The following is a 47,104-nucleotide window of genomic DNA, read 5'->3' as shown; positions in this document are numbered from 1 at the left end:
GTAGCCACGGTTTTTAGGCTTCATTATTCGTGTGTTTTGGGTTGATTAAACCCATGAGATACCCGCCTTGAATTATGACACCGATGAGCAAGAGGATCGCTGCGGCAACCAGGGAGACAATGACGATCGGGTCGCTAAAACTGTCGGCATCCGTGGTGTCGTTAACGATAAAGAACATCATGTATCCGGGAATGAGCCCCAGGCCCATTCGCCAGATCTTCAACGCGGCACCGAAGACAGCGCACGCGAACCCGCCAAGTCCTGTGGTGACCACGGCTGCCCAGGAGAATTCGGACGGAGAAGCTAGGCCGACAACGCCGAAATAGACCATGACCGAAGCGGTCGCACCCGCCCATAACAGGGCCATCCACCGCCGGCGCGGCACGCCGTAGCTAGCGCCGGTTGCGGCACCGGGGATACCGAGCCCCTGCATGCAATACGCGGAGTACCAGATGATGATCGGCGCGCCACTGATGAGCTGGCGGAGATTGTCATTCCCGATGGAACTGGTCAGATACAGCATGACGCAGTGCGCGACGGCAACACCCAGCGCCCAATAGAGCTGCGGCTTGAAGATCGTTTCGAACTCGAAGCTGCTACTACCGATGCGGGACCCGATCGCGTCGCGGTCATTCACTTGGTTGCGGTCGACAAATTGAAGTCCGTACGTAAGTCCACCAAGCAGCGCCACTACAGCACCAGCCACGCCCACCCAATCTGGGCGAGCGAGTAAGGCGAGGCTCGCGCCGAACACCACTGCGGGCACGACTGACAGCGCAGTCAATTTTCTTGCCCGGGATTTCGGCATTCCGTACGCCGTGTAGGCAGTGTCCTCCGATGACAACGTGCCGATTGTGAACACCGTCAGGATCATTGGGCTGAATATGACACCGACGGTCGAATCACGGATGAGACCAAGAAGTCCGAATGTGAGCATCGCCATCACCGGGATCATCCAGAGCAGGCGCGTCAGTGGCGCCGCGACAAACTGATGGCGGAAATACCCAAGCAGGCTCGTATTCAACTAGGACACCTCCAGGTAGTGCTCGATCAGGTCGTCGAAAGTCGCGGCGCGAGCATGACGCGGGGCGTCGTCGATACGCACGAGCTCGGGTCCGGCGACAGCGAGCGCATCCGCGTCCTCCGGGGCACATCGCTTGACGACGACCCCCTCACGCCCCAGAATCACCGCGTCATCCAGGACTTTTGCCGCATCATCGATATGGTGCGTGGCCATCACGATCGTGCGCCCGGTATCCGCCTGCGCCAGAAGGTGACGGTAAAACACCCCGGTGTTGTGGGTGTCCAGGCCGACATAGGGTTCGTCGAGAAGCAAAAGCTCCGTGCCCGAGGCAAGCCCAATGATGATGGCGACCATGGCGCGCTGGCCGCGGGAAAGTTGACCGTAGCGGGTCGCAAGGGCATCTCCCAGAACGAAATCCGCGATGAGTTCATCAGCGAGCGCACGGTCCCACGTGCGGTAACGAAGACTCGCCCCCTTGATCACATCTTTGCCGGACCAGGAGTCCGGATATGCGGTATCTACGCCGGTCAGGCACGTGTTGTCCATGACGCGGGCATTGTCGAAGGGGCGCTGCCCGAAGACTTCTACCGTGCCCGCTTCGGGCTTGAGCTGGCCGCCGATGATCTGCAGAAGGGTGGATTTGCCGACACCATTTCGACCGAGCAGACCGTGAATGCCTGGACCGAAGTCGAGGTCAACACCCTGCAGGACGTCTTTTTTGCCGAAGCTATGGGCTAGGCCCGATACGTGAATTGTCATTTGTACATTCCTCTGCTTTCTGCGACACGGTCGATGAGGTCGTGGAGTTCGGTGCGGGCATAACCAAGGCGCAAGGCTTCGTCGATAAGCGGTGCGACGTACGCGCCCGCGAAATCCTCACGGCGCTTGCCGATGATCCGTTCACGCGCACCCTCCGTGACGAACATGCCGATGCCGCGGCGCTTCTCCAGAACTCCCGCTTCGGCGAGCAATGTGAGCCCCTTACGTGCGGTAGCGGGATTGATGCTGTGAAATGCGGCGAGCTCATTTGTCGATGGGGCGCGATCCCCCGGCTCGAGTTCGCCTTCCATGATCTGGTCTTGAATTAGTCGTGCGATCTGAAGGAACAGCGGTTCTGTGTCATTACCCACCCTCCGCCTCACTTACGTTAGTTGGTTGATTAGTTGCCTAACTAACCGTATAACCAATGGAACTGATCGTCAATTTCGCACGCTGGTCTGGATATAACCTGCCTATGCACTGTCGATATCGCTGGTCAACGCGGAATCTCAGCGAGAGCGACACAAAACAGGCAAACTGGGGAGACAACAAACTTTAGTTAGATGAATAGATACGGATTTAGGAGCCATGCTTGAACGCACACTCGTCTTTGTTGACACGTCTTACCTGCTCGCGAGCTTTTATAACTCGTGGGAAACAGGAGCGCGATCGCAATTAGAAATCGACTTGCCTGAGGTGGTGAACAACCTCTCGGGCATGATCACTCAGCAGCTAAACCAACCGATTCACCGTCAGTTCTGGTACGACGGCATCCCCGATTCTGGCCCGCACCGCTACCAGCGCGCGCTGCGCACGTGCGACGGCGTCCAGTTGCGCACCGGCCAACTGATCGAGTGGGGCGAACGCCGCACGCAGAAGGGCGTGGACACCCGTCTCGTCGCGGACATTGTGGTCAACGCGATGCGCGGCCAGTGCACCGACTTCGTCCTAGTCAGCGGCGATGCCGACATGATTCCAGGCGTCGAGGAAGCCACTAACGCCGGCATTCGGGTCCATCTCTACGGGTTCGGTTGGGATTCCATGTCGTCGGCCCTGCGCCACGCGTGCGATTCGACCACGATCCTCGACCCGCGTGAGGATTTCGCCGAGGCTATGCAGCTGCAAGTCCTGGAAGGCCCACTCCCGCCGACGATCCGGGAGCGCCCGATGGATGACGCTGGCGAAGAAGAAGATGACGAAGGCATGTGCAATGTGCCGCGCCCCGACGGCGAGCAGCCACTGTCCGAGTCGGCCGTCAGCGGCGAGGCCGAAGCGCTTATCGACGGCGCCGCTTCCCCGACCGACTCTCCCAACGAACAGTCTGCGGAGGCCGGAAAGCACCAAACCGGCGATACTCCTGAAGAGCCGGCCGGTAGCGCGGACGCCACGGCTGACGCTGACCTCGATGATGAGCCTGACGAATCGGAGACTGCCGAGCCATCAGCGACGAAACGCCCCGGCCCGCCTTCACCTGCGCAATTGGCAGCAGCCAGCCCGCGGAATATGCCGAAGCCGTCGATGATGGCACCGCGACGCAAGCTGCGCTCGCGCTATGTACCGCTTCCGGAAGAGGTGTGGACGTCGTCTGGGTTCCAGACCCCGTTCGACGTGGGCCAGCAGTACGCTACCTGGTGGTATGACAATGCCGCCTCCTCCGAGCAGCGCGATAAAGCGCACATGCTCTCGGGCGGCGGCCTGCCTCCGGAGATCGACCGCCCGCTACTGCAATTCGCCTGCGAGACTCTTCACGAGTACACGCTCAGCGAGCACCAGCGCGTCAACCTCCGCGATGGTTTCCACTCCGGGATCCGCGGAGTACTGATCAATATCCGCCGGACGACCCAGAGTTAAAACCCGGGGGCGACGAGCCCTAGGACTGCGGGGACTCCCCGTCGAAGCGGTCGAGGCTCTCCTCGCTCGGCTCGCCGTCCTCCTCCTTCGCGGACTCCTGTTCGGCGCTTTCATCCGCACCGGTGGAGTTCGCCTCGCTGCCAGCGGTCAGTTCGCCGGCCTTTTCCTCATCCATGGACGCGCGGATCTCGGCGAGCTTCGAGCTGGCGGCGACGTCCGTTTGACCGGACTCGATCTCAGCCATCACGCCGTCAACACCCGACTCAGCGAGCTCCTGCTGCCCCAGTGCAGTGGCGTAGCGGCGCTCGATCTTGTCACGCACGCCGTCCAGCGTCGGCACCGAATCGTCCTCGCGGAACTGGCCGATGGTGTCCATCGTCTGGGCGGTGTGCTCCTGCATCTTCGCCTGATCAACCTGGGAACGCAGACGGTTGACCTCGTTCATCTGCTCCTGCAGGCGCGCCTCGGACTGCTTCTGCTGCTGCTCGGCCTGAGCGGCAGCCTGCTCAGCGGCGGAGTACTGGGTGGACAGGTCCTGCAGCTCCTGCTCGACCGTCACCAGCTGCGCGGCCAGCGTCTCGGCGGTGGTGTTGAACTGCGATGCCTTGGTGGTATCGCCTTCAGCCGTCGCTTGGTCCGCCATCTTCAGCGCGGTGCGGGTCTTGTCCTGCAGCTCTTCCTGCTTTTCGCGCTTGCGGCTGATGGCCATTTCGAGCTGCTTCTTCGAACCGATGATCTCCGCCGCCTGACGGGTGATCGCGTTGTGCTGGTCCTTCGCCGCAGCTGCAGCCTGCTCAATCTGGACCTTCGGATCTGCGTTCTCGTCGATCTTCGAGTCGAACGACTGCATTAGGTACTTCCAGCCTTTGCTGAACGGGTTAGCCATGAAAGAGGGTCCTTTACTTCCGTAGATAATTCGTCGAGCTTTCGTTTCCCGAGTCTACGTGCGTTGCCCGGCGACCGCCCTGCCTCATCTTGCCCCCAGGTCCGCTCCGCCCAGGCGGACCCGCAAATGTTAACCCCAGAACTTAGTTTCTCCTGGTGGACAAAAACCGCTCCGAACAAGCGTCCTGGGAGAACTAAGGTTTGGGGTTCACATCTAGAAAAACAGCCGCAATCGGCCCGCCCCGAACAGACCGATCCCCCGGCACCACACTGTGAAAGGGGCGCCGGGGGATCTGCCCAGAAACCGACGCGTGTTTAGTTCTCGCCCTGCTGGTCGTTCTGCTTCGCGATGTCGCGGTGGACTTCTTCCATATCGATGTTGCGGATCTGCTCGATGAGCTCCTCGAGCTCACCCGGGCGAAGCGCACCGACCTGCTCGCCAAGGTGGATGCCCTCACGGAAGACGATCAGAGTCGGGATGGACTGGATCTGCAGTGCTGCGGACAGGCCCGGGTTGGCTTCGGTATCGAGCTTGGCGAAGGTGATGTCGGAGTGCTTTTCCGAGGCCTCCTCAAAGATCGGGGAGAAGGCCTTGCACGGCCCGCACCAGTCAGCCCATGCGTCCACGATGACAATGTCATTATTCTCGATGGTCTGGGTGAACGTGTCTTCGGTTACATTGACGGTACTCACGGTTCATCTCCTATCAGTGCTTTAGTAATCTCATTAGTAAGGAGTTCCCCGTTCATGCGGGGTCTATGTTGGTCCAACCCTATCAACGTCGGTTTCATTCCCTTGCTGGAATGAGCAGTAGTTTAAGGAGAGCACGTGACGAAGAACTACCGGTTCGAAGGCCCTACGGACGAGACCTCCGTAGCGAAGTTGAAGGACGAGGTGAGTCAGGTGCTGGGAACCCAGGGCGTGAAAATCGAGGTGGACGAAGGCATCCTGCGCGTCCGCGGCGAGAACTTCACGGATGAGGCGATCTCACTCGCCGTCGAATACGCGGGCTTTTCGCTTATCGACGAATAAAAACCTGCACACCCCACATAGCCCATAGGAAGGTGATGACTATGACAGATCAGACCGATTCCACTCAGTTCACCGTCGAGGGAATGACCTGCGCCCACTGTGAGGCGAGCGTGGTCGAAGAAATCAGCGAGATCGACGGTGTCACCAGCGTGACAGCGGACCACAAGTCCGGTTCCGTCACGGTGACTGGCGACGGTTTCACGCGCGAGCAAGTCGCCGCCGCTGTGGAAGAAGCGGGCTACTCGCTGGTCTAAATATTCTGGCCCATTTTCCGACGGGCCCGAGGGTTCCTGCTATCGAAGGAATCTTCGGGCCCGTTTCGGCGTTCGCAGGAGTAGTGGACTTTTCACGTGAACATTTGCAGGAAAGGATGACTGCGCGGTGAGCACCCCGGTACCGGCTCAGAACTCGGCACCAGAAGCACAACTGCTCGAACACCTCGATTTAGGCGTGACAGGAATGACGTGCACGTCGTGTTCGTCGCGTGTGCAGCGGAAGCTGAACAAGGTCGACGGTGTCGAAGCAAACGTGAATTTCTCTACCGAGACCGCGTCGGTGGACTTCGACCCCGGCAAGACTGACCGGGCCTCGCTGATCCAGGTGGTCCGCGACGCCGGTTACGATGCGTTCGCGATGTCGGCTACCGAGCCCGGCGCGGAAGAGACCTCCGGCAGCTCCGCAAACAGCACCGATTCCATGAACAGCATCGACTTGGCCCGCGAGAACGAGGCCGCCGAGCTGAAGCGGACAGTGATCTGGTCGGCGCTGCTGGCCGTCCCGATCATGCTGGTCTCCATGATCCCGGCCCTCCAGTTCACCTATTGGCAGTGGGCGGTCTTCACCCTGACCACGCTGGTGTATGTCGTGGCGGGCGCCCCCTTCCACCGCGCGACCTGGACGAACCTGCGCCACGGCGCAGTCACGATGGACACCTTGATCAGTCTGGGCACCACCGCCGCCTACATCTGGTCGGTGTGGGCGCTCTTCCTCGGCAATGCCGGCGAGCCGGGCATGACAATGGAGATGCACATCTTCTCCCGGGCAGGCTCCGGGTCGCACGGGATGGACGAGATCTACCTCGAGACTGTCGCCGTGGTGATCACATTCCTACTGTTGGGTAGGTGGTTCGAGGTCAAGGCAAAGGGCAGGTCCTCGGAAGCCCTGCGCGACCTGGCAACGATGGGCGCGAAAGACGCAGCTGTCATCCGCGACGGACAGGAAATCCGTGTTCCGGTTTCGCAGCTGGCTGAAGGCGACCAGTTCGTGGTGCGCCCGGGCGAGAAGATCGCCACGGACGGCAAAGTGATCGCCGGTCACTCGGCGGTAGACAATTCGATGCTCACCGGCGAATCCGTCCCGGTGGAGGTCACCGAGGGTGACACCGTCACCGGCGCGACGGTGAACCAGACCGGCCGGCTCGTCGTCGAGGCGACCCGCGTCGGCGCGGAGACCACCCTGTCCCGCATGAGCGAGCTGGTGCGGCAGGCGCAGGCGGGGCAGGCGCCCGTCGAAAAGCTTGTGGACCGTATTTCGCGCGTCTTCGTCCCTACCATCATCGTTATCGCGCTGGTCACACTGGCGGTGCACCTGCTGCTGGGGCACCCGTCCCCGCAGGCGTTCTCGGCGGCGGTGGCGGTGCTGATCATTGCGTGCCCGTGCGCGCTTGGGCTGGCCACACCGACGGCGATTCTCGTCGGCACCGGCCGCGGCGCGCAGATGGGCCTGTTGATCAAGGGCCCGGAGATCCTCGAATCAACTCGCCGCGTGGACACGATCGTGCTGGACAAGACCGGCACAGTCACTACCGGCGAGATGACGGTGTCCGACGTTGAGCCAGCGGAGGGATTCACCGCCGACCACGTCCTCGCGCTCGCCGCGGCAGTCGAGTCCGGCTCCGAGCACCCCATCGCGCGGGCGATCGTCGCTGCGGGCGCCGACCTGCAGATTCCGGAAGCCACAGACTTCAGCAGCACACCAGGTCAGGGCGTAAGCGCGGTTATTAGCGGCTCCCCTGTCACCGTCTCGCGCGGCACCGGTGAGAGTGCCCGGGCACTGGAGAAGGACGGTGCCACCGCGGTGTCCGTGACAGTCGACGGCGCCGATGCCGGCGTGATCGCGGTGCGCGACACGGTTAAGGAATCCTCCGCTCAGGCGATCGCGGAGCTGCGCGAACTTGGGCTCACCCCGCACTTGCTCACCGGCGATAATCCTGGTGCCGCCCGAGCAGCGGCCGAGGCTGTCGGAATCGACGCTGACAATGTGACGGCATCGGTGATGCCGGAGGAGAAGGTGGATGTCGTCGATAAGCTGCGCGCTGAAGGCAAGGTCGTAGCGATGGTCGGCGACGGCGTGAACGACGCTGCCGCCCTGGCCACCGCGGACTTGGGCCTGGCCATGGGATCGGGCACAGACGTCGCGATCGAGGCCGCTGACATCACCCTGATGGGCGACGACCTGCGGTCCGCCGCTGACGCGATCCGGCTCTCGCGCGCGACGCTGCGCACGATCAAGGGCAATTTGTTCTGGGCTTTCGCGTACAACGTGATCCTCGTGCCCGTCGCCGCGTTCGGATTGCTCAACCCCATGCTGGCGGGCATTGCAATGGCGTTCTCCTCGGTGTTCGTGGTGACGAACTCGCTGCGGCTGAACCGATTCCGAGCCGGCAGGTCTGAATAGATATCCCTTATTCTCTTCTATCTGCCGATTAGTGCTGGCTATTATTTGGGTGCATGAGCATTACAGCCAGCACAAATGATCTTTCCCGGAATGAGCGGCTCGACCGTCTTCCCGTCACCGGCAAACACAAGCGCCTGCTCGTCGGCTCGGGCATCGGGTGGGCACTCGACGCGATGGATGTCGGGCTCGTGTCCTTCATCATCGCTGCCCTGGCTGTGCACTGGGACCTGGATAAGTCCACCACATCCTGGATCGCGTCGATCGGCTTTATCGGCATGGCCATCGGCGCTTCCCTCGGCGGGCTCCTTGCCGACAAGATCGGCCGCCGGCAGGTCTTCGCCGCGACTCTGTTGCTCTATGGCCTGGCCACGGGCGCGTCAGCCCTGGCGTGGTCCGTCGGCGCGCTCATGGTCTTCCGCTTCCTCGTCGGTCTCGGGCTGGGCGCGGAACTTCCCGTCGCCTCGACGCTGATCAGCGAATTCTCCCCGCGCAAGGTTCGCGGACGCATGGTCGTCCTGCTGGAGGCATTCTGGGCGGTCGGGTGGACCATGGCCGCTGTGATCGGCACCTTTGTCGTCTCGCAAAGCGACAACGGGTGGCGCTGGGGTTTCGCGCTCGGCACAGTCCCCGCTCTTTATGCCATCTACGTGCGGCTCGGCCTGCCCGAATCGGTGCGGTACCTCGAATCAGTCGGCCGCCACGACGAAGCGGAAGCCATCGTCCGCTCCTTCGAACAGGACGCTGACCCTGCCGCGATCGACCACTCCCCCGCCCCGGCTGCCAGTCCCGAGGACGCGCGCGACGGCATCTGGGGGCCGGCACTGCGCCGCCGGACCGCCGCATTTTGGGCCGTCTGGTTCGGTGTCTCTTTGTCGTACTACGGCGCGTTCATTTGGATACCGTCCCTGCTGGTTGATCAAGGGTTCACGCTGGTGCGATCTTTCACGTTCACACTGATCATTACCGTCGCGCAGTTGCCGGGCTACGCCGCGGCCGCCTGGCTGATCGAGGTATGGGGCCGCCGGATCACTCTGTCTGCTTTTCTCGCTGGATCCGCACTCGCCGCAGTGCTCTACGGCTTCGCTGCCGCGCCGTGGCAGATTATCGCGGCAGGCTGCCTGCTGTCATTTTTCAATCTCGGTGCCTGGGGCGCGCTGTATGCGATTGGCCCGGAGCTCTACCCCACCTCCGTCCGCGCAACCGGCACAGGCGCCGGCGCTGCTTTCGGGCGCATCGGCTCCATCATTGCGCCGCTCATCGTCCCGCCCGTTCTCGCATTCGGCGGCCCGTCTGCCGTATTCGGTATCTTCGCCGGCGCTTTCGCCCTTGCCTGCATCGCCGCGTTCACGTTGCCGGAGCAACGCGGGAAAGCATTGGGATAAAGCGCTAGCCCTGCATGGGCGCTAACCGCGGGCCATGTTGACGAAGCGCGAGTAATGCAGCTGGTGCGCAACCGCGATCGTGTCGATCGGACCGCCGCGGTGCTTCGCGATGATGATGTCTGCCTCACCTGCGCGCTCATTATCGCGGTCCTGCGAATCCGGACGGTACAGCAGCATGACGATGTCGGCGTCCTGCTCCAACGAACCCGACTCACGCAGGTCCGCCAACTGCGGGCGCTTGTCGGTGCGGGCCTCCGGGCCACGGTTCAGCTGTGAGATCGCGATAACCGGGACCTCTAGCTCCTTCGCCAGCAGCTTGAGCTGACGCGAGAATTCCGAGACCTCCTGCTGACGGGATTCGACCTTGCGGCCGGAGCTCATCAGCTGCATGTAGTCGAGCACCACGAGGTCCAGCCCGTGCTGCTGCTTCAGACGACGCGCCTTCGAGCGGATCTCCATCATGGTCAGATTGGGCGAGTCGTCGACGAAAATCGGCGCGGCCTGAATCTCGCGAAGACGCTGAGTAAGCTTCTCCCAGTCGGATTCTTCCATCTGGCCCGAGCGCATCGCCGCTAGCTTGATCTCCGTCTCAGCCGAAAGCAGACGCATGACGATCTCGGAAGCGCTCATCTCCAACGAGAAGATCACCGACGTCAGGCCGTTGTGGATCGAACACGACCTCACGAAATCCATGGCCAGCGTCGACTTACCAACACCCGGACGCGCTGCGACGATGATCATCTGCCCTGGGTGCAACCCATTAGTCAGGCGGTCCAGATCGATAAAGCCCGTGGGCACGCCGGCGGCGAGACCGCCGTCCTTCTCGTAGGCCGCCAATTCATCCACCGTCGGCTTGAGCAAGTCAGCCAGCGCGCGGTAGTCCTCCCCTGTCTTCTGCTGAGCGACGGCAAAGACTTCCTGCTGGGCACGGTCCACGAGGTTCTCAATCTCCATGCCCTCCGCACCGTCATAACCGAGTTGAGCCACACGGGTACCGGCATCGACCAACTGTCGCAGGGTGGACTTCTCCCCCACAATGTCCGCGTAGTACCGCGCGTTGGCCGACGTGGGAACCTCTGAGATCAGCGTGTGCAGGTACGGGGCGCCACCGGCACGCTCTAGCTGATTCAGGCGGTCGAGGCGGCCGCTGACGATCAGCACGTCAACCTCGGAGCCTTGCGAGTACAAATCCAGGATGGCCTGGTAAATCAGCTGGTGCGCTGGGAAGTAGAAGTCCTCTACTCGGAGGAGCTCAATGACGTCGATCACCGTGTTGGGGCTCAGCAGCATGGCGCCGAGAACGCCCTGCTCTGCCTTTCGGTCATGCGGGGGCTGGCGGTACTCGCTCAAATCATCGCGGTCCTGAGTGAAGCCTTTTCCACGGCCATAACGCGAAGATCCACTTGAGCGCCCAGAATCACCCCGGTAATCCTCGGGCGGACCATCAGTCGGCTCCGGCGGCAGAGGAACCGCCTCATCGGCGAAGCTGTCCCCACCGGCCTGGTTGTCCTGCGCCGAATTTCCGCCGGCCGTTCCCGCTGTCCCCGATGCCATATTTTCCCGCTCCTTCACGTTGTCAGCTCGTGTGAAATGTTACCCGCCGGGGTGAACCAGACCGTCCTCGCGCAACCCTTTGACCCCCATCGAAACCGAGTTATCCACAGCCCCCTGTGAATAATCAACGCGAATCGCACGATCCATTCCACACCCCACCACCCATGCCTGTGGATAAATTGTGGATAACTCCACACCCTATCCCCACAGTGCACGAAACCTGCATTACAGCGCATTATTATTCACGCGGTTCAAGTATCATTAGCGGTGAATAACTTCATAACCAGCGGGTTTGACAAGGCCAAAACAACCCCTAATAGATGCCCAAACCAGTGCATATCAGACGCCGGATCGCCCATTGAACTGGAGTTTTCCACCGGTTATCCACAAGCACCTGTGCGCAACCGCAGGTCAGCGGGCAGACCCCGGCGGCACCCCGAAAACCGCGCAAAAAGAGCGTGGGCCCCACTCCTCACAAGTGGGACCCACGCTCAAAGCTGTTGTCATTGGATCGCGTCAGACGCGATCGCCGTTAAGCGCGAAAACTAGGCGCTCACGACCTCGAAGTTCACCTTGCCCTCCACGTCATCGTGGAGTCGGACCTTGACCTGGTAGCCGCCGGTGCTGGTCACGAGACCCTTCGGCATGTTGATGCGGCGCTTGTCCAAGTTCGGACCGCCTGCTGCTGCAACGGCATCAGCGATGTCGGCCGGCTTGACCGAACCGAAGATCTTGCCGTTCTCAGCGGTGCGCACCTTGACGGTCACGCCCTGCAGCTGGTCGAGCTGGTCACGCAGTTCCTTCGCGTGATCCAGGTCGCGCACCTCGCGTTCCTGCTGGGTGCGCTTGATGTCCTCAATCTGCTTCTCTGCGCCACGGGTGGCCACGATAGCCAGGCCGCGCGGAAGCAGAAGGTTACGTCCGTAGCCGTCCTTGACCTCGACAATGTCGCCGGGTTCACCAAGGTTCTCAACGGCAGCGGTGAGGATCAGTTTCATAATCCTGACCTTTCCTTCTGAAAGTTGATGGTGTGTTTGTCGATGTGTTTTAGAACGGGGGCTCGTCGTCCATGCCGCCGAAACCGCCGGCAGGAGGTGCAGAGTTCCACGGGTCGTTTGCGGGCTGGCTGTTCTGCTGGCTGCCCTGGTTGGACGGGCCAGACTGGCCACCACCCTGGTTGCCGCCGCCACCGAATCCACCGGTGGACTTGCCGCCCTGGTTGCCGCCGAAGCCGCCACCAGATCGACCGGAGTTCCCGTCGCGGGAGTTCCGGGTCACGTTGGCGCTGGCGTATTTCAGGGAGGGACCAACCTCGTCGGCCTCAACCTCGAATACCGTGCGGTTTTCACCTTCACGGTTCTGGTAGGAGCGCTGCTTCAGGCGGCCATTGACAATGACGCGCATGCCCTTCGACAGCGACTCCGCAACGTTTTCCGCGGCCTCACGCCACACGTTGCAGGTCAGGAACAAAGCTTCGCCGTCTTCCCACTGGCCGGAATCACGGTTGTACACGCGCGGGGTGGATGCGATGCGGAAATTCGCCACCGCAAGCCCCGTCGGGGTGAATCGCAGTTCCGGGTCGGCAACGAGGTTGCCTACGACAGTGATTGGGGTATCGCCTTGTGCCATCTTTTCGTCCTTACCTTTTCGACCTTTTGAACAGTGTGCTGTATCGACGTTTATTTGCCGTGTGCAAGCTAGTCTATAGCCCACACCGAACACAGCCCGCGCGCTGGGGTTTTCACCTTCACGCGCCGTTCTAAAAGTTCAGCGCTTACTTGTTGTCGGTGCGCAGAACCTTGGTGCGGATGACAGTGTCGTTCAGGTTCAGACGACGGTCGAGCTCCTGGACGGTCTCGGACTCGCAGTCCAGGGTGACTACTGCGTAGACGCCCTCTTCCTTCTTGTCGATGGGGTATGCAAGACGGCGCTTGCCCCACACATCGACGTTCTCCACCGTGCCGTTATCCTTGCGGACAATCTCGAGGAATTTGTCCAGGGACGGGGCAACAGTGCGTTCATCCTGACTCGGGTCGAGAATGATCATTACTTCGTAGTGACGCACGGACCTCATCACCTCCTATGGTCGTTTCAATGGTTTCGGCCACCGCCCCTTATGGCGATGGCAGGAGGGTCGTTGCGTCAAGCAACCCGTCCAGCGTACCCCAGTGATCGACCGTGGAGAAAATCACGGTTTTTCTGGTCGGCTAGTCTCGTCTCGGCCGACTTCGCGGACCAATCCGTCCGGGTCAATATCGATGTCGATCTCGCCGACCTCGATCTCCCAATACCCGTCGTCGTCCCATTCAGTCTCAACGCCGGCGCCGCCTTTCTTCGCCTCGGCAAGCACGCGCTCCACGTCAGCTTCGGACACACCGTCCTCGGCCATCTCAGCCTCCGCTTCGCTGGTGTAGCCCGTCACCGCGTCCGGTAGCTCACCCTGCGCAGATCCTGCTGCGGGAGCCTGATCATGATTGTCGTCGGAGGTCATGGCCTCTTCAGTCGCGCCTTCTTCGGCAACGGCGGTTTCACTCGGTGCCTGGTCGGTTTTAGCGCCAGCATCTTCATCAGAAGTGCTGCTGCAGGCGACCAAGGAGAGGGAGAGAGCAGGTACGGCGATCAACGTCGTTAGTTTCTTCATGCTCATGATTGCCACCGTACGGATTCGCTGGAATCAGTCCACGATCTGGGCATATCCACTGGGCACCGCGTGAGTATAGTCCACGGCTTAGTGTCCCGCGTTCGGGGTGGCGACAAACACGGCGAGAAAGACGGGGACGAAGGTCATGAAGATGAATGCGGCTAAGCCGAGGCCGACGGAAAGCGCGGCCGGCTTCTTTTTCACGACTGTCCAGTAGCAGGCAGTGAAGAGACCGAATGCGATGAAGATGGAGCAGATTCCGAGGATTGTGGTCGCGGTGAGACCCATGTGCGTTTCGCCTCCTCCCAATCATCCGGGGTGGTGATCAGCGGATCGCAGCCGTAGTGAGCCTCGCGGACTTTGTCGCGGCGGCGGGCGTACATCTGCTGGACAACGAGCACCATGATGGCGATGATGAACGCATCGCGCGCAATCACAACGATATTGAGGACGCTGCCGGGCAGACCGAGGTTATCGGTGCCCATCATGTGCCACATCAGGATCGGCCAGACCATCATGTCCACAGTCATCCAAGACAGCAGGAGGCGCCAGTGGGGGAGAGCGAGCACTGCGGGCACGACGAACCACAGGGAGTACTGGGGGCTCCACACCTTGTTGAACAGCAGGAAGAAGCCGACGATGAGAACCACCAGTTCAGCGATGCGCGGTTCCTGCGGGGCTTTCAACCCAGCGATCAGCACGAACAGGCAGCCGAGAAGGAAGAGCACGAGGGTCACCGCGTTCAGGATGACGGGCGCGCCCTCGCCGGAGTCGAAACCGCCCCAGCCAGTCATGCGGGAGATCACGGCGTAGATCGTGGTCCATTCCCAGCCGCGGTCAGTATTGAGCCGCTGGAATTCGTGCCAGGAATCGTAATTGTGCAGCATGAGCGGCACATTCACCGCCAGCCACGTGGCCACGGCGCCGATCGTGAGCTTCACCCACGGCATGAGGTCGCGGCGGCGCAGGTACACGACGAGGTACGCGCCGAGCAGGAAAATCGGCCACATTTTGAACGCAGCGCCCGCACCAATGAGCACGCCAGCCAGCCAGAAACGCTTATTGCGCGCGGCGAGCATCGCGCCGACCGCGAAGGCAATCGAAGGAATGTCCCAGTTGGTGAATGCATGCATGATGAGCAGGGGAGAGGCCACCACGAGGATCGTGTCCCAGATGCGGTTGCCGGCCAGCTCCGCGACCATGCGCGCAGTGCCCACCCAGATCACGGCCATCACGAAAGCTGTCAGGTAGAAGTACCAGCCAGCGTCGGGCAAGAGCTTATCGACGACCGGGTACGTCGTCCTGGCGATCCACCCCATCAGCCCCTGGAACAGGCCGCCCAGAACCGGGTACTCCATATACCGGGTCAGGTCGCCTTCCACCCATGAGTAGTCGTAGACGAAGCCGGGCTGGTCGAGCCCGCGCCCGCCGTATAGCGGAACGATGTCGTTGTAGCAGAACGAGGTGTAGTGGCGGTTGCCGTCCCAGTTGAGCTGCATGGAGCCGTCGACAAGCTTGCCCCGCGCGCAATTGGATTTGAACAGGGCCCCGAGCGCGAGGAAGGTCCACGCGACTGCGATGATGGCTCGAAGGGGAGTCCACCAGCGGCCGCGGCCGATCTGGGCGAAGCGGCCCATCGGCCCGCCGAGCGCGCGCACCACGCCAGCCGCCACTGGCTCAGTGGTGCCCGGCTGGACGCGGTCGGCCGGGTCGGGCCACCGCACGCCGTTGTGCTGGGGCAGGTCCTGCTTCGTGGTCACGCTATCCAACCAGGTCTTCGATCAAACCGCCGATGTCCACTTGCGGTTGCCGCTGAGCCGGCGGTGCTGGCGCGGGAGCCGGGGCGGGTGCTTCCGGTGCGGGGGCGGGAGCGGGAGCTCCCGGAGCCGGAGCCGGTTCATTCGGGTTCTCGACCTCCGGCGTCTCCGACGGAACTGCCCCGCCCGTGCCGTAATCGTAGGTCGGGGAGCTCGGTGTCGTACCTCCGCCGTACTTGCCGCCAGAGTAGGGGTTGATGCCCCAGTTGATCGGCTTCGCCTGAGGGAACTCCTCGTAGTCCTGGCCTTCGAGGACACCGTCGAGGACGCCCTTCCAGATCGCGCCCGGAGACATCGATCCGTACATATTGCCGCCCCACTGGTTGAAGATAGGGGAGGTGTTATCGGCGGTGCCCACCCACACAGCGACGGAGAGCTGCGGCGTGCCGCCGATCATCCAGGCATCCTTGTTATTTCCGGTGTCACCCATCTGGGCGGTACCCGTCTTAGCAATCGACGGGCGCCCGCCAGCCAGCGTCTTATTCGACCAGCCGGCGATCGGCTGCATCGCCTCGACGACATTGTCGGCGACCTGGCTGTTCACGCGGCGCTCCTTATACTCCGGATCGAATTCGTAGAGCACCTCACCGTCAGCGGTGGTGACGCGCTGGACGAAGTGCGGCGGGTGCCACACGCCGCGGTTGGTCAGCGTGGCCACGCCGGTGGCCATGTCGATCACGCGGGACTGGTACTGGCCCAGGATGATGCCGTCGTACGGGGCCTCGCCGTTCTCGGTCAGCGTGTGCGGAATATTCGGCAGCTCGCGAGCGACGCCGAGGGCGTGGGCCATATCGGCGGTGTCCATCGGGCCATCGTCCAGATCGGACTGCATGCGGATGAACGAGGTGTTGTAGGAGTTCTTCAGCGCCTCCGCCAAGGTGGTCACGCCGCCGTTGACGCCGGAGTCGTTGCCGATGGTGCGGTTGCCCACCGTCACCGGAGCCGAGTCGTAGTACGCCGACAGCGGAATGCCCTGCTGGAGAGCGGCCGCCAGGCCGAAGATCTTGAAGGCAGAACCGGTCTGCAGGCCGGCGTTGGCGTAGTCCCAGCCACTGGGGTCGTCGCCACCGTAGTAGCCCTTGATTGCGCCGGTAGCCGGATCCATGGCCACGACACCGGTGCGCGCATCCTCCTGCAGCAGCGAGAGCTGTTCCTCAGAAGTCTTGAGCACCTGGTCCTGTGTGCGCTGGTCGATGGTGGTGGTGATCTGCAGGCCGCGGTTGGTCACGTCGGCCTCGGTGATGCCCACCTGCTCAAGCTCTGCCATGACCTGGTTCTTGATCAGGCCGTTGGGGCCGGTGGCTTCGGTGTAGGCGGAGTAGGTCTGCGGGTCGCGCGTGTCCGGGAATTTCGCGCCGGCGCGTTCCTCAGGGGTGATCGAGCCCATGTCGACCATGCCGTCGAGCACGTAATTCCAGCGGTTCATGGAGTCCTGCTCGTTATTCCACGGATCGAGCTGGTTAGGCAGCTGAATGAGCCCTGCGAGCACGGCGCCTTCTTCGACGGTGAGCTCAGAGGCGGGCTTGCTGAAGTAGGCATTGGCGGCCGCTTGAATGCCGTAGGCGTTGCGGCCGAAGTAGATGGTGTTCAGGTAGCCGGCGAGGATTTCTTCCTTCGACCAATGGCGGGTCATCTTGATCGAGTAGACCAGCTCATTGAATTTGCGCTTGTACGAGCGCTCGTTGCCCACGATGGTGTTCTTCACGTACTGCTGCGTGATCGTGGAGCCGCCGCCGGCGGACGCGTCGCCGGTAATCTGACCGAGCACAGCACGACCGAAACCGGTGAACGAGAATCCGGAGTTCTCCCAGAAGTCGCGGTCCTCAGCGGCCAGGACGGCATCCTGGACATGCTTTGGCACCTCGTCGAGCGGGATCTGCTCGCGGTTACCCTCAGCGGGAACGATGCGGGCCAGCTGCGTTGTGCCGTCGTTGGCGAAGATGGTCGACACCTGGGCCGTTTCAATCTCGCCCGGGTGCGGCAGGTCCGCCTGGGTGTATTTCACGCCGAAAATGGACAGCGGCACCGCCAAGATGAGCACGAGCGCCAACACGAAAGCCGCGAGCCATTGGCCCTTGCGGCTCTTTTTCTTCTTTTTCTTTGCGGCCTTCTTACCGGACGTGGCCGGCGCTTTTTTAGCCTTGTCATCTTCCGACTTAGCGGATGCTTTCACGGTCGAGCCAGAACCCGACCCAGCACCAGCCTTCTTGGCTTTCTCGCTGTGCTTCGGCCCGGTACGGCCCTGCGTGCTCTTCTTCGCGGTGTCGCGGCGCGTTGCGTCCGACTTCTTCTTGCCGGAGTCGCTGCCGGCCTCTTTATCTCGGTCTCGTGCCAATTGAAGTATCCTGCCTACTCGATTCCTCTAGGACAGAGTACTTCCTCCGTCGCCGAATGACGGAACCGGAACGGCTTCGGCGGTGCTCAAAAGATAGTTCCAACGGCAATGCCCGCACACCTCGACGGTGTGGACGGTGAAGGGGCCACCGGTCTCGTCGATAAGCTCCGCGATTTCTGCTTCGCTGCGCGCGGACCCGGAACGGCGCCCGAGATTGTCTCCGTAGACCCACAAGACGGTGCGCATTGTTTTCTCGCAAATGGGGCAGGGCCGGTCGGAATCGACTCCGTGGTGCTCGCCGGCGGCGCGGAGAAGAAAATCCGCATCACAAAGCTCATCCCGGCTCTTCTTTCCTACGCGAAATTCACGCAGCGCAGAGCGCCTTTCCCATTCGTGGGAAACGATATGAACCAATTTGAACATTGCTACCAGCGTACTCTTCACGAGGTGATTGATGGCCCCGTCCGATGGTTCGGCGCAAGAAAGTGTGCACTGGCTTCTTAATTTCGGCGTTGAACACCTACACTATGTGGCATGTCAATAAACTCCGTCGAGGACGCGTACGCCGTCGCCAAAGAAATCCGTCCCTTCCTCACGAAACTCTACGTCGCTTATTTCCGTATTGCCGAGGCTTCGGACATTACCGGCCCGCAGCTCTCCATCATGGAGCGTCTCATCGAGACCGGCCCGATGCGCATTAGCCAACTCGCACAGGAGGAGGGCATCCGTATGCCCACCGCCTCGAACACGCTGCACCAGCTCGAGCAGCGCGATCTCGTGCACCGCGTCCGCGACGAGACGGACCGTCGCGGCGTGAAGGTGGAGATTACGGATAAAGGCATCAAGGAACACGACCGCGTTGCTGACGAGCGCACGCGCTACGTCGCCGAGATGATGGCGACCCTCGACCCGGAGTCCTTGGAACAGCTCAAGGCAGCTACTCCGGCTCTCGCCGAGCTCGCGCGCACGTACAACACGGGCAACCTCCATTAGCGCGAATCCCTGGTCGCAGCAGGGGCGAATTGTTTGCACAGTGGGGGGACATATAAAGTTAAGGCGTTGTTGGTCTTACATTAACGCCTGCGCTACATGGACATTTACCCCCTCACTCCTGAGCTCCTCCCGCACGTCGGTGAGGAGCGTCCTTTGCGCATCCTCGTCGGCTGGGACCAGTCGGGGGAAGAGGCCATCGAGTTCGCGGCCTGGCTCGCGCGCACCGCGAAATGCACGATCCGCGTCATCAGCACCGGCCCGCGCCCGTGGTCGTCGCTGCGCGGCAAGAACAGCAAGAAATACAAGAAGTGGCGCAAGCACACTGAAGACAAGCGCGTCGGCGATATCCGGCACGCACTCAAACAGCAGGTTCCGCGCGAAGCCTGGGACGATCAGTGGGCAGTCTTCCGGGACGGCAGTCCCCGCCACGAGCTGATCTCCGCGGAAGCGAAGCGTTTCAAGGCCGATCTCATTTTGCTCGGCTCGAAATCAAAGGCAAAGAAGGGCCGTTTCTTGGCCACCTCCACCGCAGACGCGATGATGCATTATTCGCCGATCTCCGTCGGTCTCGCACCGCGCGCTGTCAAACTCTCGAAAAAGGGCATCACCCGCGTCAATTACGCATTCCTCGATGAGCACAAGGACGCGTCCGCCCGCGGCATCCAGGTCGCGGCGTCGGTAGCCATGCTCCTCGACGTCGACCTGCGCATCATGGCATTCTCCCCGCGCCAGACGTACAAGCACGAAGCGGAATTCACCGCGAACGCACCGCTTATCGACGAATGGAATGAATCCTCCCTCGCCCTGCTCGACCGCGCCCGAGACTGTGTCAGTGACACCGCCGCACAAATCGGCATTCCAGAGCCGAAGAATTTTGAGGTGGACACCTCCGTCAGCGCCGGCGACGGCTGGAAAGCCGTGGTGAATTCCCAGAAGTGGAAGAAGGGCGACATTCTCTTCCTCGACTCCCAGCCCACCGAGCGGGCACGTGTGCTGACCAATCCGCGCACAGAGGACTTCCTCACCCACGCCCCCGTGCCCGTGGTCATTTTCCCGTGATTTTCTCGGGACTACACTGACTGGCATGTCCACCAGCACACCGCGACCACACGCGAACCCGCACGCCGGTCTGCGCCGGGACACTCCAGAGCACCCGGAGAACGACCTTCACGGGGCGGCCGACTACTACAACAAGGTGCGGCCGGAACCGCGCGACTTCGACGAGCTCGCCGACCAACCGGACCCGGTCGAGGTGAACGAACGCAACCGGGCTTCTACCCGCCAGGCAATCGTCTTCGCCGTGGCCACAGTGCTGGGCACACTGCTCTTCGGCGGTGCGCTCGCCCTCGTGGCGCGCCTCACCGGTGGCCCGCTGTGCGAAGCAGGGGAGGCGACGTGGCTGTGCAGTTCCGGCTGGCGCACCGCGTGGGCGGTTCTCTCCTCGATCCCGCCGCTCGTGGCCCTGCTGGCATGCGCCGTGATCATGGTGCGCAAGCTCAACCGCTATGAGCGGTGGGTGCCGTGGATGGGCGTGTTCTGGATCCCGATCGTGCCCTTCACAATGGCGTGGCTGATCCTCACCGTCAGCATTCTCGCCCAAGACAGTGTCGGCTAAAGCTCCCTAACTGCACGCCGGGCAGTACGGATTTTTCTCCCGGCACGTCTCGCAGCTGACGTACTGCTGCCTGCAATGCGGCTCATTCGCGCAGTTGTAGTGCTGGTTCGACGCTTCGCCACAGTGTGCGCAGTGACCGACTTGGACGAAGTCCTCGTCGTCCTCCGGGCCGAATTCGGTATGCATGCGCTTATCGAAGACATACAGCGAGCCTTCCCACAGGCCCTGGTTACCGAATTTCTCGCCGTAGCGGACGATGCCACCGTCGATCTGGTAGACCTCCTCGAAACCGCGGTTGATCATCAGCGAGGAGAGGATCTCACAGCGGATGCCGCCTGTGCAGTAGGAGATGACGGGCCTGTCTTTCATCCAGTCGTATTTGCCGGACTCGAGCTCCGCAATGAAATCGTGGGTGGTATTCACATCCGGCACGACGGCATTCTTGAATTTGCCGATCTCTGCTTCGTACGCGTTGCGCCCGTCAAAGAAGACCACGTCGTCGCGGGAGGACGCCAACTCGTTGACCTGTTCCGGCGAAAGGTGGGTGCCGCCGCCGACGACGCCGCGGTCGTCGACACGCAATTCTTCCGGCGTGCCGAAAGAGACGATCTCGTCGCGCACCTTCACGCTGAGTTTCGGGAAGTCCTCGGCCCCGCCTTCGGACCACTTGAACTCGATGCCGCGGAAGTACTCCTTTGTTTTTCGCACGTAGGCCTTGCAGGCGTCCATGTCGCCGCCGACGGTGCCATTGATGCCGTCGGGGGAGATGATGATGCGGCCGTTGAGCCCCAGCCCCTCGCACAGGTCGCGCTGCCACAAACGGATCGCTTCGGGGTCCGGGATCGGGCGGAACTGGTAGTAGAGCAGGATTTTGCTGGGCATGATGCCCCAGTCTACCGCCGGTGGTACAACGCCTTACGCCAGTACTGCGGCTCGGTGGTGGCCAGCACACCCAGGTTGCGGAAAATGCCCTCGTCCACCGAACCCAGAATCGTGGTGATGTGCGCGTCGCATCCGCGCAAGGACTGGAGTTGCTCCAGGGCGAGGCGAGCATTCTCGTCGGAATTCGCCGACGCGGACAGGGCGATGAGCACCTCGTCGGTGTGCAGGCGGGGGTTGCGCGAACCCAAGTAGCGGGTCTTCAGCGTCTGGATCGGCTCAATGGAATCGGGGGAGAGTAGGTGCACTTCATCGTCGATTCCCGCGAGCTTCTTCAAAGCGTTGAGCAGCACAGCCGCCGACGGCCCCAGCAGATCCGAGGTCTTGCCGGTGACGATCTCACCGTCGGGCAGCTCGAGCGCCGCACCCGGATTGCCCGTCTTTTCCGCCACAGCGAGCGCCGGGGCGACTACCGGACGGTCATCGACGGAGATTCCCGCCTTGCGCATGACATTCGCCGCACGGTCGGGCACTGCCGGGTCGACATCGCCCCGGCGCGCATCCACTTGCGCAGCCAAGAAGCGGCGGATGATCTCCTGGTTCGCGGCGTAACGGCAGGCATCGTCATCAGAAATGCAGTGCCCCGCCATATTCACGCCCATATCGGTGGGCGAGTGGTACGGCTCAGAACCAGTCGCCTCACGCAGCAATGCCTTGAGCAGCGGGAAGACCTCGATGTCGCGGTTGTAGGACGAGACCTGCTCGCCATAAGCCGCCAGGTGGTACTGGTCGATGACGTTGATATCGTCCAAATCCACCGTCGCCGCCTCGTACGCCAGGTTCACCGGGTGGGACAGCGGCAGGTTCCAGATCGGGAACGTCTCGAATTTGGCGTAGCCAGCTGCAATTCCACGCTGATTGTCCAGGTAGACCTGGCTGAGACACGTCGCCAGCTTGCCGGAGCCCGGGCCCGGCGCGGTCATCACCACGACATCGCGGGACGTCTCGACGTAGTCGTTGCGGCCAAAGCCGTCCTCGGAGACGATCCGCGAAATATCGTTCGGATATCCCGGAATGATGTGGTGCAGGCTAACTGTCACACCGAGGCGTTCCAGCTTGTCCCGGAATGCATCTGCCTGCTCAGTTCCGCTCTCGTACTGCGTGATCACCACATTGTCGACGAGGAATCCGCGTTCACGGAAGACGTCGATAAGCCGCAAAACCTCGTCTTCGTACGTGATGCCTAGGTCCGCGCGGACTTTCTGCCGCACGAGGTCGCCTGCACCGACGCACACGATGATCTCGATCTCGTCCTTGATGCGCTCGAGCATCGCGATCTTATTGTCGGGCGTGAAGCCGGGCAGCACGCGGGAGGCATGGTGGTCATCGAAAAGCTTGCCGCCCATCTCAAGGTAGAGCTTTCCTCCGATTGCTTTTCGACGCTCCGAGATGTGCTCCGACTGCATGTCGATGTATTTCTCGCGGTCGAAACCGATTTGGTACACCATCTTCCCGGCTATCTCCTTCGCGTCGATCCCTAGCGAGAATACGCGCGCAGGCCTGCATAGGTGAAGCGCACCACGCCCAAGCGGGCATGATGCGCTTCTACGTGCAGCGGTTCGTGCTGTTAAGCGATGCCGTTAGCTGCCTTGAACTCGCGGCGCTTCGCGTGCAGGATCGGCTCGGTGTAACCGGACGGGGACTCAGTGCCCTTGAGGATGAGGTCCTTTGCCGCTTGGAAGCCGATAGATGCGTCGTAATCCTTCGCCATCGGACGGTAGTTCGGGTCGCCGGCGTTCTGCTCGTCGACCTTGACTGCCATGCGCTCGAGCGAGTCGAGCACCTGCTCTTCGGTGACGACACCGTGCAGGATCCAGTTGGCCAGGATCTGGGAGGAGATGCGCAGCGTCGCGCGGTCCTCCATCAGGTCGACATCGTGGATGTCCGGCACCTTGGAGCAACCGACGCCCTGCTCGACCCAGCGGACCACGTAGCCCAGAATCGACTGGCAGTTATTGTCCAGCTCTTCCGCCTTTTCCTCGTCGGACCAGTTGTCGCCCGCGGTGTTGACCGGGACGGTGAGCAGGTCCTTCAAAGAATCTCGGCGGCCAGCTGCCCGCAGCTCGTCTTGCACCTCGTGGACATCCACCTGGTGGTAGTGGGTGGCGTGCAGGGTCGCGGCGGTCGGGGAGGGGACCCAAGCGGTGTTCGCGCCCTCACGCGGCTGACCGATCTTCTTTTCCAGCAGAGCAGCCATGTGGTCGGTCTCTGCCCACATGCCCTTACCGATCTGGGCGCGACCCGGCAGGTCGTGTGCAAGACCAGAGTCAACGTTGTGGTCCTCGTATGCCTGCTTCCACGGCGCGGTCTGCATGTCCGCCTTGCGCACCATCGGGCCAGCCTGCATGGAGGTATGGATCTCATCGCCGGTACGGTCCAGGAAGCCAGTGTTGATGAACACCAGGCGGTCAGCTGCAGCCATGATGCAAGCATCCAGGTTGACGGAGGTACGACGCTCCTCGTCCATGACACCGACCTTGACCGTGTTCTTCGGCAGGCCGAGGATTTCCTCGACGCGGTCGAAGATCTCGTTGGTGAACGCGACTTCCTCCGGGCCGTGCTGCTTCGGCTTCACGATGTACATGGAGCCGGTGCGGGAATTGCGGTGCGGGTTGTCCTCGCGCAGACCCGGGATGGCTGCTGCGACAGTGATCAGGCCGTCGAGCAGGCCCTCCGGGACCTCTTCGCCGTCGAGCAGGATCGCCGGGTTGGTCATCAGGTGGCCGACATTGCGGCACAGCATCATGACGCGGCCGTGCAGCGATTCTTCAGCGCCATCCTTCGTGGTGAACGTGATGTCGTCTGCCTGGGTGCGTTCAAAGGTCTTGCCGCCCTTGGTCACGGTCTCGGAGATATCGCCCTTGTTGAGGCCGAACCAGGTGTTGTATGCGGCAGCCTTGTCCGTGCCGTCAACAATTGCAACGGAGTCCTCAAAGTCCATAATCGCGGTCACAGCGGACTCGAGCAGAACGTCAGCAACACCAGCGCGGTCGGTCTTGCCCACCGGGTGCTCACGGTCGATCTGAATGATCAGGTGCAGGTTGTTATTGCGCAGAACAATGCCGGACGGGTCGTTCTTCTCGCCCTGGTAGCCGAGGTAAGCCTCCGGGTTCTTCAGTGAAACCTCGTTGCCGCCAGCGGTGATCTTCAATGCGCCGTCCTCTGCGACCTCGTAGGAATCGACATCGGCGTGCGATGCGCCGTCCAGCGGCACCGCCTCGTCCAGGAAGGTGCGGGCCCACTCGATCACGCGCTCACCGCGGACCGGGTTGTAGCCCTCACCCGGCTCAGCGCCACCGTCAGTCGGAATCGCATCGGTGCCATACAGTGCGTCGTACAGCGAGCCGTAGCGTGCGTTCGCAGCGTTGATGGCGAATCGGGCGTTGGTGATGGGCACGACCAGCTGCGGGCCGGCGACGTTGGCGAATTCCTCGTCGACATTCTCGGTGCGGATCGCGCCGTCAGCCGGCTGGTCCACCAGGTAGCCGATCGAGCGCAGGTACTCCTCGTGCGCGGTCGGGTCCGGCTGGCCCGGGTTCTCGCGGTAGTACTGGTCCATCGTGGCCTGCAGCTCATCGCGGCGTGCGAGCAGCGCCTTGTTCTTCGGGGTCAGATCAGCGAAGTACGTCGCAGCGTCGGCCCAGAACTTCTCGGCGTCGATGTTGATCTCCGGCAGAAGCTGCTCCGTCACAAAATCGTATAGCGGGCGTTCGACCTGAAGGCCGGCTGCTTCAACACGCTCGGTGCGGTCCTCAAATTGCGGCGTAGTCATCGAATGAGATCCTTTCAGCCAGTTGAAATGTTTGACACAAGTCTAAAGGTGCCTTTGTGCGCACGACACCACATTGAGTCTGCGGTGTTAGGTGAGCATTGTCCGCAAGATTAAGTGATTGTTGTCACCAGCGGTTAACTTTCTATTTCGATGACCCTATAACTACCCCCGAATTTGTGAATCCCGATGCCCAGACATGTCCGCTCGGCTGGACGCATGGTTTTTAATTCAACCGATCATTCATGCAGCACTTAGTGCTTTTTCTTTTTGGAGCTTTGTCCCGTTTGGGGGGATTTTCGTCATGCACAAGACTCATGTCCGCTAGTCAACTCACCCCCTCCACAACCGGAACCGGGGGTTTCTGTTGACGTTTCACGTGGCGCTTGGGAATACTAAGCATGAACGCCACGAGCGTGTCTCACTTCACTTTTTGGAGTGAGAGCCTTCTATCACACACCCAATGAAAGGGGACAAGCACTATGACCACCACTGGACAGGCTCGTACTGCTCAGGAAATCCAGAAGGACTGGGACGAGAACCCCCGCTGGAAGGGCGTAACCCGCAACTACACCGCAGAGCAGGTTGCTGAGCTGCAGGGCAACGTCGTCGAGGAGCAGACCCTCGCACGTCGCGGCGCTGAGATCCTCTGGGACGGCATCACCAAGGGCGACGGTTCTTACATCCACGCTCTGGGCGCCCTGACTGGTAACCAGGCTGTGCAGCAGGTTCGCGCTGGCCTGAAGGCTGTCTACCTCTCTGGTTGGCAGGTCGCTGGTGACGCTAACCTTTCCGGCAACACCTACCCGGACCAGTCCCTGTACCCGGCCAACTCTGTGCCGAACGTTGTCCGTCGCATCAACAACGCTCTGACCCGCGCTGACCAGATCTCCCGCGTCGAGGGCGATGACTCCGTGGACAACTGGCTCGTCCCGATCGTCGCTGACGGTGAGGCTGGCTTCGGTGGCGCTCTGAACGTCTACGAGCTGCAGCGCGCAATGATCCAGGCTGGTGCCGCTGGTACCCACTGGGAGGACCAGCTCGCTTCCGAGAAGAAGTGTGGCCACCTGGGTGGCAAGGTCCTCATCCCGACCCAGCAGCACATCCGTACCCTGTCCTCTGCTCGTCTGGCAGCTGACGTTCTCAACGTTCCGACCGTGGTCATCGGCCGTACCGACGCTGAGGCTGCAACCCTGCTGACCTCCGACGTCGACGAGCGCGACGCGAAGTTCCTGACCGGTGAGCGCTCCGCTGAGGGCTACTACTACGTCAAGAACGGCGTCGAGCCCTGCATCGACCGTGCGAAGTCCTACGCTCCGTACGCCGACCTGATCTGGATGGAGACCGGTACTCCGGACCTCGAGCTGGCGAAGAAGTTCGCCGACGGCGTCCACGAGGAGTTCCCGGACCAGCTCCTGGCCTACAACTGCTCCCCGTCCTTCAACTGGGCTTCCCACCTGGACGAGGAAGAGATCGCCAAGTTCCAGAAGGAGCTGGGCAAGATGGGCTTCGTGTTCCAGTTCATCACCCTGGCTGGCTTCCACGCCCTGAACTACTCCATGTTCGACCTGGCTCACGGCTACGCTCGCGAGGGCATGCCGGCATTCGTCGACCTGCAGAACCGCGAGTTCCAGGCTGCTTCCGAGCGCGGCTTCACCGCTGTGAAGCACCAGCGCGAGGTCGGCGCCGGCTACTTCGACCGCGTCGCTACCACCGTCGACCCGAACTCCTCCACCACCGCCCTGAAGGGCTCCACCGAGGAGGGCCAGTTCTAAATAGAACTGCCGCAACAGCCGGCTAATCCCGGCTGAGAATAAAAGGGACCTGCCTAGCCCACGGCGCAGGTCCCTTTCTCATTTCCGCACTACAACGGACGGTCCCAGCGTAGACTCGGGACCCAAACAGAAAGGAATTCCTCATGGCCGACATTCAGTTCATCCCCACCGCCGACATCGCCGATATCCACGACACGGAAGTGCGCAGCTGCGATATCCAGTTCCGCAATTTCGGCGGCACCGTCGATTTCTGCGGCGAGATCCACACCATTTCCTGCTTCCAGGACAACGGCCTTGTGAAGAAGACGCTGAACTCGCCGGGCGAGGGCAAGGTGCTCGTCGTCGACGGCCACGCCAGCATGCACACCGCGCTCATGGGCGACATGATCGCGGAAGCGGGTGTGAAGAACGGCTGGGCCGGCGTGATCATCAACGGCCCGATCCGCGATTCGGCCGAGGTGGCCAAGATGAATTTCGGCTGCAAGGCGCTGGGCTCCAACCCGCGCAAGTCCGCGAAGGACGGCGTGGGCAAGGAGAATATCGTGCTCCGTCTGGGCGGCATCGACTTCGTGCCGGGCGAGTACGTCTACGCCGATTCCGACGGTGTCGTCGTCTCCGCATCCCCGGTCGAGCCCAAGTAGAATCGGCTAAATGCCTGAAGGTCACGTTCTCCACCGCCTCGCCCGCACGCTCAACGCAGACTTCCGCTCGGGCCCGGTGGAGGTGACCAGCCCGCAGGGGAGATTCGCAACAGAAGCATCGCTTATCGACGGCACGCGTCTCCTCGAAGCCTCCGCCCACGGCAAGCACCTGTTTGTCACCTTCGGGCATGAACAGGATGCACCCGAGCACACGATCTATATCCACCTCGGCCTGATCGGTTCTTTGCGCTTCGAGCCCGCCGCCGACGAGTGGGGCCAGATGCGGCTACACATCTCCAACGGCGAGACAGCCGCCAACCTGCGCGGCCCGCAGAAATGCGAGCTGATGACGCCGGGGGAGGCGGCTGCGATCGTCGATAAGTCCGGCTTCGATCCGATCGTCGAGCTGGACCCGCCTGAGGCCCTGTGGGAACGCGTCCACCGTTCGAAGCGCACCATCGGTTCGATGCTGATGGACCAGAAGCTCTTTGCCGGCGTGGGCAATATCTACCGCGCGGAGGTGCTGTTCCGGCAGGGGATCGACCCCGCTCTGCCCGGCAATCAGCTCGACCGCGCGCAATTCGACGCGATCTGGACCGACCTGGCCGAGCTGATGGCTTACGGCGTCGACCACGGCCGCATTGACACCGTCCGCCCCGAGCACACACCCGAGGCGATGGACCGCCCACCCCGCAAGGACGATCACGGCGGCGAGGTCTATGTCTACCGCCGCGCTACCGACCCCTGCTATGTGTGCGGCGCCCCCATCGAGACGAGGGTGCTCGAGGGCCGCAAACTGTACTGGTGCCCCGAGTGCCAGTAGATCTGCGCCATAAATTAGCTATTGAGCTGCGTCACCACAGGTGATAGCGTAAACGATGTGAGTGTCACGGTCAGATTTGACGACGAAGTCGTACGCGGCAGCCCGCAAACTTGCGGCTGAACGCGACATCAGTGTGGGCACTGCCATCAATGGACGTCAACGAGGATCCGCGCGCCAATGACGCCGTGTTTGCTGAACTGTGGCGTGAAGCGTTGCCAGCAGAGGCGAGCTCCGCGCGATGTGTCTTGTCGCTCTGCAACTCGGTCGTCTGGAGCCGTCAATGGTGGACAGACGCGGACGGCACCGAACATCAGGAGCGTGTGAAGCCCGCGCTTCGGAGCGCTGCGAGCAAGGCTCGGTGGCGTGAATCGGGGCCCGGCAAGGGGGCGTGGATTCTGTTGCAGGGTGAGTTTGACGGCCACAGCATGACCTTTACACGCGAGCATTCGACGCGTGCGTACTGGGGCGATCATCCCGGAGCGCCGTTCGAGCCGCCGGCGTCGGCTGCAGATATCCGGCCGAGCGACGACACGTGGCGCGATGAAATGAAGGGCGGATGGTATCCGCGAGACGAGCAGCACTGGCCTGACTGGCTGCCGCGTGAGAGTTCGACGGTGCATCCGAAGCTCAACACCGAGGCGCCATTGACGGGGCGACTTGCTGAACTCGCGAAGTCCGAGCCGTGGTCAGCCTGGATTCCCGAACTCGATCGTCGGTTGGCTGAGTGGGTGGAGCGTCGTCCCGAGGTCGTCAAGGAACTCGTCGAGGACGGGCCGGACGGCCACGCCCGCCAAGCAATTCTTGAGAACATTCCGATCGAGTTTGCCGAGTGGGCGCAGCCTGACGGAAACGACGCACTCGCTCAAGAAGCCGATGGCGTCCTCAATGAACTCATCGATGTTCGTCTCAGCGGGGTGACGCTCTAGTCCCGCTCCGTCGTGGGGAGTTCTCCCCAATGACAGCGCGGGCGGGCGCCCCTACGGTTATTGCGGAAGAAGGGACTCCGCATGGCCTCGCTCGAGCTGGCCTGAAACAGCCCCCAAAGCGTGACGAATTTGTGCAGGTCACCTACCCAATGGGAATGAAAGTGGACTGCACAAACATCGGCGAAGTCCTTGACATCCTGGACCGCGAGGAAAACGCACAGTGATCGTCGACGCGAATCCGCCTAGCCCTCGGTGACGTGACCGTCGGTGACTTCGATGACGCGGTCGCCTTGCTCGATCAGCTCGGTCTCGTGGGTGACGATGAGGCAGGCCGGGCCAAGTTCCTCGGTGACGTTGCGCAGCAGCGTGATGATCTCCTGGGAACGGTTGGTGTCCAGGGCGGCGGTGGGCTCGTCGGCAAGCAGGAGGCTCGGCTCGCCCATCAGAGCGCGGGCAATGCCGACGCGCTGACGCTGGCCGCCGGAAAGCTGCTGCATGCGGCGGTCGCCCAAGCCCTCGAGTCCGACGAGTGCGAGTAGGTCGTCCGCATGGGACTTCTTGGCACGCAGTGCCTTGCCGCGCACGCCGCGGATGTGCTCAGTGACCAGCAGCTGGTCGCGCACGGTCAGCGAGGCGATGAGGTTCGGCTGCTGGAAGACCATGCCGATGTGGTTGAGGCGGATCTCGTCGCTGATCGGCTGACCAGCGACCGTGACGGTGCCGGAGTCTGGGGTGAGCAGGCCGGCGGCCGCGGACAGCAGGGTGGACTTGCCGGAGCCGGATTGGCCGACGACGAAGGTGACGGTGCACGGGTCAGCCTGCAGAGTGGCGTTATCCAGTGCGGTGATGCGGCCGTCGCCGTCCGGGAAGGTGACGGTGACATCTTCCATCGACAGTGCCGGAGCTGCGCCGGTGGTGGACTGGGTCGAGCGACGAATGGCAGTTGCGGTAGTCATTTAAGCTGCACCTCCAAGTGCAAGTTGCGGGTCAACGCGGGAGATCGAACGGGTGGCCAGTGCTGCGCCGCCCATGCCGAGAATCCAGATGGCCAGTGCCGGAAGGATCACGCTGGCGGGGCTTAAGACGAACGGTGCGACCTGGGAAGCCAGCAGGCCCAAGCCGGCAGCAGCGGCGGTGCCGATCAGGGCACCGAGCGCGAGAATGAGCGCGGCCTGACCGATGCTGTCCTTGAGCAGGTAGCCGTTGGATGCGCCGATGGCCTTGAGAATGGACAGGTCACGGGTGCGCTGCGCGGTCCACACACTCAAGAAGGCGACGGTGACCAGCGCGGAGATGAGGTAGAGGAAGCCCTGGATCATCTTCAGGGAGCCCTGCTCAGAGGAGTAGGCGGGAAGAGCCTGGAAGGAGTCCTTCAGGGAGACGGAGCCCTCCGGTGCGGTGTCTTCGTTATCGGAAAGCTCGACCGTGCCCACTGCCTCGGTGTGCATGGCGGCCTGCCAGGTCTCGGTCGGAACCCACAGGACAGAGGAGTGGGCGAAGTACAGATCTTCGGCCTGCTCGCTCACCGTGACGGGGGTGCCGCCGACAGTGATGGACTCGCCGTCGAAAAGCTCGAGCCCCTCGGACGCGATCGCGTGATCCTCCAAGACCTGGCCGCCGGGCAGCTCGGTGCCGGACGGCAGACCCAGGATGGCGACGGATTCCTCCGAGCCGTCGTCGCGGGACATCAACGTCTGGCCGGTGCCCAGCGGGGTGGTCCCCTCATCGGCTTTCGCGATGCGGGAGGTGGTGTAGGACTGGTTGTCGGCGTCGTCGAACGTCACGGCGGCGGGGTCGAGGGCCTCGAGAGCAGAAGTGTTCTGCTTGCCCAGGCCGGCGGTGAGGCCGGTGAGCATGACCACGAGGAACGTCACAAGAGCGACCACGCCGGCGATCAGACCGAAGCGCCCTTTGGCATTCAGCAAATCTCTCAGTGCAACAAACATGACTCAATTCTGACGTCTGTGCAGGTCATCCCACATCGGGTGAGCGGGTGATTTAGCAGTCAACCGATCGGTTGATTCGCGATATACGGTGAGTAACTGTGAAGACCACCAACAATGTCCTCGCTTTCCTCCGCGTGAGCCTGCACGTGCTCGTCGCGGTGCTGCTCGTCGTGGGCCTTATCGGCGTTCGGCACTCGCGGGTCCCGGGGCTGACCATCTGCCTGGTGGCGCTCTTTTCGGCGCTGTATCTGGCGGGAACGGTCATGCACCACCGCGGACGCGACATCCGGCCAGGTAGTGGCGCCGCATGGCTGGCTGCCGTCGCCGCGTTGTGGGTGGCGTTGGTGTGGGCCTCTCCGGACTTCGCGTGGCTGGAATTCCCGCTGGTCATGCTCGCCTGCTACCTCTTGCCCGCACCGGTCGGAATCGCCGCGTCGCTCGCAGCGGGGGCGTTCACTGTCGCGGTCATGGCGCCGGAGACGGGCATCGGGGGCATCATCGGCCCGACGATCGGCACGCTCGTCGCCGTGGTGGCCAGCTTCGCGTACCAGGCGCTGCGTGCGGAGGCGGAGCACTACAAGCTCACTGCCGCGCGGCTCGAGGCCACGCAAATGGAGCTCGCCGAAAGCCAGTACCAAGCTGGCGCGCTCCAGGAGCGCACGCGCCTAGCCCGCGAGGTCCACGACACGATGGCGCAGGGCTTGAGCAGCATTGTTCTTTTCGGCCGGGTCGCCACCGGCCACCTCGAGTCCGGCGACCCGGCGCGCAAAGACAAGGCGCAGGAGATCCTCGGCACGATCGTGGAGACCGCCAGCGAGAATTTGTCGGAGGCCCGGCGTTTCGTCGCCGCGAACTCACCTGAAGCGGCCCCGCTGAGCGAGCGACTGGAGGCGGTCGCGGCGTCGGCACGCAATCGGCAAAAGGCGATCGAGTCCCCGCTTGACCTCACCCTCGTCGCGCCCGGCGCGGACCAGATCACGGGCGAGGCCGCGGATGTCGTGGAACGCATCGTGCGCGAAGGCGTGAGCAATATCGTCCGCCATTCGCATGCCGGCAAGGCGGTGGTCACTGTGGAGAAACTCGGTAATGTCGCCACCGTGGATGTGTTCGACGACGGTGAGGGGGTCAAGCGCCCCGAAGGTCACGGCCTGACCGGCCTGCGAGCCCGCGTCGCCGAGGTCGGGGGCACGCTCGAATTGGAAAGCTCGCCGCGCGGCACCGTGCTCGCGGCACGAATCCCACTGGAGGGCTAATGGTCCGCATCATGCTTATCGACGACCACCCCGTCGTCCGCGCCGGCCTTACCGCCGTGCTGGAGAGCGACGGTCAGATCGAGGTCGTCGCCCAGGGCTCCGACGGCACCGCCATTGACGATCTTCCCGCTGACGTCGATGTGGTCGTCACCGATATCCAAATGCCGACCATGACCGGCATCGAAGTGGCTCAAAAACTCAGGGCCGCCGGCGGCCCGCCCGTATTAATCCTGACCACCTACGACACCCAGGCCGATGTCGTCGGTGCAATGGAGGCCGGAGCGCTCGGCTACGTGCTCAAAGACGCACCGGAAGAGGACCTGCGCGCCGCGGTGCTCGCCGCCGCAAAGGGGGAGCGCACCTTGTCCCCGCAGGTGGCGAATGTGCTGGCCGAACGCCTCACCCGCCCCGATGTGGCGTTGAGCGCCCGCGAGATTGAGATCCTCGAAGCCCTGGCCACCGGAGCGTCCAACCGGGACATCGCCACGCAGCTGTTCATCTCCGCTGCGACGGTGAAGACTCACCTGGTGCACATCTACAGCAAGCTCGGCGTAGATAACCGCACTGCCGCCATCGCCGCGGCACGTCAGAAGCGCATCATCCAGTAGCTCACAGCTTGTCCCGCTACCGTGGGCAGCATGGTTTACGCGTACACAGCCGAACAGATCCGCGCAGCCGAAAAACCTCTGCTGGATGCGCAGGTCAGCACCGATGAGCTAATGAAATCCGCAGCTCACGCCGTTTTCGAAGCCGCCGAGGCGATGCTCGCCTGGCCCGACCCCTTGGCGGACCTCCGCCAAAATCGGAAGACACTCCTGCTGGTCGGCAAAGGTGGAAACGGCGGCGATGCGCTCTACGCCGGTGCGGAGCTCGCCCTGGCCGGCCACACCGTCGACGCGTGGCTGGCGTGGGGAAGCGCCCACGAACCGGCACTGGAAGCCTTCCGCAACGCCGGCGGCACGGTGCTCACAGAATTGCCCGACGGCGTGCGCGAATACCGCTTCGCTATTGACGGTCTCACCGGTCTCGGCGGCGCCGGCGGCCTCGACGAACAGACCGGCCAGGTCATCCAGGGACTCGCTGACTGGTACGCACACGTGCTCGCCGTCGACGTGCCTTCCGGCATCGACGCAGACACGGGCGAAACAGGCGACATCCACGTCACCGCCGACACCACCGTCACTTTTGGGGGCTGGCGGATCGCCCACGGCCTAGCCCCCGAATGCGGCATCCAGCTGCTCGCTGACCCGCACCTCGCCGACGGCCAGTCCATCAGCGATAACCTCTCGCCCTTCGACGCAGCCGCAATGCTCCACCGCGCAGTTCCGGGCGACCACCAGTGGCCGGACAGCCTCACACCGCTGACCGCGACCAATGTGCCCAGCATGGAGCCGCGCTTCCACGACGACAAATACAGCGGTGGTGTCGTGGGCATCCGCGCAGGCAGCGACACATATCCTGGCGCGGCAATCCTCACCGCCGCCGGCGCCGTTCATGCCTCCCCGTCAATGGTCCGCTACGCCGGGCCCCAGGCGGATGAGGTGGTTCGGGCGCTACCGGAGGTCGTCGTCACGCGAAAGCTCGAAGATGTCGACCGCGTCCAAGCGTGGGTCTTCGGCCCTGGCACGGGCACCGACAGCACGGCACGCAGCGAACTCGCGTACTTGCTCGGCTGCGAGGAGCCATTGCTTATCGACGCCGACGGCCTCACCCTGATCTCCCTCGACCCCGAATTGCGCGAGCTCCTCCGCGGCCGCGCCGCCCAGACCGTGCTGACCCCTCACGACGGCGAATTCGTCCGGCTGCGCAACGCGGAAGGAATCTCTCCCGCAGACCGCTTGGCCGAGACCCGCGCCCTGGCCGAATCCCTGAACTGCATCGTGCTGCGCAAGGGGCGCTCCACGATCATCTCCAACCCCCGCCACGAATCCACGGACTCCGTCATCGACGCCGGAACCTCGTGGGCGGCGACTCCCGGCTCCGGCGACGTGCTCTCTGGAATCACCGGCGCACACCTTGCTGGCGCTGCTGCACGCTGGGGAAACGATGCCTTCCTGTTGGATACTCAGCCCGTTGTCATTCACGCTGTAGCCAGCGCTCTTGCCGCGCAGACCGAATTCGGTATGGCACCGGCACGCGCCTTAGCCATCGCGCAAGCCGTGCCTGCCGCGACGGCGAAGCTGCACCAGTTCAGCGGTCTGCCGGCAGCTTCCACACAGCGGTAAGCAGTGCGAAGACCCCGATCACGCCCGGTCCCACGATGGCCAGGTACCACGGCCACCGCCCGAAAAGCTGCAGCGGAGACCAGCCGCGCGGGTGGTCGGCGACAAACATGTAGTTGCCGCCGGTGAACTTATTCATCGTCGCCGCAAACGCACCCCAGGCGAGCGTCACGCCCGTGATCATGCGCCAGTCCTTCCAGCTCGGGCGGTAGCCCAGCCCGAAGGTCAGCACGACCGGCACGACGCTGGCCGCCATGTGGAAATACCAGTACGCGACCTCCTGCAGCACTTTATTGTCCTGCACGTATGCCATGTCCGGGAAGAACAGCGCCATCGGGTTGAGGAAAAGGCCCCAGTAGTAGCTGATCGCCGTCGCCGTCGGATTGCCCGTTCCGAGCGCGAGCGGGGTGATCAGACGCAGTGCATCAGTGACGTGGAACGGTGCCGTCTCATCCCACACCAGACGCTTCGGATTGAGCACCCACAGGAAATATGCCACCGAGATGACCCCCATGATCGCGCCCGCCACCTTGCGCGACGCTTTGATCACTGAGCCCGGCAGCTCCTTGACCGCCACGACAAGGATGCCGCACAGCATGATGAAAAAGACCATGAGAACGAGGTGTTTCTGGTCGTACTGCGTGATCGTCGGGTAAGTCTGGCCCGTGTGCTTCGACGTCCATGGGGCGGGTTGGTAGGGCATCGTCTCTCCGTATTTCTGCTAATCCTTAAATGTTTTACCACCCAAGTGGGACATTTGAATAGAAAACGTTTAGCGTGACACGGTGTGACTACCACCCCGAAAGCAGCATTCCCGTACCTGCCGCTGTCCGCAATGGGCTTTGCGGCGTTCGTGTACGTGACATTTGAAATGTTCGCCGTCGGTTTGATCACCCCGATGGCTCGAGACCTCGGTGTGAGTGAAGGCCAGGTGGGCTTGCTCATGACGGTGTACGCCTCCATCGTCGCGGTGGTCACGATCCCCCTGATGGAGGTCACCCGGCGGTTGGACCGCAAGCCGGTGTTCATGGCCACGCTGATTTTTCTGCTCGGCGGCATCGTGTTGCAGGCGACCGCTTCAACTTATTGGGTGCTGGTGATCGGCCGTGTCTGTGCCGCGTTGACCCACGGTCTGTTCTGGTCCTTGGTCAACCCAATGGCTGCACGGCTCGCTCCCGCGGGCATGACCGGCAAGGGCGTCGCCGTCGTCTCGTTGGGCTCGACGATGGCGCTCGTGGTTGGCTCGCCCCTGACGACGATGCTCGGCGGCGTTTTCGGCTGGCGCATCGCCACATGGATTCTCGGGGCCTTTGTCGTGCTCGCATTCACGCTGTTGTTCTTCTACCTGCCTTCGATGCCCGCGATTCCGCCCGCCGGTAAGCCAGCAGGGGAGCAGAAGCGCTCAGCCCTACCGGCGCTGGTGGTCTATTTGGCGCTAGTCATTACGGCGCTTTTCTGCACCTACACCTATCTGGGCCTGTTTTTACAGCACACCGCTGGTATGCAATTCGTCGCTGTCGGTTTGGCCGCCTACGGCCTGTTCGGCATCGGCGGTGTGATCTCCGCAGGCCGTCGCGCGGACCGGCGCATGATCCGCATGAATTTCGTCGGCACTGGCTTGATTGTTCTTGCTGGCCTGATTGGCGCGCTCGCTCTGGCAGTCAGCAGCGGCTCCTATGTTGCTGGCTTCATTCTCGCTATTCTCGTCGTCGCTTCCCTCGGCCTTGCCGGTGGCGGTCTTCCCACCGTGGCTACGACCGTCTTCCTCTTCGCAGGCAATGCGAACCAGAACCGCGCATCGTCGATCTATGTGGTGACATTCCAGGTCGGCATTGCCAGTGGCTCCGCCCTCGGCTCGCTGCCTGTGGATGCCGGTTTCCTTCCGGGCACCCTCCTCGTCACCGCCGTGCTGGGTGCGCTCGCTTCCGCTGAGCTGAGCCTGCGCGCCCGCCCGCTGCTGCGCTAGCTCATGTAGCCTTTGGCTCATGACCACCCCGCAGGAACGTCGCCCCGGCGCGGCCGACGTTGATGTCCGCCCGCTCCCCATCGAACCGCACACCGGCCCGGGTGCGTGGCATTCCATCGGCACTCTTCCCGCTGACGGTGCCACCGCCATCACATGGGAGTTCTCCGATAGCGAGAATGCGGCAGTGCTCTATCACGGGGCAGAGAACACCGAGCGCCGCAGCGTTTTGTTAAGCCTTGACTCTGACAATAATGGTGAGGCTCCAGCTTCTAAGCAGGAGATTCCTGACTCGTTCACCCTCACCGGCTTCAACACTTCCGACGCCGGTGAGGCGCGCGTCTTCGCCGGAACCATCTTCGGGCAAACGGGCCCGGTGGATCTCGGCGCTGATGTCATCGCCGCTGAATTGCGCATCCTCCCCCACGAAGAATTCGTCTTCGTCGTCGATCAGGACTACGCGCACGCGGTCCTGAACATCACCGGGGACGTGTATCTCGAAGATGTTTCCTTGGCGCCTGAGACTGTTGGTTTCACCCAGAAAGGCGTGAAGACCCTCCACATTATCAACGCTGGAGATGAACCAGCCCTGGCGGTGCTCCTCGGCGGCATTGTCGACTGAAGTGGACATCGTCCACTGTTTTCACCCCACAATCGGTTTCATGGGGCCGTAAGCTGACAACCATGATCCTCACGCTGCTCATGTCTCTCGAAGGATCACGCCCGGAAATATCGCGGCTGATCAATGTCGAAGACGACGTCCATCTCGGGGAATTCGCCCCCGTCATCGACGCCGCCTTCGGCTTTTCCGGCATGGCTACGCACCTCTATATGGGCACTAGCGATGGGGAACCGGTTCTGTATTCACCGAATCCGAGCGACGGCGAGCTCGATGAAGCCGATGTCACGCTCGGCGACATGGACTCAGTCACGTACGTCTACGACACATCCGCCAACTGGAATATCAAGCTCGAGATCCTCGGCATCACGGACGTTGACACTCCGTCGCCCATGCTTATCGACGTCCAGGGGCCCGATGTCATCGAGCCGTGCGGCGGCCCAGAACTCATGACGGCCTTTCACACCGAAGCCCGCCGTCTGTCCGCTGGTCTGAGCCCCGACATCAAGGTCTCTCCGCTGCTGTTGAGCTTCATGCCGGTAATGAGCCCCGAGCGCCTCGTCCAGCGCCTTTCCCAAGCAGACCACACGACTGTTGCGGAACGCATCGCTTTCACCGCGGAGAACCTCTTTCTCGATGCCACGGATGATTTCTCTGACTCTCCTAGTGCACCGGAGATGTCGAACGAATTTGATTCCTTCATGGATGAGCGCCCTGACCTGCAGCAGATCCTGTCGCTCGACCCGAATCCCGAGCGCAATCCGACACTGATCGCTGCACTTTCGGAATTCTTCTCCGACCGCACCCCGGAAATATTGGAAGACACTCTCTACCCGTTCACCCGCATCGTCGCGAATATCCGGACGTTCATCTACCACTGCGAAGAACCCGTGCGCCTCACGGCCCGAGGCAAGTTGCGCTCACCAGACGTGCGCTCGCTTTCCGACGCCTTGAGCCTCAATGTCGCTCCCGGCAACCACCGCGAAGAAGCCGTTCCCGCCCTCGGTGCCCTGCGAACATTCCTGCAGTTCGCCGAGCTGCTCGACACCAATGACGGCATGCTCGAGGCCAATGAAGATGCTCTTGACTTAGCCACAAGCCCTGAAGCGGTGCTTTACATGTTCGAGGAAGAGTTCTACCGCTTCTGCGCCATAAAGCACGATGACGACGGCGAACAGGTCCTCACGTGGGCTGCGAATAAGGCCGGCTTGGGCATCCCGCCTGTCTTTCTCACCCCACCGAAAGATCCGTCTTTCACGGTGAATTTGCTCATTGCACTCGGAATTTACGAGCCCGCCTCCACAGCCAATGACCCAGTGCTCACCGAGCCCGGCAGGGGAGTGCTCTCCATCCTTTTGGACTTGGACTAGCCCGCCACCACGAGGTACATGCCCAGCCCGCCGAGCACTGTCATTCCTAAAGTAATCCCGAACACGCCGAATACGTTCGCGTCGACCTGTTCGTCGTTGATCCCTTGAGCTTCCGCTCTGTACTCTGCGCGATTGCGCCCGATGATCAGTAGAGAGAGCACCGCCAGCAATCCGATCGCACCGAACACCAAAGCGGAATAATTATCCGACCACCGCAGCAGCGTCAGCGAGCACACCATCATCGCTAGCGCCGTGCGCGTCCAAGCGAGTGCCGTCCTTTCCGGCTGCAGTCCGGCGTCCGATACGGGAATATTGGTAGTCCCCATATCTTATGTCACCCCCGCCCTTTAGCGTCTAGAAGAATGCGATCAGGACAATGACGCTAGCCAATCCAATGCCCAACCCCAGCACCGGGACGATTGCCGGGGCCGGTAACGGGCGCTCATGACGTAACGAGCGTTCAATACGAATCCACCGAACTGCCGCACCGAGCGCAATGGCCATGCCCACGAGAATCAGAGTGATGGCCGCGACTCCACGCCATGCTTCATCGAAATCGGGAAAAGCGAAAGCCTCGAGCGCGATTCCACCCGCGAGAAAAGCGAGGGCCGTGCGTGTCCACGCGAGAAATGTTCGCTCATTGGCGAGCGTGAAACGTGGGTCAGGCTCGGTACCTGTAGGAAACACGGTGCGGGTGAACCAGCCTCGATCGCTCATAAGGCACAGTCTAGATCCGCTCTACAGTGGCTTCACTTTGCTCGGATCTCCGAGGCTCTCACCAGCGAGAACAAGCCCAATGAACACCGCCACTGCCAGGAATGTGAGACCGATCCACACACGATGGAATTTCGGCCCGAACCACCGCGCAATTGTCGCACCGAGAAATGCTCCGAGCGTGTTCATCATGAAGTCGTCGATATCCGTGTAACCCAATTGAGCGAAAAATTGGGTTGCTTCAATAGCCAGACTGAAGCCGCCACCAATGATCGTCGCCCACTTCACCCGACCGAAGATGACGTAGAGCAGCATGCCGATCGGAATGAAGAACGCCAGGTTTCCTCCATAGCCGAAAAGCGGCTCAAACCACGACGAGGCGGTGAAGACCTCGTAAAAAGGGATGAAACAGTGCCCGACAAAGGGTTGTTTAGACGGGTCCCACAAGTAGCCGATGCTGAAGTACTGCTTCAGCATCGTCAATGAGACGACGACGCCCGAATACGCGAGCAGCGCGCCGACTGCCGCTCCACGAGTAGCGCGCTGTTCCGGCCGCATCTGCTATTTCACCACCAGGTTGACCATGCGTCCCGGCACCACGATTGTCTTGACCACGTTCTTGCCTTCGATCAGGCCGGCCACGCGGTCGTCGGCAAGCGCGATGCTCTCGATCTCGTCCTTGGAGGCCTCCGTCGGGACGTCGACACGTGCGCGCACTTTGCCGTTGATCTGGACGGGGACTTCCACGGTGTCGTCGACAAGCAAGCCTTCGTCGAAGGTCGGGAACGGCTCGAACGTGATCGTGCCCTCGTGACCGAGTCGCGCCCACAGCTCTTCCGCAATGTGCGGGGCGACGGGGGAGACCATCTGCACGAGCGGTTCGACTGTTTCACGTGAAACATCGCCGCCGTCTTTCTGCTCACGAGCCTTTGTCAGATAGTTGACGTACTCAATGAGTTTGGCGACCACCGTGTTATCGCGGAGGTGCTCGTAATCGTCGCGCACGCCCGCGATCGTCCGGTGGAGCTGCTTCGCATCCTCGTCACTCATCGGCTCATCGCTGACGGTGACCTCGCCGGTCTCCTCGTTGACGATCAGGCGCCACAAGCGCTGCAGGAAGCGGTGCGCACCCACGACATCCTTCGTGGCCCACGGACGCGAGGTATCCAACGGACCCATGGACATCTCGTACACGCGCAGCGTATCGGCGCCGAATTCCTGCGCGATGTCATCCGGAGCTACGGCATTCTTCAGGGACTTGCCCATCTTGCCGTACTCCTGCTTGACCTCTTCTCCGTTGTGGAAGAACTTCCCGTCCTTCTCTTCGACCTCGGCGGCCGGGACGTACACACCGCGGGAGTCCGTGTAGGCATAAGCCTGGATATACCCCTGGTTGTAGAGGCGTCGGTACGGCTCTTTTGAGCTCACAAAGCCCAGGTCGAAGAGCACCTTGTGCCAGAAGCGCGCGTACAGCAGGTGCAGCACAGCGTGCTCGACACCACCGACATAAAGGTCGACACCGCCCGGGTCATTCGCACCGTGCTTCTCCGGCTGTGGGCCGGTCCAGTACCGCTCATTTTCGATATCGCAGAATTTCTCCGCATTCGTCGGGTCGATGTAGCGCAGCTGGTACCAGGACGAACCTGCCCACTGCGGCATCACGTTCGTGTCGCGGGTGTACTGCTTCTCGCCGTCGCCGAGGTCCAGCGTGACATTCACCCAATCCGTGGCCTTCGCCAGCGGGGGAGAGGGCTCCGAATCCGCGTCATCCGGATCGAAGGAGACCGGGTTGTAGTCCTCCACATCGGGCAGCTCGACCGGCAACATCGACTCCGGCAGCGCGTGGGCAACGCCGTTTTCGTCGTAGACGATCGGGAACGGCTCGCCCCAATAACGCTGACGCGCGAACAGCCAATCGCGGAGCTTGTACTGAATCCGCTCCTCACCAGCACCTTCGGCAACCAGCCACGCAATGGCTTTCTCAATCGACTCGTCTTTGCCCAGTCCGTTCAGGTCCAGACCGCGGTCATTCGCGGAGGTGATGTGCGGTCCGTCCTCCGTGAACGCCGCCTCATCGATATTGCCGCCATCAAGCACCGGCACGATCGGCAGCCCGAAAACGGTCGCGAATTCATAATCGCGCTCGTCGTGCGCCGGCACCGCCATGATCGCGCCAGTGCCGTAACCAGTCAAAACATAATCCGCAATGAAAACGGGCACCTGCTTGCCGTTCACCGGATTCGTGGCATACGCACCCAAGAAAACACCGGTCTTCTCCTTGTTCTCCTGACGCTCAACATCAGATTTCGCCGCGATCGCGCGCTTGTACGCGTCCACAGCATCCTGCGGCGTCGCTTCGCCATAGGTCCATCGCTTATCGACGTCCGCCTGGTAGGCATCCGCCACCAGCTTCTCCACCAGCTCGTGCTCCGGAGCGAGCACCATGTATGTGGCGCCGAACAGGGTGTCCGGGCGCGTGGTGAACACGTCGATCGGACCGGCATCGGACTGGAAGGACACCTCCGCACCGCGGGACCGGCCGATCCAGTTGCGCTGCATAGCCTTGACCTTGTCGGGCCAATCCAGCACCTCGAGGTCATCCAACAAGCGGTCTGAGTACGCGGTGATGCGCATCATCCACTGGCGCAGACGCTTACGGAACACGGGGTAGTTGCCGCGCTCAGAACGGCCCTCAGCGGTGACCTCCTCGTTGGCCAGCACCGTGCCCAGACCCGGGCACCAGTTGACCATGGAGTCGGAGAGATAGACGAGGCGGAACTCGTCGATAGCTTTTTGCTGCTCCGCCGGATCGAGCTCGGCATACACACGTCCGTCCTTGGTGGTGCGCTTTCCGGCCTCGAGCTCGTCGATAAGCTCCGCAATCGGACGTGCCTTCTGCTGCTCCTCATCGAACCAGGAATTGAAGATCTGCAGGAAGATCCACTGAGTCCAGCGGTAGAACTCCGGGTCGGTCGTCGCGACCGAGCGACGGCGGTCGTGCCCAAGCCCCAGTGCGTCGAGTTGGCGAGTCATATTCTCGATATTCGCCATCGTTGTCGTCCGGGGGTGCGTGCCCGTCTGGATGGCGTACTGCTCAGCCGGCAGACCGAAAGCGTCATAGCCGAGCGTGTGCAGAACATTCTTGCCCAGCATTCGGTTGTAGCGCGCGAAGACATCCGTGGCGATGTAGCCCAGCGGGTGCCCCACGTGCAGGCCCGCCCCGGAGGGGTAGGGGAACATGTCCTGGACGTTGAGCTTGTCCGCCGGCAGCTCCTTCACACCTGAGTCAGACGCTAGAGGGCCAACGGGGTTCGGGGCGTTGAACGTCCCGTTATCGATCCAGTACTTCTGCCATTTCTGTTCAATCTCGTTGGCAATGCCCGCCGAGTAGCGGAACGCCGGTCCAGTAGGGCTAGTCATGGTTAAACAGTGTAGTAGTTGGCCTCGCGGTCTTCTGCAGGACCAGTTTCAAAGCCAGCGAGCCAAACGTGGGGCCCACCAAACTTTCGGTGGGCCGCGGTTGTTTCACGTGAAACACGTGATGGGGGAGGAGGCGAGGTTTAGCCCTCGAGCCACTCCACGATCTCGTCGAGCCGGTTCAGATCAACTCGGTCGATTCCTTCGCCGAAGGTGTCGATCAGCATTTGCTCATTCGCCGACGGCTCATCCTTCTCCCTGAACTTGTCGATGCGGGACTCGAGGATGGCGTAGTGCTCAGGCTCGAGTTCGGAGTAATTGATACGACCGGGAAGGTACACGCGCTTCACCTGGTCGGCCAGGTCGCCAAGGATATTGCCCGCCTGGTCGAGTTCCGCATTGACGCCATCGAGTGCCATGCCGACTGCCGCGAGGCACACTTTGCGGTTCTCGACGACCTCCGCGCCCAGCTCATTCAAGAATTTCGCGCCGCGGATGAAAGAGCCGTGGACGGGGGAGAAGACGACGATGGGGTCGTTGGAGGAGGCGTCGATAAGCTCTGCACTCTGCTCGTCGATTTCGTGGGCCTCGACTCCAAGCCGCTGCGCGAGTGCGTCGGCGTACTGCTTGTTGGATCCGTAGAGGGTGGCATAGAAAATGTTGGTGCTCATGCCTCTACGCTACCCCGATCCCCGCCGGAGACTATGTGTTGTTGCCCACCCACTCCGCAATAGGAGCCAGTTTGTTGAAGTCGACTCGGTCCACGTCCTGGCCGAACGTGTCGACCATCATTTTCTCGTTCTCGCCCTTCGCGCCCGTTATTTTGAGTCCCCACACGAGACTCTTCATGATCCTCCGGTGTTTTCTGCTCAGCTCGGAATAGTTCAGCCGTCCGGGCAAGTAGAACCGGTGGATGTAGCTTGCGCGATCGCCCAGGGAGCTTGCCGACTGGATCCTGGTCGTATGCGACGTGCTCGAGGGTCATGCCGACGGTGGCGAGAGCAATGGGGCGGCTTTTCACCACGGCATCGGGAAGCTGCTTGATGAGCTTCACTCCCGGGTGGATCGGCCCGTGAATGGGGGAAAGGATGACAACGGGGTCGGCACTAGAGCCGTCGATAAGCGATGCACTGTTGTCGCCGATCTCTTGCGCGCTCACGCCGAAGCGTGCAGCGAGCGCGTCAGCGTACTGCTTCGTCGAGCCGTAGTAGCTGGCATAAAGTACCGAGACCATGACTCAATTCTAGTCCGAAACTAGAACGACGAGGAGCTTCCCGCAGCGGAGAAGCCGGAGGAGGCAACGCCGGCGGATGTTCCGCCGCTCGAGGTCTGCGATTGGTGGGTCTCCACATTGCTCGTGTGCCAGTCGTTCATGACCACGAACGGGACGTAGCCGTAGTAGTTGTATCCGCTGTCGTAAATAGCGGGCTTGCGCAGTGGCTCGTATTCCTTGACGTCGGAGAACTCGCGCTTCTTCACTTGATCCAGAAGCAGGCGGTAGTCACCGAGGATGCGCACGAAGTCGTCGACGAACGTGGGGGATCCCGGATTGTGGTCGAGCTGGTCGATACGGTGGCCGAGCTGCTCGAGGTCGCGCTTCAGCTGTCCATCTTTGACCTTCTGCCTCGCGATGATGACGTCCTCGCGGAGATCGGTGAGCGCTGTGCGGCGAGACGCGGCATCGCCCTGCTCGATGTCGAAGAGGCGGTTGATATTGTCCTCGGCATTGGAGACGTGCTCGACAGACTCGGCTGCCTTGCGGAGTTTCTTGTGGTTGCGCAGTGCCTCCTTGTCGTCGTCGATCTTGATATCGCCAATGCCGCCGGCACCGCTGACGGCCTCGTGGTAACCGAAGAAGGTGTCGCGCACCTCGCCCCACTGCTTGCGCAGCTCCGCATCGGCGAATGCCGAGGAGACGGAATTGGCGCGAATATCGATCTCGTTGAGACGGCCGGCAAGCGACGCGTACTCCGTCGTCACCGCGTTGTAATCCTTGCGCGCCTGGGCGATCTTCTTGCGGCGGCTGTTCGAGATACCGAACCCGGTCACTGCACCAGCGGTGCCCAGGCCCAAGCCGCCGAACCCGAGACCGAACATCGCGTCACCGCGGGAGCTTTTGGCATCCTCCACCGAATAGTTGGCAGCGGCTTCGGTGTCCAGTGCGGTTTTCGCAGCCGCAAAGAGGCCATCAGGAATATTGTTGTCGCTGACGCCTGGTTTCATGGCGTCGAGTACCAGGTAGTCACGCTGACCGTGGTCGATCTTCAGCTGCGCGGCCACATCATCGCCGTAATATCCGAAAGCTTGACGCGGGTCGAGTCCCACACCGATGATCATGGTGCCGTCGGCAAAACGGGCGTCCTCGTTTTCCGCGTTGCCGATCATCTCTGGGTACGTATCGCGGACGTACTCCTCGACGGTGTCGAGAACATTCTCGTGGTTGCTGGCGAAGACCATGTAGTGGAGATCTTTGACCACGGCTGGGGTGTCGAGGCGCTCGGCATCCTTGATCATGCGCTCCTCATCCTCTTCAGAGAGCACATCGTCCGGATCGTCAATCGTCACCTGCGGGGCGACACCCTGCTCGACGGCGACCTCGTCCGCCTCAGGGATGTCATTGGTGGCGTACCCCGCAGCTGCTCCACCGGCTGCCAATGCAGCCGCAATGCCGATAGTTGCCATGATCTGCTTGCCGTTCATGGCCACATGATAGCGCCGCCATGGAAGCACGGGGGGCAAGGGAAAGAGCATAAAGAACAGCCCATGTTTCACGTGAAACATGGGCTCGCGGGGGAGAGGGGGAAGAAGACTAGGCCACGGTGGCGTCGTCAAGCTCCTTGCTCTCGCCCCCGTTATAACCTTCGATCTTGCCGGACGCGAAGCGGTTGAGCACCAGCGCGATGGCGCCATCGCCCGTGACGTTAGCTGCGGTACCGAAGGAGTCGACGACGATGTAAGCGGCGATCATGAGCGCGACCATCTCGTCGTTGAAGCCGAGCATGGATGCGAGCAGGCCGGTCGCGGCCATGATGGCGCCGCCAGGGACACCGGGCGCGGCGATCATCATGATGCCCAGCAGCAGAATGAAGCCGAGGTAGAGACCCCACGGGACATCGAGGCCGCCCATGTAAATGACCGCAAAGGCGTACAGGCCGATCTTCATCATGGAGCCGGACAGGTGGATCGTCGCGCAGAGCGGAACCACGAAGCCAGCGACATTCTCATCGACCTTATTGTTCAGCGTGGAACGCAGCGTGACCGGAATGGACGCGGCGGACGAGGACGTGCCCAGAGCGGTGAAGTAGGCCGGGAGCATGTTGCGCAGGGCTGTGAACGGATTCACGCCCGCGATCAAACCGGCGATGAGGTACTGCACGATGAGCAGCACGACGGTCATGATGACGGAGAGTGCGAGCACCTTGCCGAATGCGGCCATCGTGGAGCCCATATTCTCGTTCATGCCGAGGTTCAGGAAAATGCCGAAGATGAACAGCGGCAGCAGCGGAATCACGAACGAGGTGACCACCTTCATGATGACGCCCTCGAGCTCCGTGGCCACTTTGTACATGGTGTCAGATTTGACCGCCGTCATCGCCAAGCCGATGCAGAACGCGAGTATCAGTGCAGTCATCACTTCGAATGGAGGCGGAATCTCCACCTCGAAGAAGGGGGAGAGCCCGCCGGCGTCGACATCATCGACATCGGTGACAAGCGACTGGTCGCCGAGCAACCACGGGTACAGAAACGCGGACAGAGCCCAAGCGATCAGACCGGAGATCACGGTCGAGCTGTAGGCGATACCGGCGGTGATTCCCAGCCACTTTCCCGCACCGCGACCGAGACCCGCAATCGCGGGAGTGATCAGCGCGAAAATGAGGACCGGGACGAAGAAGCCCAAGAAATTGGCGAAGAGCCCGTTGAATGTGATGAAGATGCGGGCGAGCCACTCTGGAAAGAAGAAGCTGCAGCTGATGCCGAGCGCGATGGCCACGACGATCCAGAACAACAGCGACCTCGTGATCGACTTGGTGTTCATGTTTTACCCTTTGCTCGGAGAGCCTGGCCCTGTCGACCAGACGTAGGTACGGGAAATGAATAAGGCAGCACTGCACCTTATTAATTACTATTCTTCACGACACCTTCTCCCAGAGGAAATCCGCTGT

The 47,104-nt window shown here is 62.0% G+C and carries 45 protein-coding genes and 1 pseudogene; 18 read left to right on the top strand and 28 right to left on the bottom strand.

The window, feature by feature from the left end; all coding sequences use genetic code 11:
- Positions 1 to 13 precede the first annotated feature (13 nt).
- From M3G19_RS06805 to M3G19_RS06795, 3 genes are read right to left on the bottom strand one after another with little or no spacing between them, the layout of a single operon-like run.
- The gene (locus M3G19_RS06805) at positions 14 to 1,024 is read right to left on the bottom strand and encodes a hypothetical protein (protein ID WP_259901832.1); all 1,011 of its coding nucleotides are present in this window, start codon (positions 1,022 to 1,024) and stop codon (positions 14 to 16) included.
- Entirely contained in the window at positions 1,025 to 1,783 is a 759-nt protein-coding gene (locus M3G19_RS06800; RefSeq protein ID WP_259901831.1) for an ATP-binding cassette domain-containing protein, read from the bottom strand.
- Complete coding sequence (locus tag M3G19_RS06795) at positions 1,780 to 2,154, bottom strand: GntR family transcriptional regulator (protein WP_259901829.1); 375 nt, start codon at positions 2,152 to 2,154, stop codon at positions 1,780 to 1,782. Before M3G19_RS06795 ends, M3G19_RS06800 begins: the two co-directional genes overlap by 4 nt.
- 217 nt (positions 2,155 to 2,371) lie before the next feature.
- On the opposite strand from M3G19_RS06795, the gene M3G19_RS06790 reads away from it, so the two are divergent.
- On the top strand, positions 2,372 to 3,634 hold the full coding sequence (locus M3G19_RS06790) for an NYN domain-containing protein (RefSeq protein WP_259901827.1): 1,263 nt from the start codon (positions 2,372 to 2,374) through the stop codon (positions 3,632 to 3,634).
- Between the two features lie 19 nt (positions 3,635 to 3,653).
- On the opposite strand, the gene M3G19_RS06785 is transcribed toward M3G19_RS06790, so the two are convergent.
- A complete protein-coding gene (locus M3G19_RS06785; RefSeq protein ID WP_259901823.1) occupies positions 3,654 to 4,520 on the bottom strand; it encodes a PspA/IM30 family protein in 867 nt (288 codons plus the stop codon).
- Positions 4,521 to 4,834: 314 nt separating this feature from the next.
- A complete protein-coding gene (gene trxA, locus M3G19_RS06780) occupies positions 4,835 to 5,212 on the bottom strand; it encodes a thioredoxin (RefSeq protein ID WP_259901813.1) in 378 nt (125 codons plus the stop codon).
- Between the two features lie 135 nt (positions 5,213 to 5,347).
- Between trxA and M3G19_RS06775 the strand changes: the two genes are divergently transcribed.
- The 4 genes from M3G19_RS06775 to M3G19_RS06760 all read left to right on the top strand — a co-directional run bounded on the left by M3G19_RS06775 (position 5,348) and on the right by M3G19_RS06760 (position 9,609).
- Positions 5,348 to 5,551 carry a transporter gene (locus M3G19_RS06775; RefSeq protein ID WP_259901807.1) on the top strand — a complete coding sequence of 68 codons (204 nt, stop codon included), beginning with the start codon at positions 5,348 to 5,350 and terminating at the stop codon, positions 5,549 to 5,551.
- Between the two features lie 41 nt (positions 5,552 to 5,592).
- Positions 5,593 to 5,805: a heavy-metal-associated domain-containing protein gene (locus tag M3G19_RS06770; RefSeq protein WP_259901805.1), complete on the top strand. Its 213-nt coding sequence runs from the start codon at positions 5,593 to 5,595 to the stop codon at positions 5,803 to 5,805.
- A gap of 205 nt (positions 5,806 to 6,010) precedes the next feature.
- Positions 6,011 to 8,227, top strand: coding sequence for a cation-translocating P-type ATPase (locus M3G19_RS06765; protein ID WP_259901857.1), 2,217 nt, complete (start codon positions 6,011 to 6,013; stop codon positions 8,225 to 8,227).
- Between the two features lie 53 nt (positions 8,228 to 8,280).
- A complete protein-coding gene (locus M3G19_RS06760) occupies positions 8,281 to 9,609 on the top strand; it encodes an MFS transporter (protein ID WP_259901804.1) in 1,329 nt (442 codons plus the stop codon).
- Positions 9,610 to 9,630: 21 nt separating this feature from the next.
- On the opposite strand, the gene dnaB is transcribed toward M3G19_RS06760, so the two are convergent.
- The 8 genes from dnaB to M3G19_RS06720 all read right to left on the bottom strand — a co-directional run bounded on the left by dnaB (position 9,631) and on the right by M3G19_RS06720 (position 18,379).
- Positions 9,631 to 11,163: a replicative DNA helicase gene (dnaB, locus tag M3G19_RS06755; protein WP_259901802.1), complete on the bottom strand. Its 1,533-nt coding sequence runs from the start codon at positions 11,161 to 11,163 to the stop codon at positions 9,631 to 9,633.
- 545 nt (positions 11,164 to 11,708) lie between these two features.
- The gene (gene rplI / locus M3G19_RS06750; RefSeq protein WP_210576055.1) at positions 11,709 to 12,161 is read right to left on the bottom strand and encodes a 50S ribosomal protein L9; all 453 of its coding nucleotides are present in this window, start codon (positions 12,159 to 12,161) and stop codon (positions 11,709 to 11,711) included.
- A 49-nt stretch (positions 12,162 to 12,210) separates the two neighbouring features.
- Positions 12,211 to 12,792 carry a single-stranded DNA-binding protein gene (locus M3G19_RS06745; protein ID WP_259901799.1) on the bottom strand — a complete coding sequence of 194 codons (582 nt, stop codon included), beginning with the start codon at positions 12,790 to 12,792 and terminating at the stop codon, positions 12,211 to 12,213.
- Positions 12,793 to 12,937: 145 nt separating this feature from the next.
- Positions 12,938 to 13,228, bottom strand: a complete 291-nt coding sequence (gene rpsF, locus M3G19_RS06740; RefSeq protein WP_210576076.1) for a 30S ribosomal protein S6 — start codon at positions 13,226 to 13,228, stop codon at positions 12,938 to 12,940.
- A 123-nt stretch (positions 13,229 to 13,351) separates the two neighbouring features.
- Positions 13,352 to 13,810 carry a DUF4258 domain-containing protein gene (locus M3G19_RS06735; protein ID WP_259901798.1) on the bottom strand — a complete coding sequence of 153 codons (459 nt, stop codon included), beginning with the start codon at positions 13,808 to 13,810 and terminating at the stop codon, positions 13,352 to 13,354.
- A 194-nt stretch (positions 13,811 to 14,004) separates the two neighbouring features.
- A complete protein-coding gene (locus M3G19_RS06730) occupies positions 14,005 to 15,441 on the bottom strand; it encodes a glycosyltransferase family 87 protein (RefSeq protein ID WP_259901855.1) in 1,437 nt (478 codons plus the stop codon).
- Between the two features lie 124 nt (positions 15,442 to 15,565).
- A complete protein-coding gene (locus tag M3G19_RS06725) occupies positions 15,566 to 17,794 on the bottom strand; it encodes a transglycosylase domain-containing protein (RefSeq protein ID WP_259901853.1) in 2,229 nt (742 codons plus the stop codon).
- 189 nt (positions 17,795 to 17,983) lie between these two features.
- Entirely contained in the window at positions 17,984 to 18,379 is a 396-nt protein-coding gene (locus tag M3G19_RS06720; protein ID WP_259901796.1) for a DUF5318 domain-containing protein, read from the bottom strand.
- A gap of 111 nt (positions 18,380 to 18,490) precedes the next feature.
- On the opposite strand from M3G19_RS06720, the gene M3G19_RS06715 reads away from it, so the two are divergent.
- The 3 genes from M3G19_RS06715 (at position 18,491) to M3G19_RS06705 (ending at position 20,564) form a co-directional block, all read left to right on the top strand.
- Complete coding sequence (locus M3G19_RS06715; RefSeq protein ID WP_259901792.1) at positions 18,491 to 18,949, top strand: MarR family winged helix-turn-helix transcriptional regulator; 459 nt, start codon at positions 18,491 to 18,493, stop codon at positions 18,947 to 18,949.
- 96 nt (positions 18,950 to 19,045) lie between these two features.
- On the top strand, positions 19,046 to 20,008 hold the full coding sequence (locus tag M3G19_RS06710; protein ID WP_259901791.1) for a universal stress protein: 963 nt from the start codon (positions 19,046 to 19,048) through the stop codon (positions 20,006 to 20,008).
- A gap of 25 nt (positions 20,009 to 20,033) precedes the next feature.
- A complete protein-coding gene (locus M3G19_RS06705) occupies positions 20,034 to 20,564 on the top strand; it encodes a hypothetical protein (RefSeq protein WP_259901790.1) in 531 nt (176 codons plus the stop codon).
- 6 nt (positions 20,565 to 20,570) lie between these two features.
- Here the strand turns inward: M3G19_RS06705 and M3G19_RS06700 are convergent, their stop codons facing one another.
- The 3 genes from M3G19_RS06700 to M3G19_RS06690 all read right to left on the bottom strand — a co-directional run bounded on the left by M3G19_RS06700 (position 20,571) and on the right by M3G19_RS06690 (position 25,275).
- The gene (locus tag M3G19_RS06700; protein ID WP_259901788.1) at positions 20,571 to 21,446 is read right to left on the bottom strand and encodes a rhodanese-related sulfurtransferase; all 876 of its coding nucleotides are present in this window, start codon (positions 21,444 to 21,446) and stop codon (positions 20,571 to 20,573) included.
- Positions 21,447 to 21,457: 11 nt separating this feature from the next.
- Positions 21,458 to 22,951, bottom strand: coding sequence for a DUF1846 domain-containing protein (locus tag M3G19_RS06695; RefSeq protein ID WP_259901786.1), 1,494 nt, complete (start codon positions 22,949 to 22,951; stop codon positions 21,458 to 21,460).
- Between the two features lie 119 nt (positions 22,952 to 23,070).
- Positions 23,071 to 25,275 carry a malate synthase G gene (locus tag M3G19_RS06690; protein ID WP_259901784.1) on the bottom strand — a complete coding sequence of 735 codons (2,205 nt, stop codon included), beginning with the start codon at positions 25,273 to 25,275 and terminating at the stop codon, positions 23,071 to 23,073.
- Positions 25,276 to 25,754: 479 nt separating this feature from the next.
- Between M3G19_RS06690 and aceA the strand changes: the two genes are divergently transcribed.
- The 4 genes from aceA to M3G19_RS06670 all read left to right on the top strand — a co-directional run bounded on the left by aceA (position 25,755) and on the right by M3G19_RS06670 (position 29,437).
- Positions 25,755 to 27,047, top strand: a complete 1,293-nt coding sequence (aceA, locus tag M3G19_RS06685; RefSeq protein WP_259901782.1) for an isocitrate lyase — start codon at positions 25,755 to 25,757, stop codon at positions 27,045 to 27,047.
- Positions 27,048 to 27,190: 143 nt separating this feature from the next.
- A complete protein-coding gene (gene rraA, locus M3G19_RS06680; protein WP_259901781.1) occupies positions 27,191 to 27,688 on the top strand; it encodes a ribonuclease E activity regulator RraA in 498 nt (165 codons plus the stop codon).
- Positions 27,689 to 27,698: 10 nt separating this feature from the next.
- A complete protein-coding gene (locus M3G19_RS06675; protein ID WP_259901776.1) occupies positions 27,699 to 28,511 on the top strand; it encodes an Fpg/Nei family DNA glycosylase in 813 nt (270 codons plus the stop codon).
- A gap of 149 nt (positions 28,512 to 28,660) precedes the next feature.
- Positions 28,661 to 29,437, top strand: a complete 777-nt coding sequence (locus tag M3G19_RS06670; RefSeq protein ID WP_210573701.1) for a hypothetical protein — start codon at positions 28,661 to 28,663, stop codon at positions 29,435 to 29,437.
- Positions 29,438 to 29,679: 242 nt separating this feature from the next.
- Here M3G19_RS06670 and M3G19_RS06665 read toward each other — a convergent pair whose 3' ends face one another.
- Positions 29,680 to 30,393, bottom strand: a complete 714-nt coding sequence (locus M3G19_RS06665) for an ABC transporter ATP-binding protein (RefSeq protein WP_259901773.1) — start codon at positions 30,391 to 30,393, stop codon at positions 29,680 to 29,682.
- Positions 30,394 to 31,383 (bottom strand): FtsX-like permease family protein, encoded by a 990-nt coding sequence (locus M3G19_RS06660; protein ID WP_259901771.1) that lies wholly within the window; start codon positions 31,381 to 31,383, stop codon positions 30,394 to 30,396.
- 98 nt (positions 31,384 to 31,481) lie between these two features.
- Between M3G19_RS06660 and M3G19_RS06655 the strand changes: the two genes are divergently transcribed.
- From M3G19_RS06655 to M3G19_RS06645, 3 genes are read left to right on the top strand one after another with little or no spacing between them, the layout of a single operon-like run.
- Positions 31,482 to 32,636, top strand: a complete 1,155-nt coding sequence (locus tag M3G19_RS06655; RefSeq protein WP_259901770.1) for a sensor histidine kinase — start codon at positions 31,482 to 31,484, stop codon at positions 32,634 to 32,636.
- On the top strand, positions 32,636 to 33,244 hold the full coding sequence (locus M3G19_RS06650) for a response regulator transcription factor (protein ID WP_210573697.1): 609 nt from the start codon (positions 32,636 to 32,638) through the stop codon (positions 33,242 to 33,244). Before M3G19_RS06655 ends, M3G19_RS06650 begins: the two co-directional genes overlap by 1 nt.
- A gap of 30 nt (positions 33,245 to 33,274) precedes the next feature.
- Positions 33,275 to 34,861 carry a bifunctional ADP-dependent NAD(P)H-hydrate dehydratase/NAD(P)H-hydrate epimerase gene (locus M3G19_RS06645; protein ID WP_259901768.1) on the top strand — a complete coding sequence of 529 codons (1,587 nt, stop codon included), beginning with the start codon at positions 33,275 to 33,277 and terminating at the stop codon, positions 34,859 to 34,861.
- Here M3G19_RS06645 and M3G19_RS06640 read toward each other — a convergent pair.
- Positions 34,827 to 35,561 (bottom strand): TIGR02206 family membrane protein, encoded by a 735-nt coding sequence (locus tag M3G19_RS06640; RefSeq protein WP_259901766.1) that lies wholly within the window; start codon positions 35,559 to 35,561, stop codon positions 34,827 to 34,829. The genes M3G19_RS06645 and M3G19_RS06640 overlap by 35 nt on opposite strands.
- Positions 35,562 to 35,693: 132 nt before the next feature.
- Here M3G19_RS06640 and M3G19_RS06635 point away from each other — a divergent pair, with 132 nt between their 5' ends.
- From M3G19_RS06635 to M3G19_RS06625, 3 genes are all read left to right on the top strand, one after another.
- Positions 35,694 to 36,824: an MFS transporter gene (locus tag M3G19_RS06635; RefSeq protein ID WP_259901851.1), complete on the top strand. Its 1,131-nt coding sequence runs from the start codon at positions 35,694 to 35,696 to the stop codon at positions 36,822 to 36,824.
- A 19-nt stretch (positions 36,825 to 36,843) separates the two neighbouring features.
- Complete coding sequence (locus M3G19_RS06630; RefSeq protein WP_259901765.1) at positions 36,844 to 37,443, top strand: hypothetical protein; 600 nt, start codon at positions 36,844 to 36,846, stop codon at positions 37,441 to 37,443.
- A 62-nt stretch (positions 37,444 to 37,505) separates the two neighbouring features.
- Positions 37,506 to 38,810, top strand: coding sequence for a plasmid pRiA4b ORF-3 family protein (locus tag M3G19_RS06625; RefSeq protein ID WP_259901762.1), 1,305 nt, complete (start codon positions 37,506 to 37,508; stop codon positions 38,808 to 38,810).
- On the opposite strand, the gene M3G19_RS06620 is transcribed toward M3G19_RS06625, so the two are convergent.
- From M3G19_RS06620 to M3G19_RS06580, 9 genes and pseudogenes are all read right to left on the bottom strand, one after another.
- Complete coding sequence (locus M3G19_RS06620) at positions 38,807 to 39,136, bottom strand: DUF202 domain-containing protein (protein ID WP_259901761.1); 330 nt, start codon at positions 39,134 to 39,136, stop codon at positions 38,807 to 38,809. The genes M3G19_RS06625 and M3G19_RS06620 overlap by 4 nt on opposite strands.
- A gap of 28 nt (positions 39,137 to 39,164) precedes the next feature.
- On the bottom strand, positions 39,165 to 39,527 hold the full coding sequence (locus M3G19_RS06615) for a YidH family protein (protein WP_259901759.1): 363 nt from the start codon (positions 39,525 to 39,527) through the stop codon (positions 39,165 to 39,167).
- 21 nt (positions 39,528 to 39,548) lie between these two features.
- The gene (locus M3G19_RS06610) at positions 39,549 to 40,082 is read right to left on the bottom strand and encodes a VanZ family protein (RefSeq protein ID WP_259901756.1); all 534 of its coding nucleotides are present in this window, start codon (positions 40,080 to 40,082) and stop codon (positions 39,549 to 39,551) included.
- A 3-nt stretch (positions 40,083 to 40,085) separates the two neighbouring features.
- The gene (gene leuS, locus M3G19_RS06605; protein WP_259901749.1) at positions 40,086 to 42,944 is read right to left on the bottom strand and encodes a leucine--tRNA ligase; all 2,859 of its coding nucleotides are present in this window, start codon (positions 42,942 to 42,944) and stop codon (positions 40,086 to 40,088) included.
- Between the two features lie 140 nt (positions 42,945 to 43,084).
- Entirely contained in the window at positions 43,085 to 43,612 is a 528-nt protein-coding gene (locus M3G19_RS06600) for a flavodoxin domain-containing protein (RefSeq protein WP_259901738.1), read from the bottom strand.
- 31 nt (positions 43,613 to 43,643) lie between these two features.
- Positions 43,644 to 43,790 (bottom strand): hypothetical protein, encoded by a 147-nt coding sequence (locus tag M3G19_RS06595; RefSeq protein WP_259901859.1) that lies wholly within the window; start codon positions 43,788 to 43,790, stop codon positions 43,644 to 43,646.
- Positions 43,791 to 43,926: 136 nt separating this feature from the next.
- Positions 43,927 to 44,175 (bottom strand): annotated as a pseudogene (locus M3G19_RS06590) (flavodoxin domain-containing protein); the annotation flags it as partial.
- 20 nt (positions 44,176 to 44,195) lie between these two features.
- Complete coding sequence (locus M3G19_RS06585; RefSeq protein WP_259901737.1) at positions 44,196 to 45,641, bottom strand: DUF5129 domain-containing protein; 1,446 nt, start codon at positions 45,639 to 45,641, stop codon at positions 44,196 to 44,198.
- A 109-nt stretch (positions 45,642 to 45,750) separates the two neighbouring features.
- Complete coding sequence (locus M3G19_RS06580; protein ID WP_259901735.1) at positions 45,751 to 46,977, bottom strand: dicarboxylate/amino acid:cation symporter; 1,227 nt, start codon at positions 46,975 to 46,977, stop codon at positions 45,751 to 45,753.
- Between the last annotated feature and the right edge of the window lie 127 nt (positions 46,978 to 47,104).

Source organism: Corynebacterium sp. p3-SID1194, from assembly GCF_025144155.1.
In the GTDB taxonomy this organism is placed as follows: Bacteria; Actinomycetota; Actinomycetes; order Mycobacteriales; family Mycobacteriaceae; genus Corynebacterium.
The sequence above is the reverse complement of the archived record's forward strand: the minus strand, read 5'-3'. Positions and strand labels throughout refer to the sequence as shown.

Bases quoted from the DNA above. Each gene is read 5' to 3' on its own strand.
- M3G19_RS06770 (WP_259901805.1), top strand. From the start codon at position 5,593: ATGACAGATCAGACCGATTCCACTCAGTTCACCGTCGAGGGAATGACC.
- M3G19_RS06765 (WP_259901857.1), top strand. From the start codon at position 6,011: ATGACGTGCACGTCGTGTTCGTCGCGTGTGCAGCGGAAGCTGAACAAG.
- M3G19_RS06645 (WP_259901768.1), top strand. From the start codon at position 33,275: ATGGTTTACGCGTACACAGCCGAACAGATCCGCGCAGCCGAAAAACCT.
- M3G19_RS06690 (WP_259901784.1), bottom strand. From the start codon at position 25,275: ATGACTACGCCGCAATTTGAGGACCGCACCGAGCGTGTTGAAGCAGCC.
- M3G19_RS06675 (WP_259901776.1), top strand. From the start codon at position 27,699: ATGCCTGAAGGTCACGTTCTCCACCGCCTCGCCCGCACGCTCAACGCA.
- M3G19_RS06660 (WP_259901771.1), bottom strand. From the start codon at position 31,383: ATGTTTGTTGCACTGAGAGATTTGCTGAATGCCAAAGGGCGCTTCGGT.
- M3G19_RS06600 (WP_259901738.1), bottom strand. From the start codon at position 43,612: ATGAGCACCAACATTTTCTATGCCACCCTCTACGGATCCAACAAGCAG.
- M3G19_RS06625 (WP_259901762.1), top strand. From the start codon at position 37,506: ATGATCCTCACGCTGCTCATGTCTCTCGAAGGATCACGCCCGGAAATA.
- M3G19_RS06630 (WP_259901765.1), top strand. From the start codon at position 36,844: ATGACCACCCCGCAGGAACGTCGCCCCGGCGCGGCCGACGTTGATGTC.
- M3G19_RS06670 (WP_210573701.1), top strand. From the start codon at position 28,661: ATGGACGTCAACGAGGATCCGCGCGCCAATGACGCCGTGTTTGCTGAA.
- rplI (WP_210576055.1), bottom strand. From the start codon at position 12,161: ATGAAACTGATCCTCACCGCTGCCGTTGAGAACCTTGGTGAACCCGGC.
- M3G19_RS06715 (WP_259901792.1), top strand. From the start codon at position 18,491: ATGTCAATAAACTCCGTCGAGGACGCGTACGCCGTCGCCAAAGAAATC.
- M3G19_RS06790 (WP_259901827.1), top strand. From the start codon at position 2,372: ATGCTTGAACGCACACTCGTCTTTGTTGACACGTCTTACCTGCTCGCG.
- M3G19_RS06720 (WP_259901796.1), bottom strand. From the start codon at position 18,379: ATGTTCAAATTGGTTCATATCGTTTCCCACGAATGGGAAAGGCGCTCT.
- M3G19_RS06665 (WP_259901773.1), bottom strand. From the start codon at position 30,393: ATGACTACCGCAACTGCCATTCGTCGCTCGACCCAGTCCACCACCGGC.
- M3G19_RS06595 (WP_259901859.1), bottom strand. From the start codon at position 43,790: ATGAAGAGTCTCGTGTGGGGACTCAAAATAACGGGCGCGAAGGGCGAG.
- M3G19_RS06620 (WP_259901761.1), bottom strand. From the start codon at position 39,136: ATGGGGACTACCAATATTCCCGTATCGGACGCCGGACTGCAGCCGGAA.
- leuS (WP_259901749.1), bottom strand. From the start codon at position 42,944: ATGACTAGCCCTACTGGACCGGCGTTCCGCTACTCGGCGGGCATTGCC.
- M3G19_RS06760 (WP_259901804.1), top strand. From the start codon at position 8,281: ATGAGCATTACAGCCAGCACAAATGATCTTTCCCGGAATGAGCGGCTC.
- M3G19_RS06745 (WP_259901799.1), bottom strand. From the start codon at position 12,792: ATGGCACAAGGCGATACCCCAATCACTGTCGTAGGCAACCTCGTTGCC.
- M3G19_RS06695 (WP_259901786.1), bottom strand. From the start codon at position 22,951: ATGGTGTACCAAATCGGTTTCGACCGCGAGAAATACATCGACATGCAG.
- M3G19_RS06615 (WP_259901759.1), bottom strand. From the start codon at position 39,527: ATGAGCGATCGAGGCTGGTTCACCCGCACCGTGTTTCCTACAGGTACC.
- M3G19_RS06580 (WP_259901735.1), bottom strand. From the start codon at position 46,977: ATGAACACCAAGTCGATCACGAGGTCGCTGTTGTTCTGGATCGTCGTG.
- M3G19_RS06610 (WP_259901756.1), bottom strand. From the start codon at position 40,082: ATGCGGCCGGAACAGCGCGCTACTCGTGGAGCGGCAGTCGGCGCGCTG.
- M3G19_RS06640 (WP_259901766.1), bottom strand. From the start codon at position 35,561: ATGCCCTACCAACCCGCCCCATGGACGTCGAAGCACACGGGCCAGACT.
- M3G19_RS06585 (WP_259901737.1), bottom strand. From the start codon at position 45,641: ATGAACGGCAAGCAGATCATGGCAACTATCGGCATTGCGGCTGCATTG.
- M3G19_RS06730 (WP_259901855.1), bottom strand. From the start codon at position 15,441: ATGGGCCGCTTCGCCCAGATCGGCCGCGGCCGCTGGTGGACTCCCCTT.
- rraA (WP_259901781.1), top strand. From the start codon at position 27,191: ATGGCCGACATTCAGTTCATCCCCACCGCCGACATCGCCGATATCCAC.
- aceA (WP_259901782.1), top strand. From the start codon at position 25,755: ATGACCACCACTGGACAGGCTCGTACTGCTCAGGAAATCCAGAAGGAC.
- M3G19_RS06705 (WP_259901790.1), top strand. From the start codon at position 20,034: ATGTCCACCAGCACACCGCGACCACACGCGAACCCGCACGCCGGTCTG.
- M3G19_RS06650 (WP_210573697.1), top strand. From the start codon at position 32,636: ATGGTCCGCATCATGCTTATCGACGACCACCCCGTCGTCCGCGCCGGC.
- M3G19_RS06710 (WP_259901791.1), top strand. From the start codon at position 19,046: ATGGACATTTACCCCCTCACTCCTGAGCTCCTCCCGCACGTCGGTGAG.
- M3G19_RS06800 (WP_259901831.1), bottom strand. From the start codon at position 1,783: ATGACAATTCACGTATCGGGCCTAGCCCATAGCTTCGGCAAAAAAGAC.
- M3G19_RS06735 (WP_259901798.1), bottom strand. From the start codon at position 13,810: ATGAGCATGAAGAAACTAACGACGTTGATCGCCGTACCTGCTCTCTCC.
- M3G19_RS06785 (WP_259901823.1), bottom strand. From the start codon at position 4,520: ATGGCTAACCCGTTCAGCAAAGGCTGGAAGTACCTAATGCAGTCGTTC.
- dnaB (WP_259901802.1), bottom strand. From the start codon at position 11,163: ATGGCATCGGGGACAGCGGGAACGGCCGGCGGAAATTCGGCGCAGGAC.
- M3G19_RS06700 (WP_259901788.1), bottom strand. From the start codon at position 21,446: ATGCCCAGCAAAATCCTGCTCTACTACCAGTTCCGCCCGATCCCGGAC.
- M3G19_RS06635 (WP_259901851.1), top strand. From the start codon at position 35,694: ATGGGCTTTGCGGCGTTCGTGTACGTGACATTTGAAATGTTCGCCGTC.